Raw genomic sequence first — 56287 nt, 5'->3', positions numbered from 1 at the left:
GCAGCGTCTCCACCCCCACCCAGGCGTCGACCAGCATGTGCTTGACGGCCTGGTAGGAGCCGATCCGCCGGCCGAAGGCCTCGCGCTCCTGCGCGTAGGCCACGCCGAGGGCCACCGCGCGGTCGGCCGCGCCGAGGTCCTCGGCCGCCAGCACCACCGCGCCGACCTGCCGCGCCCGCGCCCACAGCTCGCCGGCACCGGAGCGCAGCACCCGCCGCGAGGTCAGCCGCACCCTGGCCAGCCCGCGGGTCGCGTCCATCGCGGTGCCCGGCGTGGCCTCGCCCTCCCCCACCACCAGGTCGTCGCCGTCCAGGGCGAGGAAGGTCGTGGCACCGGCGGCGTCGATCGCCGGGGCCGACCCGTCGACGACGGCGAACGCGGTGGAGCCGTCGGCCAGCCGCGCCGCGAGCTCCGGCTCGTCGGCGAGCAGGACGGCGGCCCGGGCCGCCGTGACCAGCGAGGGGCCGGCCAGGACGGCGCCGCCCTGCTCGGCCACGACGGCGAGGTCGAGCAGCCCGCGCCCGGCCCCGCCGGCCGGCTCGGGCACGGTGATGCCGAGGAAGCCGATCTCGGCCAGCGCCTCGTGCCCGGGGCGGACGGGGCCGCACTCGAGCGCGTCGCGGGCGGCCGACGGCGAGGCCTGCTCGGTGTAGAACTCCCGCGCCGCGGCGGCCGCGTCGCGCTGGTCGGTGTCGAGGTCGAAGTTCACCGCGGGCCCCCGGAGAACGGCGCCGTCTTGTCGGTGCGCGGTTCCGGCGGCAGGCCCAGCACCCGCTCGCCGAGGATGTTGCGCAGCACCTGGTCGGTGCCGCCGGCGATGGCCAGCCCGGGCAGGTAGGCCTGGGTCCGCTGCCAGGTGTCGTCGCCGTCGGCCGTCGCCATGAACACCGCGTCCTCGCCGAGCAGCCGCACCCCGGCGTCGGCCACGAGCTTCGCCGCGGCGGTGCCGGCGAGCTTGCCGGCGCTGGCCTCCGGCCCCGGGATGCCGCCCTGGCTGAGCGTGGTGAACCGCCGGTAACCGGTGTAGCGCGTGGCCAGCGCCGCGACGACGGCCCGGCCGACCGCCTGCCGGGCGAGCGCCTGCCGCTCGGCGTCCAGGCCGGGCAGCCGGTCGCGGGCGTGCGCCACCAGCGCCTCCACCGGCTGCCCCAGGTCGGTGCCGGCGCCGCCGATGGCGAAGCGCTCGTTCATCAGCGTGGTGAGCGCCACCCGCCAGCCCTCCCCCGGCTCGCCGAGCCGCTCGGCGTCGGGGATGCGGACGTCGTCGAGGAAGACCTCGTTGAACCCGGCGCCGCCGGCCATCTGGCGCAGCGGCCGCACGGTGACGCCCGGGGCGTGCATGTCGACGACGAACATGGTCAGCCCGGCGTGCTTCGGGCGGCTCGGGTCGGTGCGGGTGAGCAGGATCCCGAAGTCGGCGACGTGCGCCAGCGTCGTCCACACCTTCTGGCCGTTGACCACCCAGTCGTCGCCGTCGCGGACGGCGGTGGTGCGCAGCGCCGCCAGGTCCGAGCCCGAGGCCGGCTCGCTGAACAGCTGGCACCAGACGTCGTCGGCGCGCAGCAGCCGCGCCAGGTAGCGCCGCTTCTGGTCGTCGCTGCCGTGCGCGATCACCGTCGGGCCGCACATGCCGAGCCCGATGTGGTTGATCAGCGTGGGCACCCGGGCGCGGGCCAGCTCCTGCGCCACGATCGCCTGCTGGACCAGCGTGCCGCCCTGCCCGCCGTGCTCGCGCGGCCAGGTCACCCCGACCAGGCCCGCCTCGGCGAGGACCCGCTGGGTGCGGCGCATCCCGGCCTCGTGGCGGGCGGCGTCGGGCGCCTCCTCCCCCGGCGCGGTGTGCAGCAGCTCGCCGGCGTGCTCCTCGAGCACGGCGCGCACGTGCGCCCGGTAGGCCGCCTCGTCGGGGGTGTCGTCGAAGTCCACGCGCCGCGCCCTTCCGCCGTGGGGGTGACCCGGCTCACCCTGGCACCGGCCCGACGGAACGGTCAACGGTGACTGCCGGCGTGCCGGGGGCGGCCGCCGGGCCCTACGCTCGCGCGGTGACCGCGCCGCCGACCGACCCGCCCGCCCCCGGGGGTGCGCGGGCCCGCCGCACGGCCGACAGCCGCGCGCTGATCCTCGAGGCGGCGGTGACCTGCCTGGTCGAGGACGGCTACGCCGGCGCCTCGACGCTGGCGGTGCAGGCGCGCGCCGGCGTCTCGCGGGGCCGGCTGCTGCACCACTTCCCCTCGCGCGGGGAGCTGCTGGTCGCCGCGGCCGAGCACCTGGTCACGACCCGGCTGACCGAGCTGCGGGACCGGGCGGCCGCGCTCATGGCCGACCAGCCCCCCGGGCCCGACCGGGTGGACCGGGCGCTGGACCTGATGTGGGCGACCTTCCACGAGCCGCCGTTCTGGGCCGCGATGGAGCTGTGGGTGGCCGCCCGTACCGACGCCGAGCTGCGGGTGGCGCTGCGCGCGCAGGAACGGCGGCTGCGCGCGGCGATCCGGGCCGTCGCCGACGAGATCTGGGGCCCGGAGATCGCCGCGGCGCCGCTGTACGCGGAGCTGTGCGAGCTGCTGTTCACGAGCATGCGGGGCGTCGCGATCGTCTACGCCTTCGAGGACCGGCCACCCGCCACGGACCCCCACGTCGCTCTCTGGAAGCGGCTCGCCCGGCGCTACCTCTACGGGGCGCCCGGGAGGTGACGCCCGGCCCGCCCGCGGGCAGCATGGCGGGATGGACCGGGCCGGCGTGCACGAGTACGTGCTCGGCACTGCCGACGCGGAGATGGCCCGGCTGGCCGCGGTCTCGCGGCTGTACGGCCCGGCCACCGCGCAGTGGCTGGACGCCGCCGGCCTGCGGGCCGGGATGGCGGTGGCCGACCTCGGCTGCGGTCCCGGCGACGTGACCCTCGCGGTCGCCCGGCGCGTCGGGCCGATGGGCACGGTCGTCGGGGTGGACGCCGCCGAGCGCCCGCTGGAGCTGGCCCGGCGCCGCGCTGCCGACGCCGGCCTGGCCAACGTGCGCTTCGAGCAGGCCGACGTCGCCAGCTGGCGTCCCACGGAGCCGCTGGACGCCGTGGTCGGCCGGTTCCTCCTGCTCCACCTCGACGACCCGGTGGCCCTGGTGGCGCTCGCGGCCGACCTCGTGCGGCCCGGCGGGGTCGTCGCCTTCCTCGACGTGGCCCTCGGCACCCGCGGCGCGCTGCCGGAGCTGCCGCTGCTCACCGCCTTCAACGGCTGGTTCCTCGAGACGCTCCGGCGGGCGGGCCGCCCGGTCGACATGGCGCTGCGCCTGACCGGCGTCTTCACCGCCGCCGGGCTCGCGCGGACGACGCTCACCTCCGCCGCACCCGTCGAGCAGGGCGGCGGCGCGCTGGGCTACTCGATCATCGGCGGGGACGTCACCAGCCTGCTGCCGGTGATCGAGCGCACCGGGGTGGCCACCGCGGCGGAGATCGGGCCGGAGACCTTCGAGCAGCGGCTGCGCGACCAGGCCGCGGAGCTCGACGCGGTGCTGCTCAACCCGCTCGTGGTGGGCGCCGCGGCCCGCACCCCGGCCCGGCGCGGACCGGTGCCGCCGCCGCGACGCGGTCAGGGTTGACCGTTCCGCTCCCTCGCCACCAGCATGACGCGGGTCACACCCCGGCGGCCGGTGAGGAGCACCGATGACCGTTCCCGTCCTGCAGGGCCGCGGCATGACCACGGCCGACCAGCTGGCCCGGTGGGCGCGCACGACGCCGGACGCGAACGCCCTGCGCTTCGACCGGAGCGGGCGCACCTACGCCGAGCTGGACGAGCGGGTCACCCGGCTGGCGCGGGCGCTGGCCGAGCGCGGGGTGGGCAGCGGGGACCGCGTCGCCGTCCTCGGGCTCAACGGCCTGGAGGTGTGGGAGTCCTACCTGGCCGGGGTCCGGCTGGGCGCGGTCGTCGTCCCGGTGAACTTCCGGCTGGTCGCCGACGAGGTGGCCTACGTGCTCGCCGACAGCGGCGCGACCGCGCTCGTCGTCGACGACCCGCTGGCGGAGGTGGCGGCCAAGGCGCTGGAGCAGGCGCCCGCCGTGCGCACCGTGCTGGTCGTCGGCTCGGCGCGGGTGGGGCCGCGCAGCGAGCCGTTCGAGGCCGCGGTCGCCGCCGCGTCCCCCGAACCGCTGGACATCGCCGTCGACGAGCAGCAGCCGGCGTTCATCATGTACACGTCGGGGACGACGGGGCGGCCCAAGGGCGCGGTGCTGACCCACCGCAACCTGCTGCTGCACGCGTTCAGCCAGGTCACCCACCTGGGCGTCGACCCCGGCGACCGGGTCGGCTGCCCCGGCGCGCCGCTGTTCCACATCGCCGGCCTCGCCGGCGGGCTGCCCCCGCTGCTGCTCGGCGGCACCCACGTGATCCTCAGGTCGGGCGGGTTCGACCCGGTGGCCACGCTCGACCTGATCGAGCGCGAGCGGATCACCAACATCTTCCTCGTGCCGGCCATGTGGGCCGCCGTGGTGGCGGTGCCCGACATCGCCGCGCGCGACCTGTCGCACCTGCGCCGCATCTCCTGGGGCGCCGCCCCGGCGTCCACCGCCCTGCTGCGCACGATGATCGACACCTTCCCGCAGGCGGAGGTCGTCACCGCGTTCGGGCAGACCGAGTGCAGCCCGGTCACGTGCTTCCTGCGCGGCGAGGACTCGGTGCGCAAGATCGGCTCGGTGGGCACGCCGATGCTCAACGTCGAGGTGCGCGTCGTCGACGAGCAGATGGACGACGTCCCCCGCGGGCAGGTCGGCGAGATCGTCTACCGCAGCCCGATGGTCATGAAGGAGTACTGGGGCAAGCCGGAGGCGACGGCCGAGGCCTTCGCCGGCGGCTGGTTCCACTCCGGCGACCTCGTGCGCCAGGACGAGGACGGCTACTTCTACGTCGTCGACCGCAAGAAGGACATGATCATCTCCGGCGGGGAGAACATCTACTGCGCCGAGGTCGAGGACGTCCTGGCCGGGCACCCGAAGGTCGGCGAGGTCGCGCTGATCGGCGTCCCCGACACCCGGTACGGCGAGGCGCCGCTGGCCGTCGTCGCCCCCCGCGACCCGGCCGACCCGCCGACGCCGGACGAGCTCGCGGCGTGGTGCCGGGAGCGGCTGGCCGGCTACAAGAACCCGCGGCAGTACTCGATCGGCGGGCCGCTGCCGCGCAACCCCAGCGGCAAGGTCCTCAAGACCGAGCTGCGCACCCGGCACCGGGCCGGCTCGCTCGTCTCCGAACCCGCCGTGTGAACCGGTGCGGAGTGCGAGGGCGCGGAAAGCGCGCCCCTGGCACTCCGCTCACGCCCAGGCGGCGGCGACCCGGTCGACCACCGACTTCGCCTGGGCGCGGCCGGCCCGCGCCGACGGCGCCCGGGCGGCCGGGTCGAGCACGTTCCGCCCGATCGCCGCGCGGCTCGCCTCGTCGGGCGTGACGACGGCGGCCCGCGCCCCCAGCCGGCGCACCTGCGCGTCGACGCCGGTCATGGGCCCGGCGCCCCGCGCGATCGGCGCCAGGACGACGACCCGGTCGCAGCCCTCCGCCAGGTCGGCGTTGGCCGCCGAGCGCATGCCGCCGTCGACGTAGCGCCGCCCGTCGATCGTCACCGGCGGGTAGACGCCGGGCACCGCGCAGGAGGCCGCCACCGCGCGCACCAGCGGCACGCCGGAGTCGCGGTCGAGCGGCCGGAACTCGCCGGTGTGCGCGTCGACGGCGGTGACCACCAGCCGCCGCCGCGGCCACTCGGTGCTCAGCAGCCGCGAGCCGATGACGTCGAGCCGCTCCTGCTCGGTGGGGGTGAGACCGGCCGCCTCCGCCCGGAGGGCCAGCGCCCCGACCCGGCGGCGGAACTCGACGTCGCGCCCGCGGCTGGCCAGCATCGCCCAGCCGTACCGGGCCAGGTCGGCGCGGGTCATCCGCGCGACGCGCTCGGCCGACGGCGGCTCGAGCTGCCGCTCGAAGAGGAACTCCGGAGCGCCGCCGCAGGTCACCTGCGCGCCCACCACCGAGCCGGCCGAGGTGCCCACGACCAGGTCGGCGCCGGTGAGGTCGACCCCGGCCTCGGCCAGGCCGGCCAGCACGCCGATCTCCCACGCGATGCCGGTGATGCCGCCGCCGCCGAGCACCAGCGCCGTCCGCTCCGCCCCCATCCCGCCCCCTCCCGCTCGTGACCTGCGTCACGCTAACGTGCCGGTACCTGCCCGTATCGGAGAGGACCCGCATGACCGCCACGCAGCCCGCGCCCACCGCCGCCAGCTGGCCGCCCGGGCTGCCGCGGTCGCTGGACTACCCGCAGGTGCCGGTGGGCTCGATCCTGCGCGCGGCGGTCCGCCGGTGGGGCGACCGGGACGCCTTCGTCGACCACGAGGTCCCGCTGACGTTCACCGAGCTCGGCCGGCGCGCGCACGCGGTGGCGAACTGGCTGGCCGACCACGGCGTGGGCCGCGGCGACGTCGTCGCGGTGCACATCCCGAACTGCCGGCAGTACCCGGCGGTGTACTACGGGATCCTGCTGGCCGGGGCCACCTTCTCCCCCACCAACCCGCTGCTGCCGGCGCCCGACCTGGCCGCCCAGCTCACCGACGCCGGCGCGAAGGTCGTCGTCACCTGGGACCAGGTGCTGCCCTTCGTCCGCGAGGCACTGGCCGCCACGCCGGTCGAGACCGTGGTCGTCACCGGCGAGGCACACATCCTCGACTTCGCGGCCCGGCTGCCCGACCTGGCCGGCACCGACGTCGACCTGGCCGACCTGCTGGCCGGCGACCCCACCGACCGGCAGCTCGACGCCGGCGTCGACGTCGGCGCCGACCTCGCGCACCTGGCCTACACCGGCGGCACGACCGGCGTGAGCAAGGGCGTGGAGCTGCTGCACCGCAACGTCGTCACCAACGTGCTGCAGTCGGCGTGCTGGACGTCGGGCTCGCTGCCGGCCCTGGACGACGCCGGGGACGTGACGCTCGAGCAGGTGGGCAGCGAGGAGGAGTTCCCCACCCGGCTCGGGACGGCGGTGCTGGTCAACCTCACGCCGTGGTTCCACGCGATGGGCGCGATCGGCTACCTCAACGGCATGGTGCTGGCCGGGACGACGGTCGTCATCCACATGCGCTTCGACCCGGCCGCCTACCTGGCCGACGCGGTGAAGCACCGGGTCACCAGCATCGGCGGGGCGCCGCCGGTGTTCGTCGCCCTGCTGCAGGTGCCGGGCATCGAGACGGCCGACCTCTCCAGCGTGCGCGGGATCTCCAGCGGCGCCGCGCCGCTGCCGGTGCCGCTCATCGAGAAGCTCCGGGCGCTGCTGCCGAACGCCGTCATCGGCGAGGGCTACGGCCTGACCGAGGTGACCATGATGGCCACCGGCAACCCGACGTTCGTGTCCGGCACCCGCAAGGCCGGCACCGTCGGCGTGCCGATCTTCGACACCGAGGTCTCGATCCAGCCGCTGGGTGGGGGCGCCCCGCTGCCGCCCGGCGAGCGCGGCGAGGTGTGCATCCGCGGCCCGCAGGTGATGCGCGGCTACACGCACCGGCCCGAGGCGACGGCGGAGGCGATCGACGCCGACGGCTGGTTCCACTCCGGCGACGTCGGGGTCCTCGACGAGGACGGCTACCTGTCGATCGTCGACCGGACCAAGGACATGCTGCTCTACAAGGGCTACAACGTCTTCCCGCGCGAGCTCGAGGAGATCCTGTTCGGCCTGCCGGGGGTGGCCGGCGCCGCGGTGGTCGGCCGCCCCGACGAGGAGGCCGGGGAGCTGCCGGTGGCCTACGTCGTCCGCAGGGCCGACGAGGCAGGGCAGGCGCTGACCGCCGAGTCGGTGATGGCCGCGGTGAACGAGCGCGTGGTGCCCTACAAGCGGCTGCGCGACGTCGTCTTCATCGACGCGATCCCCGTCTCGGCCGCCGGCAAGGTGCTCAAGCGCGAGCTGGCCGCCCGCGAACGGGCGGCCAGCTCGGCGTAGCCGGGGGTCAGCGGAACCGGATCTCGAGGTCGACGGCGTCGAACCCGTCGACCTGCTCCTCCCGGAAGGTGCCGGTCGCCTCGCCGCTCGCGCCGCGGTGGCGACCGGTGCCGCCGGTGACGGCCCAGCGGAACTCGGTCGGCCCGACCGCCGGGTCCTCGTCGAAGCCGCCCTGCAGGGTCAGCGACGAGCCGTCGTCGAAGAGCACGGTCACCGAGCAGTAGGCCGACAGGCTGGTCTCGGAGAAGCCGGTGACGGTGCACGAACCCTCCGAGGTGCCGACGCGGCCGCCGTCGCGCTCGCGGACCTCGTCGTGCAACACCTGGGTGTCGCCGGGGCCGGGCTCCCCGGGCGCGAGGTCGAGGTCGGTGTTGCCCGAGGCGATCGTGGTGAGGCGCAGGGTCTGGTCGGCGCCGGCGGGAACGGTGACGAGCACGGTGGCGCCGGCGGTGACGGCGGCCAGGGCGAGCACGGTGCGGCGGGTGCGGGACATGGCGGTCTCCTGGAGGGGCGGGTCAGCTGGTGGGGGCGAGCCACACGGCGGCGGCGACGGTCAGGACGGCGAGGACGAGCGCCGTCGCCGCGGGCGGTGAGGTGCGGCCCTGCCGGGCGCGGGCGTCGAGGCCCAGGCCGAGCGCTCCGGCGGCGAGCACGGCGGGCAGGCCGGTCCAGTAGACGGCGAGGGTCAGCGCGCCCACGACGGCGAGCCCCGCCGCGCGCCGGGCGGTGCGGGGCGGCTCGGCGTCCCGCGCGGCCGCGGCGAAGAAGCTGACCGCGACGAGGCCGACGACGACGAAGCCGAGGAGCGCGCCGAGCGCGGCCCAGCCGCCGTTCTCGGCGAACGCGATGCCCCAGCTGTCGGAGCCGGAGCGCCAGGGGGTGTCGACGTACTGGCCGACGAGGCCGCAGCCGAGGCCGACGACCGCGCCGGCGGTCGCGGCGGGGTCGGGGATCCGGCGGTGCGCGGTCCGGGGGGTGGTGGCGTCGATGGACACGGGAGCCTCCTCGGTGGGGAGCGGTCGGCCGCCGTTCGCGGCCGGTCCGACCGTGTCGCTCCCGGCCGTCCCCGCGCCTGAGCCCGCCGCAGGAACCGGGCCGGGACGACTTCCCGGTCGATCCGGGACACGAGGGCGGCCACCCGGGACGTCCGGAGCCCCACACTGGCGCCGTGCGCCTCCGCAGGCTCGGGTCCGCAGCCGCCGTCGCGGCGGTGCTGTCCTGCGCCGCCGCGACGGCCCTGTCCGCGTGGGTCGACGCGCGCATGGCCGACGCCCCGACGGTCCCCTTCGGCGGGGTGTGGGCGGTGCTCACCGCGACCGTCGGTGCGCTGCTCGTGCACCGGCGCCCGGGCAACGCCGTCGGCTGGCTGATCGTGCTGGCCGCGGTGCTCCAGGCGGGCAGCGTCGGCACGGGGGCGTACGGCGGCTACGGCGTCGACGTCGCCGAGCCCGACTGGCCGCTGGCGCCGGTCGTGGCCCAGGCCGGCTCGATGCTGTGGCTGCCCTCGCTGCTCGTGCCGGCGACCCTGCTGGTGGCCGTCTACCCCACCGGCCGGCTGGGCCCGCGCTGGTCGCGGTGGGCGTTCTGGGCCGCGGCGGCGGGGCTGGCCGTCGTCACGGTCGGCGGCAGCCTCGGTCAGGAGGCGTACGACGACGTCGCGTCCGGCCCGGCGCCGGTCGACCTGCCGGCGAACGCCGTCACGGCCGTCGTCCTCGGCGCCGGGGTGGCCGCGTTCGTCGCGGGCTCCGCGGCGATCTGGGTCGGCGTCGTGGTGCGCCTGCTGCGGGCCCGCGCGCCGGAGCGCCAGCAGCTGGCCTGGCTGGCGTTCGTCGTCCTGCTGCTGGTGGCCGCGATCTTCCTGGTCCCCGTGCCGGACTGGCTGTTCGGCGTGCACATGCTGCTCGTCCCGTTCGCGGTGGCGGTCGGGATGGTCCGCTACCGGCTGCTGGGCGTGGTGGTGACCCGGGGCCTCGTGTACGGCGTCCTCACCGGCGCGGTCCTGCTGGCCTGGCTGGCCGTGGCCGCGGTGGCCGCCGCGGCCCTCGGGCGCAGCCTGTCGCCGGTCCCCGGCACGGTCGCCGCCGCGCTGGTCGCGGTGGCGCTCAGCCCGGCGCGGTCGCGGCTGCAGGTGGCGGCCGACCGCCTCGTCTACGGGGAGCGGCGCGACCCGGTCGCCGCGGTGGCCCGGCTCGGCGACCGGGTGGCCGCGGTGGACGAGGCCGACCTGCTCCCCGCGGTGCTCGAGACGGTCACCGCCGCGCTGCGCGCGCCCGGGGCCGCGGTGCTCGACCCCGAGGGCCGGACGGCGGCCACGACCGGCCGGCCGGTGACCGACGACGCGGTCCGGCTGCCGCTGCGGGTCGGCGGCCGCGACGTCGGCACCCTCGCCGTCGCCCGGCGGGGCGGCGGGGAGCCGTTCACCGGGGGCGACGAGCGGCTGCTGGCGGCGCTGACGCCGCAGGTGGCCGCCGTGGTGCGGGCGCTGGAGCTGGCCGACTCCCTCGAGCGCGAGCGCGACCGCGTGCTCACCGCGACGCACGCCGAGCGCGACCGCATCCGCCGCGACCTCCACGACGGGCTGGGCCCGTCGCTGGCCGGGATCAGCCTCGGCGTGCAGGCGCTGCAGGCCCAGCAGGCGGCCTCCCCCCTGCTCGGCCGGCTCCGCGAGGAGGTCGACTCTGCGGTCGGGGAGGTCCGCCGGATCATCGACGGGCTGCGGCCGGCGGCGCTGGACGACGTCGGGCTGGTGCCGGCGATCGAGCGGCACGCGCAGGCCGTCTCCGCGTCGGTGCCGGTGCAGGTCCGCGCCGACGCCCTGCCCCCCTTGCCGCCCGACGTCGAGACCGCCGCGCTGCGCATCGCCCAGGAGGCGCTGACCAACGTGGCCCGCCACTCCGGCGCGCGCTGCGCCGAGGTGGGCGTGCGGGCGCGAGCGGGCCGGCTGGAGCTCACGGTGTCCGACGACGGCGGTGGCCTCCCCGGTGACGGCGGCCGGCCCGACGGGGTGGGCCTGGCGTCGATGCGCACCCGGGCCCGGGCGGTCGGCGGCGACCTCACGGTGACCAGCGGTCCCGGGGGCACCCGCGTGGTGGCGGCCCTGCCGGTGGGCACGCCGTGACGCCGGTGCGGGTGGTGCTGGCCGACGACCACCCGATGTACCGGTTCGGGCTGCGCGCGGTCCTCGACGCCGCCCCCGAGGTGGACGTGGTGGGTGAGGCCGGGGACGGGCGGGAGCTGCTGGCCGTGGTGGCGCGGGACGCCCCGGACGTCGTCCTCACCGACCTGTCCATGCCGGAGCTGTCCGGGACGGCGGCGATCGCCGAGCTGGCCCGGCTGGCGCCCGGCACCGGGGTGCTGGTCCTCACCATGCACGAGGACGACGCCTCGCTGTTCGCCGCGCTGCGCGCCGGGGCCCGCGGCTACCTGCTCAAGGGGGCCGACCAGGAGGAGATCGTCCGCGCCGTGCTCACGGTCGCCCGGGGTGACGCGGTCTACGGCGCGGCCGTCGCCCGGCGGATCGTCGACTTCTACACCGGGGTGGCCGCCGACTACCGCGTGACGGCGTTCCCGCAGCTCACCGAGCGGGAGCGGGAGGTGCTGGAACTGCTCGCGGCGGGGCTGCGGAACGGGGAGATCGCCCGCCGGCTGGTCCTGTCGGAGAAGACGGTGCGCAACCACGTCTCCGCCGTCCTGGTGAAGCTGCAGCTGCCCGACCGGGCCGCCGCCGTCGCCCGCGCGCGTGACGCGGGACTCGGTGGCCCCCCGTCCGGCGGGAATCGGGCCCGCTGAACGGTTATGGTCCCGCCCGTGTTCATGGGCAAGCGGGCGGCCGAGCGCCGGGAGGACCCGCACACCGGGGTCCACCTGGCGCACGTCGAGGAGTCGCCGCTGCGCCAGGTGTGGCGACGCGTGGTCCTGGCGGTCGTGGTCCTGATGGTCACCGTGCTGATCATCTACCTCGACCGCGACGGCTACCGCGACCTCGACGAGCAGGGGCTGTCGTTCCTCGACTCGATCTACTACGCCACCGTCACGCTGTCGACCACGGGCTACGGCGACATCACCCCGGTCTCGGGCTCGGCCCGCCTGGTCAACATCCTGGTGATCACGCCGCTGCGGATCGCCTTCCTGCTCATCCTCATCGGGACGACCCTCGAGGCGCTGACCGCGCGCTCGCAGGAGGAGTTCCGCATCCGTCGCTGGAGGTCTCGCGTGCGCCAGCACGTCGTCGTGTGCGGCTACGGCACCAAGGGGCGCAGCGCGATCCGCTCGCTGCAGGCCACCGGGACGCCGCCCGAGCAGATCGTCGTCGTCGACCCGAACCCGGCCGCGGTCGAGGAGGCCACGGCCAGCGGGCTCACCGGCATCGTGGGCGACGCCGGCCGCACCGAGGTGCTGCGGCGGGCGGCGGTGGAGAAGGCGCGCTCGGTGATCGTGGCCGCCAACCGCGACGACGCCGCCGTGCTCATCACGCTCACCGTGCGGCAGCTCAACCCCGGCGTGCCGATCACCACCAGCGTGCGCGAGGAGGAGAACGCGCAGCTGCTCAAGCAGTCCGGCGCCGACACCGTGATCACCACCTCGGCGACGTCGGGGCGGCTCATGGGCCTGTCGACGGCGGCGCCGCGGGTCGTCTCCGTCGTCGAGGACCTGCTCACCTCCGGCCACGGCCTCGACCTCAACCAGCGGCCGGTGAAGAGCGGCGAGGTCGGCCTGGACCCGCGGCAGCTGCGCGACGTCGTCCTCACCGTCACGCGCGGCTCGCAGACCTTCCGGTTCGACGACCCGCTGATCGGCAACCTGGAGACCGGCGACGTCCTCGTCGTGGTCAAGGCGCACGGCCCGCAGTCGGCCGCCTGAGGAACACCCCCGCGGCCCTTGACCTCGAGTGCGCTCGAGGTCCGAGGATCGGCGCCATGGCACCTGCCGACGCACCGCGCGACCCCATCGCCGTCCTCGGCACCGGCAGCATCGGGAGCGCGGTGGCGCGCCGGCTGCTCGCCGGCGGGCACGAGGTCGTGGTGTGGAACCGCACGGCCGACCGCGCCGCGGCCCTGGTCGCGGCCGGCGCCCGGCCGGCGGGATCGGCGCCGGCCGCGGTGTCCGCCGGCGCGCTGACGCTGGTCGCGGTGAGCGACGACGCCGCGGTGCAGGCCTGCCTCGGCGCGCTCGACGGCGACCTGGTGGGGCGGACGATCGCCGTGCTGGGCACGGGCACCGCCGAGGGTGCCCGGCTGGCCGCCCGGCGGGTGGAGGGGCTGGGCGCCCGCCACCTCGCGGTGGGCGTCCAGGCCACGCCCGTCACGATCGGCACCGAGGCCGCGACGCTGCTGGTCAGCGGCTCCCCCGACGCGTTCGCGCGGCACCGGTCGGTCCTCGGGCTGCTGGGCAGGCCGCGCTTCGTCGGCCGCGCTCCCGAGGCGGCGGCCGTCTGGGACCTCGCCCTGTTCGGCCTCTGGTACGACGCCCAGCTGGGCCTGCTCCGCGCCCTCGACGCGGCGCGCACCGCGGGGCTGGACGTGGCCGCGTTCGCCGAGACGGCGGCCGGTCAGCTCGGGCACGTCCTGACGGCCCTCCCCGGAACGGTCGCGGGGGGGGGGGGGGGGGGGGGGGGGGGGGGGGGGGGGGGGGGGGGGGGGGGGGGGGGGGGGGGGGGGGGGGTGGTGGGGGGGGGGGGGGGGCGGGGGCGGGCGCCCCGCCCCCCCCCCCCCCCCCCCCCCCCCCCCCCCCCCCCCCCCCCCCCCCCCCCCCCCCCCCCCCCCCCCCGCGGCCCCGCCGACCTCGTCGAGCACCTGGCGGTGCTGCGCCGGTTGGTCGACCTGCGCGCCGGGCGCCCCCTGGGCGACGGGGGGCTGGCCGCGGTGGCGTCGACCGTCGAGGCCCTGGTCGCCGACGGCCGGGGCGGGGAGGGGCTGTCCGCGACGGTCGGCTGACCGCCCGGGTCACCCCGGCCGGCGCACCCAGGTGCCGGTCGGCTCGCCGCGCCCGCGCAGGTCGACGTCGGCGCCGCGCACCCAGTGCGCGCGCTCGCCGGGCGCCGCGGCGAGCACCGCCGGTGCGCTGGCCACGGCGCGGCCGGGGTGCTCCTTGGCCAGCTCGGTGAGCCGGGCCGCCTCGTTCACCGGGTCGCCGACGACCGTGTACTCCAGCCGGCTGGCCGCGCCGACCTGACCGGCCCAGGCCTGCCCGCAGGCCACCCCGACCCCGATGTCCACCTCGCCGGCCGGGCGCACCCCGTCGCAGATCCGGCGCGCCGCGCGCAGCGCCGCACCAGCCGGGTCGGGATGCTCGGCGGGCGCGCCGAAGACGCACAGCGCGGCGTCCCCCTCGAACTTGTTCACCAGCCCGCCCTCGTCCTCGACGGCGTCGACGACGACCGCGAAGAAGCGGTTGAGCAGGCCGACCACCTGCTCGGGCCCGGTGCGGCGGACCAGCGCGGTGGAGCCGACGACGTCGACGAACAGCGCGGCGATGCCGCGCACCTCGCCGCCGAGCCCCGCCCCGGCGTCGAGGGCGCGCTGCGCCACCGTCGTCCCGACGTGCCGGCCGAACAGGTCGCGCAGCCGCTCCCGCTCGGCCAGGCCGGCGGCCATGCTGTTGACCCCCTCCTGGAGCAGCCCGATCTCGCCGGCGTCGTCGACGGCCACCCGGGCCCCGTAGTCGCCGCCGCCGACGCGCTGGACGGCCCGGCGCAGGTCCCGCAGCGGCGCGCCGACGGAGCGGGCGGTGAGCGCGGTGGCCAGCGCCCCCACCAGGACGGCGACCACCGACAGGAACACCGCGGAGGCGCGGCCCGGCCCGTCGGGGTTGCTCGGGTCGAGGAAGAGCAGCACGAGGCCGACCAGGGGCACACCGCTGGTCAGTGCCCACGTGAGCAGCAGCCGCGGGCGGACGCCGAGCGCCAGCCGCCCGGACGGCGGGTGCGCGGCCAGGGCCCGCGCGGTCACCGCCCGCGCCGCGCGCGCGACGAGCAGGTAGGTGACGCCGGCGGTGACGAGGCCGCCGAGCGCGGTGGCCACGCCGGTGCGGATGCCGACCCGGGCGTCGGGGGACGCCACCGCCGAGACGGCGCCGACGAGCACCGCCGCCACCAGCCAGGTCACCGCCGCCACGGCGGCCGTGTCGACCGGCAGCCGCAGCGCGTGCGCGGCCTCCTCCGGCGTGGGCTCGCGGCCCGCGGCGAGCCAGGCGTCGGTGACCCGCTGGCGGCGCAGGCCGGCGAGCGTGCCCACCGGCAGCGCGACGAGGGTGTAGCCGAGCGCCGTCCACAGCACGACGGCGCTGCCGCGGCCGGGGCCGCCCGAGACGCCGACGAGCAGCAGCGTGACGGTGCCGACCCCGACCAGGTTGGCGGTGACGACCAGCAGCGCGATCAGCGGCACGGCGCCCCGGCCGCTCGGCGCCCACGACGCCCGGTCGGCGACGGCCGGCTGCCTGGTCACGTCCGGGACAACGAGCCGGTGCTGCTGCGGCTACGGGGGTCGCCCGATCGTGATCACGACGCCGGGTCCCCCGGCCGCCGATCAGCCGTGCTCGAGCAGGGCGCGCAGCCGGGACAGGTCGGCGCGGGTGGCCCGGCGGACGGCCGCGGCGAGCACGGGCGTGGCCCACCGGGCGAAGCCGCGCGGCCGGCCCCGGTTGCGCAGCGTCATGCGGGTGGCGCCGTCGTCCAGGGCCTGCCAGGTGTAGGTGGTCTCCATGGGGAACGGGCCCTGCGCCGTCCGCATGACCAGCCGCTCGCCGGGCACCAGGTCCGTCACCTCGTAGGTGTACGTCAGCCTGCGACCGAGGAAGCGGGCGACGAAGTCCATCCGCGACCCGACGGCGACCGGCGGCGCCGTCCGCCACTGCACCGAGTCGATGTCGGCGTACCACTCGGGGGCGTGCGACGGGTCGCCGGCGTAGGCGGCGACCTCGGCGCGCGGACGGCGGATCACCGTGTCGGTCGCGACGTCCACGTCCCGCGCCATGCCGGGCATGGTCGCGCGGAGCCGCGTCCGGCGCGAGGGGCGGGCGGCACGACACCGGAGCGCCGGGCCGACCTGCGCGTGGTTCGCCGCCGCCTCGACGGGGAACGGGCTCCGGGGGCGCGAGGGAAGGATCACACCTCGCTCCGCCACGGCGGGAAGCAGCCCCGCGCCCACGACGCGCTGACCAGCGGCGGCACGCCGCCGGCGCACGGGCAGGTTCCGACGAGCCGGCACGGTCGCCGTTGTGCTGAATTGCGGACGTGATCGTTTCGGATAACGCTGTCGGAAGAGCCGAGCGCGCTGGACCCGCGCCTGCTGAGGCGGCCCTCCCCTGAGGACCGCCTCCCCCGCACGACGGAACGGAGGAGCGCCCCTCGCGGGCGCAGACGTGCCTGTGACGACGACGCCGACCGCACGGACGGACCAGCCGGCCCCCGAGCTGGACGCCGTGGACACCGACCAGCACCCCGCCATCGCCGAACCGCCGCGCCCGGTAGCCGACCAGAAGGGCGCGCTCGACCGGGTGGTCTTCGCCGTCGCCGCGGTCATCGCCCTGGCCTTCGTCGCCTGGGGGTTCCTCACCCCCACCGGGCTGGGCTCGGCGAGCGGCACCGCGCTCACCTGGATCGAGTCCAACCTCGGCTGGCTGTTCGTCACCCTGGCGTCGGCGTTCGTCGTCTACGTCCTGTGGCTCGCGGCGAGCAGGTACGGCCGGATCCCGCTCGGCCGCGACGACGAGGCACCGGAGTTCCGGACCGTCTCGTGGGTGGCGATGATGTTCAGCGCGGGCATGGGCATCGGGCTGATGTTCTACGGCGTCGCCGAGCCCCTCGCCCACTACGTCTCGCCGCCGCCCGGCTCGGTGCAGGCCGAGACGCCGGAGGCCATGCACACCGCGATGGCCACCACGCTGTTCCACTGGACGCTGCACCCCTGGGCCATCTACGCGGTGGTCGGCCTCGCGATCGCCTACGGCACGTTCCGGCGGGGCCGCAAGCAGCTGATCAGCGCGGCGTTCGAGCCGTTGTTCGGGCGGCGCCGCACCGAGGGCCCGGCCGGCAAGGTGATCGACGTCCTGGCCATCTTCGCCACGCTGTTCGGCTCGGCCGCGTCGCTGGGCCTGGGCGCGCTGCAGATCGGCAGCGGCATGGAGATCCTGGGCTGGGCCGGCGACGTCGGCAACGGCCTGCTCGTCGGGATCATCGCCGTGCTGACCGCGGCCTTCGTCGCCTCGGCGGTCTCCGGCATCGCCAAGGGCATCCAGTGGCTGTCCAACATCAACATGGTGCTCGCCGTCGTCCTGGCCCTGTTCGTGTTCGTGGCCGGCCCGACCGTGCTCATCCTCAACCTGCTCCCGGGCGCGGTCGGCAGCTACTTCTCCGACGTCGCCCAGATGGCCGCCCGCACCGAGGCCAGCGGCGGGGACGCGACGGCGGAGTGGCTGCGCGGCTGGACGGTCTTCTACTGGGCCTGGTGGATCTCCTGGACCCCGTTCGTCGGGCTGTTCATCGCGCGGATCAGCCGCGGCCGCACCATCCGCCAGTTCGTCAGCGGCGTCCTGCTCGTGCCGAGCGTGGTGAGCCTGCTCTGGTTCGCCGTCTTCGGCGGGGCCGGCATCGCCGCCCAGCGCGACGGCGTCGACGTCGCCGGGCAGGCCACCTCCGAGGGGCAGCTGTTCGGGGTGCTCGAGCAGTTCCCGCTGGCCACCGTGCTGACCCTGCTCGTCATGGTGCTGGTCGCGATCTTCTTCGTGTCGGGCGCGGACGCGGCCTCGATCGTCATGGGGTCGCTGTCGGAGCGCGGCACCCTCTCACCGAGCCGGCGGACGGTGGTCTTCTGGGGCGTCGTCATGGGCGCGGTGGCCGCCGTCATGCTGCTGGTGGGCGGGGACGAGGCGCTCACCGGGCTGCAGAACCTGACGATCATCGCCGCGCTGCCCTTCGCGCTGGTGATGGTCGGCATGGCCGTCGCGCTGGCCAAGGACGTGCGGTCGGACCCGCTGGTGCTGCGCCGCACCGTGGCCACCGAGGCCGTGGAGCAGGCGGTCGTGGAGGGCCTCACGCGGCACGGCAACGACTTCGTGCTGGTGGTGGAGGGTTCGGCGACCGACGACGAGGTCCGGCCCGGCGTGCACTTCGAGGGGAACTCCGCCGGCCCGGCCCCCGCGAGCGAGCAGACCCGCACCGGCGCGGTCGGCGGCTCCTCGGTGCCGGGCACGCCCCGGGGGTGATCGCGGCGAGGGAGCTGCTGCGCGAGCCGTGGGTGCAGCGCGGGGTCCGGGCCGCGCTCGCGGCGGCCCTGGCCTGGCAGGCGGCCCTGCTGCTGCCCGCCCCGCTGCCCGACTACGCGTACTACGCCCCGCTCGGCGCGGTGATCGCCGTGCACCCCACGGTCGCCGACTCCGCGGCGGCGACCTGGCGGACGGTCGTCGCCATCCTGCTCGGCTTCGCGCTCGCGGTCACCGTCTACGAGCTGACCCGGGCGCTCCCCGACACGGTCACCATCGCCCTCATCGTGGCCCTGGCGGTCGGGGTCGAGCAGTGGCCGACCCTGCGGGAGCAGGCCAGCTGGGTCAGCTTCGCCGCCGTCCTCATGCTCACCGTGGGGACGGCGGACCCGGCCGAGTACGCGGTGGCCTACGCCGGGCTCACCCTGCTCGGCGCGGCCATCGGCGTGCTGGTGACCACCGTGCTGTTCCCGCCGCTGCAGCTCACCACCGCCGTCCGGCGCATCGCCACGACGCGGGCGCTGCTGGCCCGGCACCTGCACGACCTCGCCGAGGGGCTGCGGCGCGGCGAGATCCCGGCGCCGGAGGAGTGGGCACGGCGCGGGCGGGAGCTGACCGCGGCGCTGGACCGCATGCGGGCGGCCGAGAGCACCGTGGAACGCGCCCGGCGGGCCAACCCGCGGGCCCGCCGCTGGAGCGGCACGGCCGCGAGCATCCGGGAGCAGTCGCGCGCGCTGGACCGGGTCGCCGTCCTGGTCGACGACCTCATCCGGCTGGTGGTCGAGTTCCAGCCGCACCGCCGCGGGATCGACCGGATCGACGCCGGCACGGGCTGGGTGCTCGCCGACGCGCTGGACAGCCTCGCCCAGGTCGTCCGCGTGCCGTTCCACACCGGCGACGAGGCCTCCGGCGACGAGCGGGCCGCGGCGATCGAGGCCGCCGAGGCCGCGCTGCACCGGCTCACGACGCTGCTGCGCACCTCGGAGATCGCCGACGACGAGGGGTTCTTCGCCCTCGGCGCGGTGACCGTGGGGATGCACCGCTCGCTGGACACGCTGCGGGACCGGGCGCAGGAGCCGCACCCGGCCTGAGCGGCTGCGGCTACGCGCCGCTCGCCGCGCCGCCGCCGGCCCTGCGCTGCCGCTTGCGCTCGTACATCGCCGCGTCGGCCTCCGCCAGCACCGCGGTGGCGGAGCGGCCCGGGGCGTCGACGACGGTCATCCCGACGCTGACGCGCAGCGGCAGGGTCAGGTCGGTGAGGGCCAGCGGCTCGGCGCAGACCGCCTCGATCCGCTCCCGCAGCCGGGCGGCGGCGGCCGCGTCGGGCAGGTGCGCGACCAGGGCGAACTCGTCGCCACCGAGGCGGGCGACCGTGTCGGTGGTGCGCCGGACCTCGCGCAGCCGGCTGGCGAGCACGACCAGCAGCAGGTCGCCGGCCTCGTGGCCGTGGCGGTCGTTGACGTCCTTGAAGTCGTCGACGTCGAGGTAGCAGACGGCGACCACCCCGCCGTCCCGGTCCCGGGCCCGCAGCGCGGCGTCGATGTCGTCGTCGAGCAGCGCGCGGTTGCGCACGCCGGTCAGCGGGTCGTGGTACGCCAGGCGGGACAGCTCGGCGTCGCGGAGCCGGCGGGCGTGGATGTCCTCGATCGCCGCGACCGCTCCCCAGGGCAGCCCATCGGCGTCGCGCAGCAGGTGGGCGGTGACGCGCACCCACAGCAGCCGCCCGTCGGCGTGCCGCAGCCGCTTCTCCACCGGCTTCCCCCGGCCGTCGGTCACCAGGGCCTCGGTCGCGGCGTCGTCGAGCGTGAGGTCCTCGGGCAGCGTGAGGTCGCGGTAGCTCGTGCCGATCAGCTCGTCGGCCGAGCGGCCGAGCAGTTCGCACAGCATGCGGTTGATCCGCACCCAGTTGCCGGTGCTGTCGGTGACCGCCAGGCCGACCGGCGCCTCCTCGAACGCCGCCCCGGCGAGGAGGTCCCCGATGGGCGGCTGCGCACGCCGGGCCGGCTCGGCGGGACGTGGGTGCGGGGCGGTCGTCACGATCATGCTCCGGGGTGCGGCGAACGGAGCGACAGCGTACGTCGCCGTTCCGACACCTCCGGGGAACGCGCGGTCAGGATCGCCCCGAGGAGGGGGTCCCCGGACGTGCGAGAGCCCCGCTCGGACGTCGTCCTCGCGGGGCTCTCGTTCGGGGTGGAGGTGGCGGGAATCGAACCCGCGTCCTACGACGCCAGTCCAGGGCTTCTCCGAGCGCAGTCCGCTGTGCCTCTGCTCGACCCCACCGATCCCGCGGACGAGTCGGTGTGGCGGGCCCAGTCGCTGTTTGCTTTCCCCTCCTGCACCCGCGACCGGCGCGGAGGGTCAGTCACCTAGCTGATGCCAGGATCCGGATCGGTGACGAACCCGGGCTGACAGACCCGCTTCGCTGCGTCAGGCAGCGAGAGCGAAGTCAGCGCGACTGTTGTCGGCGCTTGTGTTGTTTGCAACGCGTGGTTAACGAGCTCATCGTTGCCTTCCTCGGCTCGCTTCCCCTGGCCAAACGACCGCAGTCGAGACCATTCACCCCCTGTGTAGTTGTGCAGTCAGGGTAACCGGCCGCGCCACCGAGTTGTTCCCCCGCCGCACCGGCACCCACCCGATCGGTCGATCATCGGCTCCTTGCCGCAGACACGGCCGGACACGCCGGCGCAGGCGGCAAGAGGGCGATGATCATCGGTGGGGGGCAGCGGGGTCCTTCCTCAGATCCAGTCGCGGCGCTTGAAGACGACGTAGAGCACCAGGCTGACCGCGGCCATGAGCACCAGCGCGAACGGGTAGCCGAGGTGCCAGTGCGTCTCCGGCATGAAGTCGAAGTTCATGCCGTAGACGGTGCCGACCAGCGTGGGCGCGAAGAGGATGGCCGCCCACGCGGAGATCTTCTTGACCTCCTCGCCCTGGGCGATGCTCGCCTCGGTCAGCTCGCGGATCTCGTCGTTCTGCCGCTGCGCCACCAGCGTCGCGTTCACGGTGAGGATGTCGCGCAGCTGCAGCCGGAAGCCCTCGACCCGCTCGTTGACCTGCACCACGTGGTCGGCGACGTCGCGCAGGTAGCTGCGCAGCTCCTCGTCGACGCCGTACTTGTCGAAGCCGGCGGCGATCGCGGCGAGGATGCCGGACAGCGGCTGCGAGGCCCGCTGGAACTCCAGCACCTCCTGCGAGAGCTCGTAGATGCGCCGGGAGACCCCGGGGTCGCCGCGGAAGACCTCGGTCTCGATCTCGTCGATGTCGTTGGCCAGCCCCGCGACCACGGGCGCGTAGCCGTCGACGACGGCGTCGAGGATGGCGTACAGCACCGCCTCGCTGCCCTTGGCCAGCAGGTCCGGCTCGCTCTCCAGCCGCCGGCGCACCCGCGCGAGGTCGGGCGACTCGGCGTGCCGGACGGTGATCGCGAACTCCTGGCCGAGGAACAGGTGCAGCTCGCCGAACTCCACCTCCTCGCGCTCGTCGACGTACCGGGCGGCCTTGAGGACGACGAACAGCGTGTCGCCGTAGCGCTCGAACTTCGGCCGCTGGTGGGCGGTGATCGCGTCCTCGACCGCCAGCTCGGGCAGGTCGAACAGCTCGGCGAGCTCGCCCAGCTCCCGCGGCTCGGGGCGGTAGAGCCCGAGCCAGGCCAGCCCCTCCTCCCGCTCGGCCAGGGCGTCGCGGGTGTCGGCCAGGGACGCCGGGGTGGCCACCCGGCGCCCGGCCGAGTAGACGGCGTTGTCTACCAGCCGCGACCGGTGGCGGGGCTCGGCGGGCGGCGGGGCCGGGGCGGGGCGCGGCGCGCGCGGCTCCACCCGCGGGCGGCGGGTCAGCGTGGAGAAGGCGGTCAGCGGGGTGCGGCGGTCGGCCATGACGGACTCCCGGGGACGACGCGGGGACGAGGACGCCGAGCAGGTCCTCCGCCGCGCTCGACCGCCGGCCGTGCGACGGCCGCGGGATCAGGCGGGGAGGACCTCGGGACTGCTACTGGGAGGTTCGCTGCGCATGCGCTCAGCCCTCCCCTCGCGTCGGTGCCCCGCGTCCGTCCGCGAGGCCGTCGTCCATCGTGGCACGCGCTGTCCAGCGCGCGTCCCCCGGTCGAGTGAAGGACCCCCTGCGGGGGGGCCGACCTAGCCGACGTTCCCCAGGACGAGATCGATCATCAGCGGGAGGAGCAGCACGATCAGCAGCGCGCCGAGGACGTCGAACGAGATGCCCGAGCGGATCATCTTGGTGATCGGCACGACCCCGGAGCCGTAGACGATGGCGTTCTGCGGCGTCGAGACCGGCAGCATGAACCCGAACGAGGCGGCGAACGTCGCGGCCAGCGCGGGCACGAACGGGTTGATCCCCGCCGCCACCGCCACCGGGATGATGATCGGCACCACGACCGCCGCAGAGGCGGTGTTCGACGTCGTCTCGGAGATGACGATCGCCAGCAGCACCGCGAAGACCGTGATCGCCAGCGTGCTGGTCAGGCCGAGCAGGTCGGCCGAGCCCTGCCCGATCGTCTCGGCCAGGCCGGTGTCGGCCAGCAGCGAGCCGAAGATGATCCCGGTGCCGAACAGCAGGATCGTGCCCCAGTCGATCTTCGCCGCGTCGCTCCAGTTGAGCGTGAACTCGCGGCGCCGCCAGTCGGTCGGCAGCAGGAACAGCAGCGAGGCCCCGAGGACGGCGACGATGCCCTCGTCGAGCCGGTCGCTGATCGTCGTGTAGAGGTCGGACTCGGTGCCCGCGGTCAGCGCGATGACGCCCGGGAAGATCCACAGGAACACGGTGATGCCGAAGGCGATCAGCGTGTTCTTCTCGGCCCGCGACATCGGGCCGAGCTCCGCCCGCTCCTTCGCGACGTACTCGTGCACGCCCTCGATGCGCTTGATCTCCGGCTTGTTGAGCAGCAGCAGGACGAGGGCCAGGGCGACGAACATCAGCGCGCAGATGGGCAGCGCCATCAGCATCCAGTCGAGGAAGCCGATCCGCTCCCCCGTCGCCTCCTCGATCAGCCCGCGGCCGATCAGGTTGGGCGGCGTGCCGACCGGGGTGATCAGGCCGCCGACGCTGGCGCCGTAGGCCAGCATGAGCATCAGCGCGGTGCCCACCCGCAGCCGCAGCGGGTCGAAGTCGGGCGCCACCAGCTCCTTGTCCTGCAGCAGCTTGGCGATCACGGTGAGGATGCCGAGCGCCGTCGGCAGCAGCATGGCGACCGTGGCGGTGTTCGACACGAACGCCGACAGCAGGCAGGTGATCGCCCCGAACGCGATGACCACCCGGGTCGTCGAGGTGCCCACCCAGCGCATGGACAGGATGAACATCGCGAACCGGCGGGCGACGCCGTGCTTGAGCATGGCCGCGGCCAGGATAAACGCGCCGATGAAGGTGAACACCGTCGGCGAGCCGAACGGGGTGAGCGCCTCGTCGGGACCGACCACGCCCAGCACCACGATCGCCGCGATGCCGATCAGGCCGCCGACCGGGATCGGCACCGGCTCGGTGATCCACAGGACGATGACGCCGAGCAGGATCGCCGCCAGCAGGTGCTGGTCCCGCGGCAGGTCGAAGGGCAGGAGCGCGAAGACGATCGTCACCGCGGGCGCGAGGAACAGGCCGACGGTCCGCCGGCCCTTCTCGAAGCGCTCCTCGGCGGGGCTGAGCTGCTGCTCGCCGAGGCTGCGGTAGGTGGCGCTGCCCTGGAAGGCGGCGTCGACGTCGGTCCGGCGAGCCGGACGGGACTCCGTCGCGGTCATGACCCCTCCCGTGGTGGGTGTGGTCCAGACCATAGGAGCGCCGGGTCCCCGCGGCGACCCCGCCGGGACCGGGCCCGGAGGGCGGCGACCGCCCGGTCAGCGCCCGGCGAACAGGCCGGCGGGGTACGCGCCACCGGCGGCGATGCGCGCCGAGAAGCCCTTGCCGAGCTGCACCACCCGCGCCGTCCGCTCGGGGCCCAGGTGCCGCCACGGCGCGGCGGAGAGCTCGTCGGTCTCCGCCTCGATCCGCGCCCGCAGCGCCGCGCCGTCGGCGGTGAGCCCGTCGCCGTCCAGCAGGCCGCGCCCGCTGAGCGACGCCACCGCGGCCGCCCACTCCTCGTCGCTCCAGCCGCGGGTCGCCTTGGCGCCGGCCTCGGTGAACCCGCGGCCGGTGACCGTGTGGGTGACCAGCGCCTCCAGGCCGGTCAGCCCGGCGCGCAGCAGGGCGGCGAGGTGGCCGTCGCCGCGGTGCTCGCGCAGCAGCGTGGCGCCGTGCCACAGCTGCAGCAGCGGCTCCTCGGGCCAGGGCAGGTCGGCGTGGCCGGCGTACAGCGGCCGACCCTCCGGGGTGAGCACGGCGCAGGCCTCCCGGAGCAGGCCGGCCAGCTCGGCCACCTCCGGGGCGGCGACGGCGTCGGCGCCGAGCAGCCGGGTGAGCGAGGCGCGGGCGGCGGCGAACCGGGCGGCGACCACCTGCTCGGGCGAGGCGAGCGTCCAGGCGCGCGGGACGTGCCGGGCCACCAGGCTCGGCGAGAAGTTGTAGAAGGTGGCCGCCACGACGCCCGGACCGACCGGGCCCATCGGCGCCGCCCGCCCGGCGAAGTAGCACATCCGCCCCGGGCGCAGCCCGACGGCGGTCAGGTGCTCGTCCTGCTCGGGCACGAAGTAGAGGTGGTTGTGCAGCGGCTCCACGGCGCGGTGGGCGCGGGCCACCGCCTTCGGGTCGGCGGACACGGTGGTACCGGCGGGCTGATCGACGCTGACCATGCGCCGGACCCTAGTCAGCGGCGGACCGGCGGCAGCGCCCGGGACCAGGAGACCTGGGTGCGGCGCACGCCGAAACCCAGTGCCTCGTACAGGCGCAGCGCGCCGGTGACGTTCTCGCTGTCGACCTGCAGCGAGGCCCGCCCGCAGCCGGACGCGGCGGCCAGCTGCAGCGAGCGCACGATCGCGGCGCTCGCCAGCCCACGGCCGCGCGCCTCGGGCAGCGTGCCGATCTGGCCGTAGTGCGCCTCCTCGACGCCGGTGGCCCGGGTGTCGGCCTCGTAGACGTAGACCAGCGCGTAGGCGACCACGGCGCCGTCGGCGAGCACGAGGGTGGACAGGTCGGGGCGGAAGGCGCGCTGGCCGGTGAACAGGGTCTGCCACGAGGCGGGGTCGCGCTCGCTGGAGCCGTGGTGCCGGCTGAACGCGGCGTTGTGCGCCCGCCGCACCTCGTCGTCGCGCTCCCACGTGAAGGGCGCGAGCTCGACCCCGGCGACGTCGGGCACCGGAGGCAGGTCGGCGAGCGGCCGCTCCATCTGCCGGTACCACCGCACCGCGGTCAGCCCGGCCCGGTCCACCAGCGCCGCCAGCCCCGGCATGGTCTCGGGGACGACGACCGTGAGCAGGCCCGGCGCCTCCGGGTGCCGCTCGGCGTGGATCTCGGCGCCCCGGGCCAGCTGCCAGTCGAGCAGCGCCCGCCCGATGCCGCGCCGGCGGTGCTCCGGGCGCACCCGCGCCTCGAGGTGGACGGAGAAGGCGTCCCGGAAGGTCGGCGGGGCGATCGCGGTGGCCCAGGCCACCAGGGCGCCGTCGGGCCCGTGCACCGCGAGGCTGTCGTTGCGCAGGTCGACCAGCTCGTTGACCCACCACTCGGTCAGGTCGTCGGCGTCGTAGTTCTCGCCGGTGTCGTCGACCTCCTCGGCGACGGCGAGCAGCGCCGCGGCGTCGTCGACGTCGTCGGGGGTCAGCGGCCGGGAGGTGAGGCCGGGCGGCAGGTCGAGGGGCGGCACAGTGCCCGAGGCTAGAGAACGGCGTCGCGGCGGGCCACCGAGTTCACTTCCTGGCGAACAGGCAGAACGGGTGGCCGGCGGGGTCGGCGAAGACGCGCACCACCTCGGCGGCGTCCTCGTGCCCGCCCAGCGGCCGCGCGCCGGCGCGCTCGGCGACCGCGCAGGCGGCCTCGAGGTCGTCGACCTCGATGTCGAGGTGCACCTGCATCTGCTGGTCGCCGGGGCCGGAGGGCCACACCGGCGGCACGTGGTCCTCCTCGAGCTGGAACGACAGCCCCGTGCCGCCGTCCGGAGGCCGCAGCGTGACCCAGCCCGGCTCGTCCGACCCGATCGGCCAGTCGAGCAGCTCCTGGTAGAAGGTCGCCAGCGCGGCCGGGTCGGGCGTGCCGAGCACGGCGGCGGTCAACGAGAAGCGCGGCATCAGGCCTCCACTCCGAACAGTCGGGCGCCGTTGTGCCACAGGACGGCGCGCAGCCAGTCCTCCCCGAGACCGAGCCGGTGCAGCGCGGCGAGCTGGTGCGCGTACGGGTACGGGATGCTCGGGAAGTCGCTGCCGAGCAGCACCTTCTCGCGCAGCACCGACAACCGCGACCGGTCGGCCGGGTCGAACGGCATGAGCCGCTCGGTGAAGTCGGTGGCGAACATGGTCGTGTCGAGGTGCACCCGCTCGTAGCGCTCGGCCAGGTCGAGGAAGGCGGCGTACTCGGGCATGCCCAGGTGCGCGATCACCAGCTGCAGCCGGGGGTGCCGCTCGAGCAGGCCCGCGGTCGGCTCGGGGCCGGTGTGCTCGCCGGCCAGCGGGCCGGAGCCGCAGTGGATCACCACCGGCGTCCCGGTCTCCTCCAGCCGCGCCCACACCGGCTCCAGCAGCGGGTGGCGCGGGTCGAACGCGCCCACCTGCACGTGCACCTTGAACACGCGGGCGCCGCGGTCGAGCGCCTCGGCGACGTACGCCGGCGCCTCCGGCTCGGGGTAGAACGTCGCCGACCGCAGCACCCGCGGGTGCCGGGCCGCGAACTGCGCCGACCAGTCGTTGAGCCAGGCGGCCATGCCGGGCCGGTGCGGGTAGGGCAGCGTCGGGAACGCCCGGACGCCGAGCCGCTCCAGCACCGCCAGCCGCTCCTCCTCGGGCAGCGCGTAGGCGATCGGCCAGCGGGTGCCGTAGTGCGCCTCGGCGTCCTCGAAGAACTTCCAGACCTTGGCCTGCACCTGCGGCGGCAGGAAGTGCACGTGCACGTCGACCAGCCCGGGCAGACCCAGCTCGCGCCAGTACCGGGGGACGTCGGCGTCGTCGACCGGCGGCTGGACCGTCATGCGAGCGTGACGACGACCTTGCCCCGCACGTGCCCGCCGGCCACCAGCTCCTGCGCCTCCCGCACCTGCTCCAGCGGGAAGGCCTTGGCGATCGACACGCGCAGCTGGCCGGCGTCGGCCATGCGGGCGAGCTCCTCGAGGTCGTGCCGCTCCGGCCGGACGAAGACGTAGCGGCCGCCCGTGCCGTTGACCGCGGGGTCCACCACGCTGGCGATCCGCGACACGTCGCGCACCTGCCGCGGTGCGTCGGACAGCGCCTCTCCCCCGGCCAGGTCCAGGACGGCGTCGACCGGCTCGGCGAGCTGCCCGCTGATCGGGCCGGCCGAGTAGTCGAGCACCTCGGCCGCACCGGCGTCCTCGAGGAAACCGCGGTTGCGCGGGCTGGCGGTGCCGATGACGTGCGCGCCGAGGGCCACGGCGATCTGCACGGCGAAGAAGCCGACGCCGCCGGCGGCCCGGTGCACGAGCACCCGGTCGCCCTCGCCGACGTCGAGGGCCTCGGTGAGGGCCTGGTAGGCGGTGAGCCCGGCCAGCGGCAGGGCGCCGGCCTCGGCGAAGGACAGCGACTGCGGCTTGCGCGCCACGCACCGCTGCGGCGCGGGCACGAGCTCGGCCGCCGTCCCCCACTGGACGTCGTCGCGGCGCAGGTAGCCGAACACCTCGTCGCCCGGCGCGAGGTCGTGGACCGCCGGACCGACCGCCTCGACCACCCCGGCGAGGTCCCAGCCGGGGACGATCGGGAACCGGTGCGGGAAGAACCCGGAGAGGTGCCCCTCGCGGATGCTGATGTCGACCGGGTTGACCCCCGCCGCCTTCGCGCGGACGAGCACGGTGTCCGGCCCGACCGGCGGCTCGGGGAGGTCGTCGCGCAGCCGCAGGACCTCGGGACCGCCGAAGCGGTCGTACGCGACCCCTCTCACCGGCGGCCCTTCACGTACCGGCCGAAGGCCCGCTGCATCTCCCGCCGCGACTCCCGCTCGGCGAGGTCCTGCCGCTTGTCGTACGCCTTCTTGCCGCGGGCGAGGGCGAGGGTGGCCTTGACCTTGCCGTCCTTGAAGTACAGGTCGAGCGGGACGAGCGTCAGCCCGCCCTCCTTGGTCTTGCCGATGAGCTTCTCGATCTCGGCGCGGTGCATGAGCACCTTGCGCTTGCGGCGCGGGGCGTGGTTGGTCCACGTGCCCTCGGTGTACTCGGGGATGTGCACGTGCTGCAGCCACACCTCGCCGCCGTCGACGGTGGCGAACCCGTCGACCAGCGAGGCCCGGCCGGCACGCAGGCTCTTCACCTCGGTCCCGGTGAGCACCAGGCCCACCTCGTAGGTGTCGAGGATCGAGTAGTCGTGCCGCGCCTTCTTGTTCTGGGCGATCAGCTTGCGCCCCTGTTCCCGCGGCATGTCCCCAGGTTACCGAGGGCGTCGCTCCCGCACGGCCGACCAGGTGAGCAGCACCGCGGACGTCGCCGCCCAGGCCGGGTGATCGCGACCACGCGCACCCGCTCGCCGACGCTCACCGGCAGTCCCCGCCGGGGCAGGACCCGGGTCACACTGGGCGAGATCGCCGGTGTCGCACGCCTCCGGTCGTCGAGGCGTGCGACACCGCCGATGTCGGCGCGTCAGAGTCGGACGTACAGGCGCAGCGTGACGTAGGCGGCGATGCCGGCCAGGCCGACGCCGGCCGCAGCGATGATCGGGCTGATCGTGGCGATGGCGCCCCAGTCGACCGGCGGGATGATGCCGGCCTTGATCGGCCCGGCCAGCGTCTTGTCGACGAACAGCACCTTGGTGAGCACCAGCCCGCCGACGGCCAGCAGCGCACCGATCAGCCCGGCGACCGCGGCCTCGAGGATGAACGGCAGCTGGGTGTACCAGCGGGAGGCGCCGACCAGCCGCATGATGTTGGTCTCGTTGCGCCGGTTGAAGGCCGCGAGCTGGATCGTGTTGGAGATCAGCAGCAACGCGGCCAGGGCTTGCACGACGGCCACCGCGATGGTCGCGTTGCGGGCGCCGTTGAGCAGGCTGAACAGCCGGTCGAGGAAGTCGCCCTCGTCGCGCACCTGGTCGACGCCGTTCTGCCCGTTCGGGAACTCCGCGGCGATGACCGAGTAGCGCTCGGGGTTGACCAGCTCCACGCGGAAGCTCTCCGGCAGCGCGTCCGGCGGGGTGTTGTTGACCAGCTCGGGCTGCTGGCTGAACTGCTGCTGGAAGCGCTCGTAGGCCTCTTCCTTGGACTCGTAGACGTAGCTGGCGACCTCGGGCGAGTCCTGCAGCGTGGCCTCGATGGCGTTGCGCTGCTCCTCGGTGACGTCGTCGGCCAGGAAGATGGAGACCTGCACCTTGTCGTAGTAGATCTCCTTCATGTCGGAGATCATCCCGGCGATCAGCAGGCCGGTGCCCATGAGCCCGAGGGAGATGGCCGTCGTCAGGATCATCGCGACCGTCATGGTGAGGTTGCGACGCAGCCCGGTGGCCACCTCGGAGAGCACGAAGTTGACGCGCATGGATTCCCTGTCTGGAGTCTTGCTGGTCGAAGGTGCGGCTACCGGCCCTGCTAGCGGCCCACGCCGTAGACGCCGCGCGTCTGGTCGCGGGCGATCACGCCGCCGTTGAGCTCGATCACGCGCCGGCGCATGGAGTCGACGATGTGGTAGTCGTGCGTCGCCATGATCACGGTGGTGCCGGTGCGGTTGATCCGCTCCAGCAGCAGCATGATCCCCTCGCTGGTCTCGGGGTCGAGGTTGCCGGTGGGCTCGTCGGCCAGCAGCACCAGCGGCCGGTTGACGAAGGCGCGGGCGATGGCCACGCGCTGCTGCTCACCGCCGGAGAGCTCGTGCGGCAGCCGGTTGGCCTTGCCCTCAAGGCCGACCATCTCCAGCACCTCGGGCACGACCCGCTTGATCGTGCGCTGCGGCTTGTTGATGACCTCCAGCGCGAACGCCACGTTCTCGGCCACGGTGCGGTTGCGCAGCAGGCGGAAGTCCTGGAAGACGCAGCCCATGGTGCGGCGCAGCTTCGGCACCTTCCACTTGCTCAGGGTGTTCAGCGTCTGGCCGTTGACCGAGATCGTCCCCTTGGTCGGGTTCTCCTCCTTGAGCAGCAACCGGAGGAACGTCGACTTGCCCGACCCGGACGAGCCGATCAGGAAGACGAACTCGCCCTTGTCGATCTGGGTCGACACGTCATCGAGGGCCGGCCGGGAGCTGGCCGGGTAGATCTTGGTGACGTGTTGCAGTTCGATCACGAGGCTTGACGGTACCTGTCCCCGGGCACCCCGGGGGGTCGCCCACGCGGAAGCGGTCGGGTGTCGCGGTGCGGCCGGGTGCTCAGCCGGCCGGGACCGACTCCTGCTGGCGCCGCCAGCGGATGCCGGCCTCGATGAAGGCGTCGATGTCGCCGTCGAGGACGGCGGTGGTGTTGCCGGTCTCCTGCTCGGTGCGCAGGTCCTTGACCATCTGGTACGGGTGCAGGACGTAGGAGCGCATCTGGTTGCCCCAGCTGCTGCCCTCCCCCTTGAGGGCGTCCATGGCGGCCCGCTCCTCCTCCTGGCGCTTGGCCAGCAGCCGGGCCTGCAGCACGCGCATCGCCGCGGCGCGGTTCTGGATCTGGCTCTTCTCGTTCTGGCAGGACACCACGATGCCGGTGGGCAGGTGGGTGATCCGCACGGCGGAGTCGGTCGTGTTGACGCTCTGCCCGCCGGGGCCGGAGGAGCGGAAGACGTCGATGCGGATCTCGTTCTCGGGGATGTCGACGTGGTCGACCTGCTCGACCACGGGCAGCACCTCGACGCCGGCGAACGAGGTCTGCCGGCGGCCCTGGTTGTCGAACGGCGAGATGCGCACCAGCCGGTGCGTGCCCTGCTCGACCGAGAGCGTGCCGTAGGCGTAGGGGTGCTTGACCGCGAAGGTGGCCGACTTGATGCCGGCCTCCTCCGCGTAGGAGATGTCGTAGACCTCGACGGCGTACTTGTGCCGCTCGGCCCAGCGCAGGTACATCCGCATGAGCATCTCGGCGAAGTCGGCGGCGTCCACCCCACCGGCCTCGGACCGGATCGTCACCAGCGCCTCGCGGGCGTCGTACTCGCCGTTGAGCAGGGTGCGCACCTCGAGCTCGTCGATCTCCTTGCGCAGCCCCTCGAGCTCGCGGTCGGCTTCGGCGAGGCTGCCGGCGTCGCCCTCCTCCTCGGCGAGCTCGTGCAGGACGGCGGCGTCGTCGAGCCGGCGGCGCAGCTCCTCGACGCGGCGCAGGTCGCCCTGCAGGTAGGACAGCCGGGAGGTCAGCGCCTGCGCCTTCTCGACGTCGTCCCACAGGTCAGGGGCGGCGGCCTGCTGCTCCAGCTCGGCGATGTCGCGCCGCAGCTTGTCCACGTCGAGGACGGCCTCGATGGACTTCAGGGTCGTGTCGAGCTCGTCCAGGACGACGGCGAAGTCAGCGGCCACGTCGATCCAATGTAGTCGTGCCCCGCGGCCTCGCCCGGGTAGGGAGAACCGGCATGAGCGAACCCCGTCCCGAGCGCACCCGCGAGGACTACGCGCGCGGGCTGCCCGACCACCACGACCCCACGGCGGGGATCGGCGGCGCGCCCCCGGCGCGGTCGGCGCTCACGCTGCGGCTGTGGCTGGCCGGCTTCGGCCTGGTCGTCTGCGCCGTCCTCGGCGTCCTCGCGCTGGGCGCCGGCGTGCCGGCCTGGCTGCCGGTCGCCCTGTTCGTGCTGGCGGCGGTCGCGGCGGTCGACCTCGTCGTGGTCGCCCGGCGCAAGGCCCGCGGCGAACCCGGCTGACCGCCGTGAACGGGCACCGTCGACGGGCACAGCGTCCTGCGCCCGCCCGCCCGGGGCGGTCAGGTGCCTGACCCGCGGGCCGCGGGACGTCAGGAGAGGACGTCGGCTCCCGGGGCGCGCCGCCGGACGGCCATCCAGCGCTGGAGGTCCTCGGCCGGCATGGGCCGGGCGATGTGGTAGCCCTGCGCGAACGTGCAGCCCAGCTCGACGACGGTGGCCAGCTGCTCGGCGGTCTCCACGCCCTCGGCCAGGGTGCGCATGCCCAGCGCGGAGGCCAGCCCCACCACGGCGGCGATCGCCGCGGCCGAGCCGGCGCGCTTCCCGGCGCCGGCGACCAGGCTGCGGTCGATCTTGAGGATGCCGGTGGGGATGTCGACCAGCTGGCCCAGCGAGGAGTAGCCGCTGCCGAAGTCGTCGATCGAGACCTCGACGCCGCGGCGGCGCAGCACCGCGAACTGCTCGGCGGCGCGCCGCGGGTCCTCGGCCACCGACGTCTCGGTGAGCTCGAGCACCAGCCGCGACGGGTCCAGCCCGGCCGCGGCGAGCGCGTCGGTCACGTCGCGCACGAGCGTGCCGGTGGCGAAGTGGCCCGCGCTCACGTTCACGCCGACGACCAGGTCCAGGCCGCGCGCGAGCCAGTCGGCGCCCTGCCGTGCGGCCTCGCCGAGCACCCAGCGGGCCAGCGGCACGACCAGGTCCTGGCGCTCGGCGGCGGTCAGGAAGTCGCCGGGGAGCAGCAGGCCGCGCTCGGGGTGGTGCCAGCGCACCAGCGCCTCGACGCCGCTGCACTCGCCGGTGGCCAGGTGCATGACCGGCTGGTAGTGCAGCACCAGCTGGCCCTCGGCGATCGCGTCCCGCAGCTCGCCGGCCAGCAGCGCCCGGCGCTCGGCGGCCAGCCGCAGGTCGGTGGTGAAGGTGTGCACGCGGTTGCGGCCGGCGGCCTTGGCGGCGTACATGGCCAGGTCGGCGTCGCGGACCAGGTCGGTCGAGCGCACGGCGCCGTCCTGGCCGGTGGTCGCGATGCCGATGCTCACGGTCAGCCGCGCGGTGCGCGGTCCCAGGGCGAACGGGTCGTCGAAGGCGCCGCGGAAGCGGGCGGCCAGCGCCTCGGCGCCGGCGGCGTCGCAGTCGCGGCAGAGGACGACGAACTCGTCCCCGCCGAGCCGGCCCACGGTGTCCCCGGCCCGGGTGCGGCCGGCCAGCCGCGCGGCGATCTGCCGCAGCAGCTCGTCGCCGGCCTCGTGGCCCAGGGAGTCGTTGACCTCCTTGAACCCGTCGCAGTCGAGGAAGAGGACGGCGACCGGCCCGCGACCGGGCCGGTGCAGCTCCTCGTCGATGAGCTCGTGCAGGTGGGCGCGGTTGGGCAGCTCGGTGAGGTGGTCGTGCCGGGCCCGCCAGGCGGTCGACCGCTCCGCCCGCACCCGGTCGGTCACGTCGGTGTGGGTCACCACGACCTGCCCGTCCCGCCCGACCCGGCTGGCCTGCACGTGCACCCACCGCTGGCCGTCGGGCAGCGGTGCGGCGTAGTCGACCGAGACGTCGTCGCGCTCGCCCCGGGCCAGCGCCCGGAGCGCGGCCACCAGTGCCCGGGTGGAGGGGTCGTCGCGGAACCCGAGCGCGACGTCGAAGTAGTTCTCGCCGCCGCCGGCGGCCGCCGGCTCGCCGTGCCGGGTCGCCCACGCCCGGTTGGCCAGCAGGACCGTGCCGTCGTCGGCGAGCAGGACCGTGGGCGAGGGCAGCGCGTCGAGGACGGCCTCGACCTCGACGGCCCGGTCCGCCGCTCGCACCGGCACGCGACCTCCCGCACCCCCGGGCGTCCTCCCCGACGCCGCTCCTCCCCACCATCGGCTCCGCGGCGCCCTTCGTTGAGTTCCGCCACGCCGGCCTGCCCGATCGGGTGACCTCGGACCGGCGTGTCGGGCGGACGCGCGGTGCCGGCCGGCCGGGCTCAGGCCTCGCGGGTCTCGGCGGCCAGCCACTCCAGGTAGGCGGGGTTGCCGCCGACGAGCGGCAGCGCGATCACGCAGGGGACGTCGTAGGGGTGCAGCTCGTCGGCGCGAGCCACGATCGCCGGCACCAGCGACCGGCGCGTGTGCAGGGTGACGCGGGCCTCGGCCTCGTCGTGCACGGCGCCCTGCCACCGGTAGATCGAGCGGATCTCGCGCACGGTGTGCCCGCAGGCGGCCAGCCGCTCCTCGACCATGGTGCGGGTGAAGCCGGCCAGCCAGCCGGCGTCGTCGGCGGTGACCACGACCTCGCAGAACTGCTCGTCCACACCGGCGATCCTGCCCGCGCGTGGAACCCGCGGCCCGCGGGGTAGGGCGCGGCCATGAGCGACTTCGTGAACATCCGCCTCGACGGCGAGGAGTACGTGCTGCGCCCGGAGGACGACGCCGTGCGGGTGGGCCGGCGGGTCGGCGGCGACGTCACCTGGCTCGACGACGTCGACACCGGCCTGTTCCCCGACGCCGCCCGCCAGGCGATCCGGCGGGGGGACGCCGAGGACCAGGCGCTGCTCACCGCGCTGCGCGGGGTGGTGCAGGCCGAGGTCGAGCGCGGCGGCTGAGGCCGCTCAGCCGGCGGCGGGCACCGGTGCCTCGAGCAGGCGCGGCACGTCGGCGGACGGCAGCGGCCGGGCGAACAGGTAGCCCTGCGCCCGCGCGCAGCGGGCGGTGCGCAGCGCGTCGCGCTGGCTCTCGTGCTCGACGCCCTCGGCCACGACCTCGAGGCCGAGGGCGGTGCCGAGGTCGACCATGCCGCGCAGGATCGCCGGCAGCGCGCCGTCGGGGCCGATCTCGGCCACGAACGACCGGTCGACCTTGAGCACGTCGACGTCGAACTGGCGCAGGTAGCCCAGCGAGGAGTGGCCGACGCCGAAGTCGTCGAGGGCCACCCGCACCCCGGTCGCGCGCAGCGCCGACAGGCAGCGCGCCGCCCGCTCGGGGTCGCTCATCAGCGCCGTCTCGGTCACCTCGAGCACCAGCGCCGACGGCGGCAGCCCGCTGTCGGCGAGGGCCCGGGTGACCACGCCGGCCAGGTCGGGCCCGGTCAGCTGCAGCGGCGAGACGTTGACGGCGACGCTGAACTCGCCGCCCGGCCGCTCCCGCCGCCACGCCGCCGCGGCGGTGCACGCCTCGGCCAGCACCCAGGCGCCGATCCGGTCGATGAGGCCGAGCTCCTCGGCCACCGGCACGAAGCGGTCGGGCGGGACGTCGCCCAGCGTGGGCGAGTGCCAGCGCAGCAGCGCCTCGACGCCGACGACGCGCTCGTCGGCCAGGTCGACGACCGGCTGGTAGACCAGCCGCAGCTCGCCGTCGTCCAGCGCGGTGCGCAGCCCCTGCTCGAGCAGCCGCCGCTGGTGGGCGCCCTCGCGCAGGGCGGGGTCGAAGACCAGGCACCGGTCGCGGCCGGCGACCTTGGCCGCGTACATGGCCAGGTCGGCGTCGCCGACCAGGGAGTCGCTGGTGGCGCCGGGGGCGCCGACGGCGATGCCGAGGCTGCCGGAGATCTCCACCCGCTGGCCGTCGAGGACGACGGGCCGGCGCAGCAGCTCCAGCACCCGGGCGGCGGTCGCCGCCGCCTGCCCGGACCGGTCGCCGCCGTCGAGCCGGACCAGGACGGCGAACTCGTCCCCGCCCAGCCGCGCCACCAGGTCACCGCCGCGCACGGCGGAGGTCAGCCGGGCGGCCACCTCGCGCAGCAGCGCGTCCCCCACCGGGTGGCCGAGGGTGTCGTTGACCGCCTTGAAGCCGTCGAGGTCGACGAGCACGAGGGCCACCGACGCCGGGTCGGGCCCGCGCAGCGCCCGGTCGACGCGGTCGGTGAGCAGCGCCCGGTTGGCCAGCCCGGTCAGCGGGTCGTGGAAGGCCAGGTGCTCCAGCGCGGCCTCGGCGCGCTTGCGGTCGGTGATGTCGGTGGCGTGCAGCACGATGCCCCGCACGTCGTCGTCGTCGCGCAGGTCGATCAGCCGCACGCCGAGCCAGCGGTCGCCACCGTCGCGGCGGCAGCGCAGCTCGGCCTGGACGACGACGCCCGGGCCGGCGCGCAGCACCCGGGCGAACGCGGCCCGGGCCTCCTCCTGGTCGACCCCCGACCGGCGCAGCAGCTCGCCGCCGGACAGCCCGGTCGCGGGCACCTCGCCGAGCAGCGCGGCCAGCGACGCCGGGTCGCTGACGACCTGCCCGTCGGGGCCGAGCACCGCGACGGCGTCGGAGGAGTGGGCGGCCAGCGCCGCGCTGTAGCGCTGCCGGGAGCGCACCTCCGCGCGGGCCTCGGCCTCGGCGCGCAGCAGCCGGGCCGCCCGCAGGAACACCAGCACGGCGAGCAGCGCGGTGCCGGCGAGCACCGGGACGCGCAGCAGCGGGCTCGGGTCGAGGCCCCGCACGAGGTCGACGACCGTGGGCACGAGCAGCCCGCCCAGGCACACCGCGAGCCGGCCGAGCCCGGCGGTGCCCGCCCGGGGGTCGGCGTCGGGCGCCGGCGCCGACCCGGTGCCCGGCGCCCACCAGACCGCCGCGGCGAGCAGGACGGCGCCGAGCAACCAGCCGGTGTCCGACCACACGGTCACGCCGCCGAGGTCGACCAGCGCGTAGGCGAGGTCGGAGCCCAGCCAGCAGAGGGCGCCGGCGGCGACGCCGAGCGCGGCCCGGGACCCGCGCCGGCGGGTGACCACGAGCCGGAAGACCAGGCCCACCAGGGCCGCGTCGAACGCGGGGTACAGCGCCCACACCAGCCGGGTGAGCAGCGGGACCGACTCGTCGGCGAGGGTGCCGGCCAGGGAGAGCTGCCACACCACGAGCAGCCCGGCGACGAACACGACGGCGCCGTCGAGCGCGCCGTCGACCTGGTCGCCGCGGCTGCGGCCGGACCGCGCCGCCATCCGCCACAGGCCGGCGGCCAGCACGAAGTAGGCGGCGACGTAGGCGGCGTCGGCGACGGAGAAATCCGTCGACCCGCCGCGCCAGGCGATGACCTGCCAGGTCAGGTCGCCGGCCGCGGAGAGGGTGAGCCCCCAGGCCACGGCGACGGTGCCGGGCTGCCGGCACCGCAGCGCGCCCCACCACGCCAGCGCCGCGGCCGCCCAGGACACCCCCAGGTACAGCACCGCGGCCGCGGCTGAGCCGTGGACCACCGCGTGCACCACGAGGACGGCGACCGCTCCCAGCATCGTCGCTGCGCTCCACCGATCCCGCACTGTGCAACTCCGCATCCGTCTCGGGAACCCGTCGGACGGCGGATCGGCCCCCGTTGCGGAACGCCGAAGTGCGGAAACCGCGGTCTCACCCTTGCGGGGGTGCCGCGCTCACGGCCGGTCGGGCCACAGCAGGCGGGCCGTCTCCTCCCACGTCTCGAGACCGCGGCCGCCGCCGAGCGCGATGCCGTCGAGCTCCAGGTCGGCGAGCACGCCCCAGTGGTCGGACGGCGCGGCATGCGCGTCGCCCCGGAGCACGACGCGGGCCGACCGGATCGCCACCCGCGGCCGCCAGGTGAACGGCGAGCCGACGAGCACGTAGTCGATCCGGCGGTGGTGCTCGGGCTCGGCGAAGACGGCGGCCGCGAACGGCGCGACGTACGGGTTGTCGGTCGACCACGTGTGCGGCGGCCCCTCCCCCGCCACCGCGAAGGCGTCGGCCCACGAGGTGCTGCGCCCCTGCAGGCTCTGCTTCCCGGTGAGGAAGCGGATCGACGCGTGCTCGGGCGTCGCGTCGAAGTCGCCCCCGATGACCGGCGGGTACTCGTCGCCGGCCGCCAGCTCGGCCAGCCCGGCGTCGAGCGCGACGGCGACGTCCTCGCGCAGCGCCTCCTGGTGCGGCCAGCCGTGGCTGGTGGTGGCCGAGCAGAACCAGAACTCGGCGCGCCCGACGGCGACGCGGACGGCGAGCGCGACCCCGCCGTGCGGCAGCTCGAGCACGTGCCGGGCGAGGACCGGGTGCCGGGTGGCGACGGCGACGCCGGGGTCGCCGCGGTACTCGCCGTCGCGGCGCTCGTAGACCACCTCGTAGCCGAGCGGGCCGAGCAGCTCCGCGGCCTGGTTGCCCTCCCCCGGCCCGGCGTCGACCTCCTGCAGGGACACCAGGTCGGGCGCGAGCAGGCCGATCCCGGCGCGGAGCAGGCGGCTGCGGACCTCGTACGGCCCGCTGCGGGCCCACACGTTGAGCTGCAGGATGCGCACCGGGAGAACCTAGGGCGAGGGGGTGACCTCCCGCAGGCCGGCGCCGGGGCAGGTGGCCGCCGGCTCGGGCGCGGTGACGCAGCCGAGGAAGGCGACCTCGCGGGACTCGTAGGCGTCGCGGTCGGCGTTCCAGGCCCGCACGTGCCCGGCGCCCTCGACCCGCACCTCCTCGACCAGCTCGGGGTGGGCCGCGCGCAGCTCCTCGGTGGTCGACAGCGGCACGAGGTCGTCGTCGGTGCCGTGGAAGACCAGCGCCGGCACCCTCAGCCAGTCGCCGGGCAGGTAGTCGACGGCGTCCCAGTCGAGGTCGTAGCGCCAGCCGGCGATCCACCGGGCGGTGCCGGTGAGCACGTCGGGCACCCCGCCGACGAGGGGCAGCTCCCGCTGCGCCGCGCCGTGCGCCACGGTGGCGCCCAGGTCGAGCATCGGCGCGTCGAGGACGACGCCGCGCACCAGCGACGCCGAGTCCGAGTGCTGCAGGAAGGCGGCCACGATCCCCCCGCCCATCGACGACCCGTACAGGACGACGTCCTCGGCCCCGTGCTCGACGGCGTAGCGCACCGCGGCCTCGAGGTCGCGCCACTCGGTCGCGCCGTAGGCGTACCGCCCGCTCGGGTCGGCCGGCGCCCCCGGGTCGTTGCGGTAGGTGATCACCAGCGCGGGCAGCCCCGCGCTGGTCACCGCCGGGCCGACGGCGCGCAGCGTCTCCGCGCGGTCGGCGCCCTTGCCGTGCACGGCGACGAACCAGGTGGACGCCGTGCTCGGCAGGAACCAGGCGGGGCACCCCCCTCCCCCGCACGGCACGACCACCTCCTCGTACGGCGCGCCCCAGGCCTGCCGCGGGTCGTCCCACACCCGGCCCACGAGCGCGGCGGGGGTGCCGGGTGCGGGGGCGGCGCGGTCGAACACCCGGAGGACCCGCCCGTCGCCGAGGTCCTGCGGCTCGCCGCTGACCACGCCGGAGCCGCCGTCCCAGACCAGGCCGAAGGTGCCCGCGGTGGTCAGCGGGTCGGCGTCGACGCCGTCGTCGGCGCGGCGCAGCACGACGCCGCGGTCGGTGGCGGAGTCGACGACGAGGTCGTAGCGCTGCGGGCCGTCGTCGGGGTCCACCTCCAGCGCGCCGGCGTGGATCTCGCCGGCGTAGTACCAGCCGCCCCCGCCCAGCAGGACGACGGCGAGCAGCGCCAGCACGCCGAGGACGACGCCCGCGCGGCGAGCGCGGCGGCGGGGACGGCGCTCGTCGGTGAGCACCCCTTCGCTGACCACGGCGGCAACCTATGCGGCGGAGCGGGTCAGCAGGACGGCACCGCTGCGGTGACGCAGCCGAGGAACGCCGCCTCCCGGTCGGCGTAGGCCGCCGGGTCGGCGTTCCAGGAGCCGACGTGCCCGGCGCCGTCGACGGCGACCAGCTCCACCAGGTCGGGGGCGCCGTCGCGGAGCTCCTCGCTCACGCTGATCGGGACGGTCTCGTCGCCGGTGCCGTGGAAGACCAGCGCGGGCACGGTCAGCCAGTCGCCGGGCACGTAGTCGAGGGCGTTCCAGTCGAGGTCGTCGCGCCAGCCGGCGATCCACTCCGCCGCCCCGGTGAGCACGTCGGGGACGGGCAGGCCGAGCACGGGCAGCACGGTCTGGTGGGCGGCGTGCTCGACGACCGCCCGCAGGTCGAGCATCGGGGAGTCGAGCACGACCCCGCGCACCAGGTCGGCCGACGGCGAGTGCTGGAGGAACGACGCGACGATGGCCCCGCCCATCGAGGAGCCGAAGAGGACGACGTCGCGCGCGCCGTGGTCGACGGCGAACGCGACGGCCGCCTCCAGGTCGCGCCACTCGGTGGCGCCGTAGCCGTAGCGGCCGCTGGGGTCGGCCGGCGCGCCGGGGTCGTTGCGGTAGCTGATCACCAGCGCGGGCAGGCCCGCGGCGACGGCCGGGCCGAGCGCGCGCAGCGGCTCGGCGCGCTCGGCGCCCTTGCCGTGCACCATGACCATCCACGTGGTGGAGCTGCCGGGCACCCACCACGCGGGGCACTCGGCGTCGGCGCAGGGGTAGGCCACGTCCCGGAACGGGGTGCCGTAGGCGGCGGTCGGATCGGCCCAGACGTCGATCGACAGCGCCGCGCCGGTCCCGGCCGCGGGGGGCGCGCCCGCGGTCACCCGCAGGGCGCGGCGCACGCCGCCGTCCTGCTCCACCGGGGCTCCGGAGAGGGCGCCCGCGCCGCCCGGCCAGACCAGCCCGTAGACGGCGGCGTCGCGCAGCGGGTCGTCGTCGGGCGCGGCGCCGCCGTGGCGGAGCACCACCGCGCCGTCCGCGTACGCGGTCACCACCAGGTCGTACTCCGGCGTCGCGCCCGGGCTCTCCGGGGTGAAGGCCTCGGCCTCGATCGTGCCCGCGAAGTAGAACGCCGCGGCGCCGAAGCCGGCTCCGGCCAGCAGCAGGACGACGGCGAGCGCCACGGCGACCCGCCGGCGCCGCCGCCGCGGCGGCCGGGCGCCAGGGGTGTCGTCGCGGTCCACGACCGCAACCTAACCGTCAGTGACGCCGCCGCCGGGTCACGCGGCCGAACCGGCGGCTGCGAGTCCTCTGGCAGCGGCGACGGCGTCGCGCACCGCGGGCGCCACCTCGGCCCCGAACCGGGCGAGCTCGTCGGCGTCGTCGGTGGCCAGCACGAACGTGGCGAAGCCGTGCTCGACGGCCAGCGCGGCCAGCCGCTCGGCGGGCACGGCGGGGTCGACGTTGAGCAGCCGGCGGACCTGCTCGGGCCGGCGCCCGGCCTCGGCGGCGGCCTCGTCGATGACCGCGGAGGCGGCGGCGATCGCGTCGTCGGTCAGGTACGACAGCGAGGGCAGCCAGCCGTCGGCGCTGCGGCCGACCAGGCGCAGCATGCGCGGCTTGAGCGCGCCGAGCCAGATCGCGATGTCGTGCGCCGGCCGGGGGCCGCGCTTGGCGCCGTCGACGGCGTGCACCTCGCCGGGCACGCGCAGCGGCGCGCGGTCGTCGCCGTCCCAGATGCCGCGGATCACCTCGATCGCCTCCGCCGTCGCCGCGACCGCGCGGCCGGGGGCGAGCCGGCGGCCGCCCATCGCCTCGATGGCGTCCCAGAAGGCACCGGCGCCCAGGCCCAGCTCCACCCGGCCGCCGGTGAGCAGGTCGAGGCTGGCCGCGGCCCGGGCGACGACCGCCGGCGGGCGCAGCGGCAGGTTGAGCACGTTGGGCGCCAGGTGCACCCGCTCGGTGCGGGCGGCGACGTAGGACAGCAGCGTCCAGGTGTCGAGGAAGCGCGGCTGGTAGGGGTGGTCCTGGAAGGTGACCAGGTCCAGGCCCGCCCGCTCGGAGGCCTGCGCCAGCAGCACCACGGCCTCGGGATCGCGGTTGCTCGGGGTGAGGAACGAGCCGAACTGCAGGTCGTGTCCGTGGTCGGGCATGGGCGTCTCCTCGCGTCGCGGACCGGCACCGGCGCCAACGCGCCCGCCGACGACGCTCTTCCTCTGCCACGATCGGCGCCCGTGAGCCGGACCCGCATCGCCCGCAGCGCGGCCGTCGAGGCGCTGGTGGCGGCACCTCCCGAGGCGGTGTGGGCGGTGCTGGCCGACGTGCCGCGGGTGGGCGAGTGGAGCTCGGAGTGCCGCGGGGCGGTCTGGCTCGACGGCGCCACCACCGCCGCGCCCGGTGCCCGGTTCCGGGGGTCGAACCGGGTGCGGTGGTCGCGCTGGGCCCGCACCTGCCGGGTCGACGTCGTCGACCCGCCGCGGGAGCTGGTCTGGCGGACGCTGCCGTCCGGGCCGTACCGCGACTCGGTGCGGTGGCGGGTCGCGCTCGAGCCGGCGGACGGCGGTACCCGGGTCGTGCAGACCTACGAGGTGCTCTCGATGCCGCGGGCCGAGGAGGCGGTGGCGGCGCTGCTGCTGCCCGAGCACCGCGACCGGCAGGCCGCGCTGCGCGCCGACCTCGAGCGCCTCGGCGCGCTCGCCGCGCGCGGCGCCCGCCCCGTGTGACCACCGGGGTACGTCCCGGCGCGTCGGAGCCGTTGCGCGGCCCGGCCGTCGACCGAGGGCCTACAGTCCCCCGTCCGGGTGAGACACCGCGTGTGACGAGGCAGACGCGGAACGCGAACGGCCGTTGATCTCCCGGTACGGACGACGGCGTCCGGCGAGGAGCAGAGGAGAGCGGAGGGACTCGATGAGCGCGAACGACGCCGACCGGCCGCTGGAGTCGTCGGAGGCCGACGTCACGCTGGTCACCAAGGGCATCACGGTGACCGCACGCGTCGAGGTGTCGACCGAGCACGCCCTGGTGGTCCGGCCGACCGGTGAGGCCGCGGCCTGGAAGCTGGCGATCCAGCCCGGCGACCCGGTCGAGGTGTTCTGGGTCGGCGGCAACGAGGAGCGCACGCTGCCGGCGAAGGTCGAGGAGGCCGAGGAGGGCGAGGCGCCGCTGTGGCACCTGCGGCCCACCGGCCCGGCCACGCGCAGCCAGCGGCGCAAGGCGGTGCGGGCCCGCGTCGCGGTGCCGGTCGTCATCCCGTGGGCCGGCTCGCAGATGGCCGGGGAGACCGTCGACCTCAGCGAGGCCGGGATGCGCGCGCTGCTCGACGGCTGGGGCCTGCCCCCCGAGTCCGGCAACCGCCTGCCGATCACCCTCGACCTCGGCGGCAGCTCGGTCGACCTGCGCGGCGAGGTCGTCTGGCAGACCACCCGCGGCCCGCAGTGGCTGCTCGCGGTGCGCTTCGAGGACGTGCCCGAACGCGACGGCGACCTGCTGCGCCGGAAGGTCTTCGAGGCGCTGCGCGCCGAGCGCGCCGCCGCCGCCCGCTGACCGCGGGCGTGGGAGAGGATCCCGCAATGACCACAGGCGGGACGACCCCCACGGCCCCCGACGCGGCCGCGCGGGCGCGCGCGGAGCAGGTGTACGACCGGACCCGCACCCTGGCCACGGGCAACCTGCTCGCGCAGGGGGCGAGCGGGTTCTTCGGGTTCGGGGCGACGCTGCTGGTCGACGCGGCGGCGATCCCCTTCTACGCCGACCTGTGGAGCCAGGTGCGCGCCGTCTACGGCAAGGGCGAGATCACCCCCGAGGCCGCCAAGGCGTACCTGAAGCCGAACCTCGGGTTCCTCGCCCAGGACCTGCTGTGGGACAAGCTGGTCGGGTCGATCCCGATCATCGGCATCCCGTTCAACATCGCCTTCGCCAAGGCGCTGACCTGGCGGCTCGGGGCGTGGTTCGGCTTCCTCTCGGCGATCGCCGGCGACGAGGACACCCGGTCGCTGACCCGGGTCACGATGCAGCTCACGCGCGAGGTCTTCCCCTCCTCGCGCAGCGTCTTCGACTTCGCCGCACCCGACCGGGACGTGTTCGTGTCCTTCATCGCCTCCGTCGACGGGCTGACCCCCGACGAGGTGCACGAGCGGACCCGCCGGGCCCTGGACGCGCTCCAGGGCCGGTAGCGGTCAGAACCGGCGTCTCGGGAAGGCCCGCAGCAGGTCGGGGTCGTCCTCGCTGGAGTGGCCGTTGGCGCAGTCGAAGTGCACCGCCGTCCCCACCCGCAGCCGGCCGTCGCCGGTGACCTTCCAGCGGACCATGCCCAGCCGGGGCCGGTCGTCGTCCAGGTCCAGCGTCAGCACGCACGCCGGGCACCGCACCGTGGTGCTCACGTCCTCGACCGACGCCACATCCCCCGCGACGTCAGCGATCCCGTTCGTCATGACCTGCCATATCGGCAGGCGGGGTGTGACTTGAGACCGGAAAGCCGGCGCCGGTCCCGACGCCGCGGCGGTGCGCGAGGACGACGGCGGCCGCCCGGTCCCGCGCGCCCAGCTTGACCAGCACGTTCGACAGGTTGTTGCGGACGGTCTTGGCGGTGAGGCCGAGCCGGCGGGCGATGGCCTCGGTGGCCAGGCCGCGGGCCAGCCCCTCCAGCACGTCGAACTCCCGGTCGGTGAGCTCGGGGAAGGGCCGGGCGCGCGGCAGGGCCGAGCGGCGGGCGACGGCGGAGAGCACCGTGTCCGACAGCACCGACGTCCCCGACGCCACCGCGGTGACCGCGTCGGCGATCTCCTCGGGGGACGCCGACTTGAGCACGTAGCCGTGCGCGCCGGCGGCCAGCGCGTCGGCCACCTCGCGCTCGCCGTCGAACGACGTCAGCACGAGCACCCGGGTGGCCGGGCTGACCCGCCGGATGCCCCCGGTGGCCGCCACCCCGTCGCCGTCGGGCATCCGCAGGTCCACCACGGCGACGTCGGGCTGCGCGGCCTCCGCGGCGGCCACCGCCTCCGTCCCCGTGCCGGCCACGGCCACGACGTCGAAGGCCGGCCGGCCCTGCAGCATGGCCCGCAGCCCCTCCCGGAACATCGGGTGGTCGTCGGCCAGCAGCACCCGCACGGTCACCGCACGGCCTCCAGCGGGAAGCGGGCGAGCACGCGGACGCCGCCCGACGCGGCGGGCCCGACGTCGAACGAGCCGCCCAGCGCCCGGGCACGGGCCGACATCGACCCCAGCCCGACGCCCGCCCGGGGCGCCGCGGGCAGCCCTCCCCCGTCGTCGGCGACCTCGAGGACCAGTTCGTCGCCCTCGCAGCTCAGCCGTACCGAGCAGTGCTCGCCGCCGGAGTGCCGGGCGGCGTTGGACACCGCCTCGGTCGCCGTCCGGTAGACCGCCAGCTCGGCCTCGGGGCTGAGCAGCGGCAGCGGGCACGGGGCGTCGACCTCCACCTCGAACACGCCGGGGCGGCTGAGCGCGGCCACCCGCTCCCGGACGGCGTCGAGCAGCCCCTGCCGGACCAGGTCGTCGGGGCGCAGGTCCTCGAGGATGGCCCGCACCACCGAGACGGCCCGCGCGGCCTCCTCGTCGACGCGCGCCAGCAGCGTGTCGGCGGACCCGGCGTCGCCGGCGGCCAGCCGGTCGCGCGCCGCGGCGACGGTCAGCCGCAGGCCCGACAGCGACGGGCTGAGCTCGTCGTGCATGTCGGCGCGCAGCCGCGCCCGCTCGTCGTCGCGGATGCGCAGCAGCCGGCCGTGGGCGTGCTCGACCTCGGCGGTCAGCCGGGCGGCGGCGACGACCGCGGCCACCGGGGGCAGCAGCCGGTCGAGCGCGCCGAGGTCGGCGGGGACGCCGTCGGCGTGCGGGACGAGCACGAGCCGGCCGACCACCCGGCCGGCGTGCTCCAGCGGTCGCGACACCCCGGCGCCCGAGGGGTCGCCCCACGTGGCCAGCCGCTCGTACCCGTCGGCCAGCACGACGTCGACGGCGGTGCCGCGCAGCTCCAGCGCCGTGCCGACGGCGGCCGCGACCCGGTCGGGCACCTCGTCGGGTGCGGGCGCACCCGCCAGGCGCGCGGCCAGGTCGCGCAGCCCGGCGACGGTGCGCTCGTCGGTGGTCGGCACCAGCGCGGCCCCGCGGCGCGCCACCCCGACGGCGAGCACCGCCGCGCCGGCGGCGCCCAGCACCGCGGCGGCCAGCGGCACCGGGGACAGCTCGGTCCCGCTGAGCAGCGCCGCCGCGCCCCCGGTCGTGGCGCCGGCGATGAGCGCCGCGGCGGCGGCGAGCACCGCCACCGACAGCCGGTCGGCCACGGTGCGCTGCCCGGGCGCGGCCTCCATGAGCACCGACAGGCCGATGGCCACCGGCAGCAGCGTGAACGCGAGCGGGAACCACAGCTCCACCAGGTCGAGGACCACCGGCGCCCGCTCCGCCAGGAGCAGGTGCAGCAGCCCGGCCACGGCGTAGGTGCCGACGAGGAGCGCCCCCGAGGCGAGGACGACGCCGATCCGCTGCCGCCGCGCCCCGGTGGACCGCCGGTGCAGCCGCACCAGCGAGACGACGGCGGCCGCGGCGATCGGCAGGAACGAGAGCAGCAGGACCGCCACCACCACCCGGGCCGGTCGGCCGGTCTCGGGGGCCGGCCATGCGGCGCACAGGACGACGCTCGCCGCGAGCGCGGCCACCTGGTAGCGCAGCACCCAGCGCCACCCGCGGCCCCGGGCGCCGTCGGGGAAGACCACGAGCAGCACCGCCAGCACCGGCGGCCCGAGCACCCAGAGGGCGTCGGCGTAGCGGTCGGTCAGCGGGGTGGCGCCCAGCACCAGGGCCGTCGACGACGCGACGAGCGCGAGGGTCACCGGACGGGTGGGCCGGCGCGCCAGCAGGGCGAGGGTCACCACCGCCTGCGCCAGCCCCCCTCCGACGACGGCCAGCTCAGCCATGGCCGGGAAGCTAGGCCCGGATCACCCGCGGGAGAAGCGGTTGCCGTCCCCGGCGACCGCCACGAGCCCGGCCACGACGACGGCCGCCGCCGCCACGGGGCCGGCGACCAGGAACCAGACCTCCTGCCACGGCTGCGTCATGGCGAAGCCCTCGCGGGCGACGTAGACGACCCACCAGACCGCGACGGCGAGCGCGGGGACGCCGGCGAGGACCGCGGCTCCCCGCGGGTGGCGCGGCGCCACGCCCGCCGCGACCAGCATGGGCACGCCGAGCACGAGGGCCATCGGCCAGGCGCCGACGATCAGCCAGGAGAGCAGGGCCAGGATCCCGCCGGCGAGGGCCAGCCCCTGCAGCGCTCGGGTGCGCGGGGCCGGGCGGGCGGTGGTCAGGGCGTCGGTGCTCACGGGGATCTCCCTCCTGCGGCGCGTCCGGGGTGGACGCGGTCGGGAGGGACGATCGGGCGGCCGGCGACCCGGGAGCCAGGGCGCCGGTCCCGGGTGGCCGGGAGGCTCGGACGGGCGCGGCGGCCCGGCCCCGCCCGCCGGGTCCAAGCGCCCTACCGGCGGCGCGACGGCGTGGCTAGCGTTCGCCCACTCGGACCCGGCCCGCACGGAGGGAGGAAGGTCATGGAGTACGTCGCGCTGTTGCGCTTCCGGCCGGAGGTGTCCGCCGCGGAGCGGGACCGGGCGCTGGTGCGCCGCGCCTCCTGGCGCTACCCCGACGGGATCCGGCCGATCGCCGAGTACTGGCCCTCGTTCGACCAGTGCCAGGTGGTCTCGGTGTTCGCCGCGAACACCTACGCACCCGTGATGGAACTGCAGCTCGAGTGGAGCGACGTCTTCGACATCTCCATCTCCCCGGCCATCTCCGCCGAGGAGGGGCTGCAGGTGGGCGCCGAGGTCCTCGGCCGCCTGCCGCGCATGCGGCAGCCCGAGCCGGCACCCGCCTGAGACCGGCGCGCCTCAGCCGTCGAGGTAGCGGTCGCGCTCGACGACGAACTGGCCGGTGGCGGTGTTGGCGTCGATGAACTCCGGCAGCAGCGGGATCCGCACGGTGACGGTGACGCAGACGGTGAACTCCTCCCCCGGCGAGAGCACCGGCGTGTAGGAGCCGGCGGCGTCGCAGCCGGCTCCGGCCGGCGCGTAGGCCACCCGGACGTCGGTGGCGTCCACCGACTGGTCCTCCACGGCCAGCTGCGCCGCCCGCTCGGCCCGCGCCAGGCCGGTGCCGGCGTCGGGCGCGGTGCCGATCGCCCGGCCGGCCTCCCGCGCGGCCTCGGTGGAGGCGAACACCCCGCGCTGCACCGCCGAGAACCCGGCGACCAGGTAGACCAGCGGCACGAACACGACCAGCGCCACGAACACGAACTCGACCAGGGCCGAGCCCGCCTCCTCCCGCAGCCGCGCGCGCAGCTGGTCACGCGGCCGCCTCACGGGCCCTCCTTGACCGCGCGGCCGGTGACCTCGAGCGGCAGCAGGTCGCCGAGGGCGGCGAACAGCGTCGGCACCGCTCCCGAGCAGCGGACCACCACCAGCGTCAGCCCGGTCGCGTCGAGCTCCTCGGCCGACGTGCAGCGCAGCCCCTCCGCCGTGCGCACCGACGTCGCCCGCGCGACCACCTCGACGGTGCGCGCCGCGCCGAGCGCCGAGTCCACGTCGGCGTTCGCCGCGTAGCGGGCGCCCTCCTGCGCGCTGGCGGTCACCACGTTGCGCACGTGCACGTAGACCGCCACCTGCAGCACCGCGAGCAGCAGCACCAGGACCAGCAGCGAGACCAGCACGAAGTCGACGACGGCGCTGCCCCGCTCGCGGTCGTCCGGACGGTGCCGCCGCTCAGCCACCGCTCGTGACGGAGGACAGCGCGTTCTGCACCGCGCTGACGATCGCCTCGCGGAACGGGATGAGGATGGCCAGCACGAGCGCCGCCGTCATCACCGTGATCATCACCCAGCCGGGGACGTCGCCCCGCTCGGGATCGTCCCCGCGCACCCGCTCCGCCAGCGCCACCAGCGCCGCCCACAGCCCCCGTGCCATCCCGTCGTCCTTCCTGTCCGCGTCCGCGGGCTCACTGCGCCAGCGAGACGATGCTGATCAGCCCCGGGAACAGGGCGAAGAGAACGGTCACCGGCAGGACCAGGAAGACGACGGGGACCATCATCGCGATCTCCTTGCGTCCTCCCGCCTCGAGCAGCCGGCGCTTGCCTGCCTCCCGCACGTCGGCCGCCTGCGCGCGCAGCACCTCGGCCAGCGGGGTGCCCCGCTCGACGGCGACGAGCAGCCCGTCGATGAACCGCGCGAGCGGGTCCAGCGACGTCCGGTCGGCCACCTGCTGCAGCGCCTCGGTCAGCGGCACGCCTGCCCGTGCGGTGCCGAGCGCGGAGCCGAGCTCGCGGGCCAGCTCCCCGCCGGAGAGCCGGGTGACGCGGGCGATGGCCGCCGCCGGGCTCTCGCCCGCCGTCACCGCCAGGGCGAGCAGCTCGGCGACGACGGGGAACTCGGCCAGCAGCAGCTCCTCGCGCTTCTGCACCTGCTGGGTCAGCCACCAGTCGCGGCCGAGGACGCCGCCCACCAGGCCGGCTACGCACAGCAGCCCGGCGGAGAGCACGTTGAGGCTGCCGGCGGCGACCGAGCCGGCGGTCGCGACCGCGGCCGCGCCGAGCAGGCCCAGCCCGCCCCACACCACCTGCTCGATGCGGAAGTCCTCGACCGTCGACTGCCCGCCGAGGGCGTCCAGCCGGCGGCGCACCGCCGCCCGGCCGCCGAGCACGCGGTCGACGAGCCGGGCGCCGTCGCCGACGACCGGCCCGAAGATGCGGCGGACCGCGGAGAGCAGCCCGGCCTCGGTCGCCGTGCCCAGCAGCCGGGACGGCGGGGGCGTGTCGTGCACGTAGGGGGCCAGCCGGTCGACCAGCCGCACCGACCGGAACGGCGGCGCGTAGCTCACCGCGAGCACGAGGCCGGCGGCGGCGACCAGCCCGAGCAGCATCCCCAGCACGCCCTCGCTCACTGCGTCACCTCGCCGCTCCGCGGCCCGTTCGCTGCGCTCCTCGCTCGTCCCTCGCTGCGATGCTCGCTCACTGGAGCACCCGCACGTCCTCGGGCAGCCGCCCGATCCGCAGCATCAGCCGGTAGGCCACGACGCAGACGGCGCCACCGCCGACGAGCAGCGCGGTGCCGACCGGGCTGTCGTAGGCGGCCAGCGTCGTCGACTGGGTGGCCAGCAGGAGGAGCACCACCCAGGGCGCGGCGACCGCGAGCCGGGCGGCCGAGACGACCCAGCCCTGCCGCGTCTCGAGCTCGGCCCGCGCGCGGGCGTCCTCGCGGAGGAACGTGGCGAGGGTGCGCAGCACGCGGCCCAGGTCCGTGCCGCCGACCTCCCGGGCCACGCGCAGCGTCTCGACGATGCGGTCGCCGACCGGGTCGGCGAGGTCGTCCTTGAGCCGGTCGAGGGCCGGCCCTAACCGGCCGCTCGACCGGTACTCGGCGGCGAACCGGGCGAACGGCGGGCGCAGCACCCCCGGTCCGCGGGCGGCGAGCGCGGTCAGCGCCTCGGGCAGCGACAGCCCGGCCCGGACGGCGGAGGCCAGGTTGTCGACCACCTCGGGCCACACCTCGCGCAGGTCGGCGCGGCGCTTGCCGGCCAGCCGGCGCACCTGCGCGTACGGCAGCAGGAAGCCGAACACCGCGAAGGCCAGGCTCACGGTGACCGTGCCGGTGGTGAGCAGGACGACGACGAGCGCGAGCAGGCCCAGGCCGAGCTGCAGCGCGAGCAGCTGGGCGGCGTTGATGCCGGTGAGCCCCGCCGCGGCCAGCAGCTGCTGCCGGCGGCCCGGCCGGCGCGGGTCGGTGCGGGGCGCCGGGGCCCGGGAGCCGCTGCGCCAGACGAGCAGCAGGCCGACGCCGAGCCCGAGGCCGAGCAGCGCGCCGGTCACCGGAGGAGCCCGGCGAGGTCGACGCCCGCCGCGGCGAAGCGCTCCGGGTGCGGCGGGTACCCGTCGGCGCGCACCAGCCGCCCGTCGCGGGAGGTGAAGACGTCGGCGGTCTCGATGACGCCGCCCTCGGCGCGGCCGGGCAGGGCGACGATCTCGCGCACCCGCCGGCGCCCGTCGGCGTCGGTGCCCACGTGCACGACGAGGTCGACGCTGGCGGCGACCGTGGGGACGACGAACGCGGTGCCGATGTTCTCCCCGGCCAGCAGCGGCAGGGTGCACATCTTCATGACCGCCTCGCGGGCGCTGTTGGCGTGCAGCGTGCACATGCCGGGCAGCCCCGATAATGCAGTTGACACCCCGCACGTGACTCCCGGATCGGTTGACCCCGCATCCAGTTGTGAGCTGACAGCGAAATGTGCGGCGCGTCGTGGGGATCGGCAGGCGCTACGTGAGTTCGTGCGCTAGCGTCTGGCCTGCCAACACGTCACCGACCTCCGGTCGGGGACAGCTTCACTCACAACTCGACCCTGGAGGTCGTCCCCTATGACTAAGCCCTACCTGCAGTCTGTCCGCGACGGCGCCGACGTGAGCGAGCAGCAGAGCATGCTGCCGAACGACGCCCTCACCGCCCCCGCGGGGCCGCCCATCGGTGGACCTCCGCGTGGGGACGGGGACGCACCCGCGGGCGGTCGCGCTACCCCGCGGCAGCGAGCTGAGCGGAGTCTTCCGACCGACCGGCTGAGCTTCGAGAAGCAGGTCGAGGCGCTCCGGGCCATCGCGCAGATCAGCGGGTCCGGTCGCCGGCCCGTGACAGCCGAAGAAATCTCCAGCACCCTCGGGCTGCGCGGCAACACGGGTGGCCTGTCGAACAAGTTCTTCCGCGACACCGGGTGGATCGAGCCGCACAGCCGGGGGACGTACGTGCCCACCGAGGAGCTGCTGTCCTTCCACCAACAGCTCGCCGTGGACCCGACCGCCGAGGCGGCGGCCAAGGAGTACCTCCTGCATGCAGCGCGAAGCAGCTGGTACTGGCAGGAGATCGCAGACATGGTGCAGGGTGCCGGCGTCCGCGAGACCGCGGTGATGTTCAAGCTAGTCAAGGCGGCTGGCGCCTCCCCGGACGACCACAAGTCGCAGCTGGCCTTGATCATCGAGTGGCTCATCTGGCTCGGTCTGGTGCACCGTGACGGCGACATCGTTCTCGCCGGGCCCGCTGCGGCGTTGCCGGCGGCAACGGCCGACCCCGAGCCGGACGGCATCCCGGACGAAGACGAGCCCTCCGCCGTAGAGGTGGAGTCCGCTCTGCCCACGCCGGCCCAGGAGGCGAGTGCGGAGACTCAGGCCGACCCCACGCCCGCCGCTCCTGCCGCTCTGCGACAGACGGCGGACGAGGCCATGGTGTCGGTGACCGTGAGCGTTCGCATCACGGCCGAAGACGCCGCGAACATGAGTGATGAACGCCTGGCCAGCCTGCTGGCCTTCGCGGAGCGGATGCGCAGCTGACGGCTGCAACATGCTGAGGCGCCGCCCAGGCCGGAGAGATGCGCCAACACGTCACCGACGCCTGGGCGGCGTCCTCATTTCAGGTTACTCGCGCATGCACGGCCAGGCAGTGGATGTCGCCTGCCAAGGTGACGGCGCCGCTTCGGCAGGTGTGGCCACATCAGATCGGTCGGCATCCGACAACAAGGTCAAGTGCTCGCAACTCCACCCGGACGTCGGCGATCTTGTCGTCGCTGTCGCCCTTACCACCTACGGTCAGGAGAGGTCTGCTCGCAACGTCCTCACTCGTTCAGGCGACCGACGATGTCATCCTCGCCGCGCTGGCACGCCTCACAAACCAGCACCGAACCGGTGAGCCGGAGCAGGGCCAGGTACTCCTCCACCGTCATGGCGGTGCCGTCAGAGGCGATCAGGGGGCCGTTCACCTTCTGCTGGTGGCCGCAGCGGTCGCAGGTCAAGACGTCAGTAGGCAACTCAGGGCTCCATTCAGACAGTGTGGAGCCGTGCCTCACCGCGCGCGGGCCGGGTCAAAGGGCGTGGCATCGTGCCCTGCCGGCGATGCGGAGCCTAGCTTGTGCTGAGGGACGTAAGGGCCCGGGTCACCCGAAGGTGTAGCGCCGCGCGCGTCGCTGGCTAGGCGAGGCAGAGGTTACTCGAGGATGGACACTCCCGCTCGCGGACGCTGAGGGAAACGTCACCCCCAGGTGCTTGGATTGGTTCAACGACGAAAGGCTGAACGTGGACACGCCGGAAGAGCTCCCCGAGGATGCGCCGGGCCTCTATGACAGCACGTGGACTGACGATGAGTGGCGCGTCCTGCTCGAGCTGCTCATTGATCATGGTCTGGTGTCTTGGCGCGACGTAACTACGACGATCCTCGGGGAGCTCAATCCAAGCCAGGTCGGCACCCAGATCGCTTCAGCGAAGAGCAGCGGCTTCAAGGCCAACCATGCCACGCTCTATCCCGACGAGTCCTTCATGCCTCACGTCATGCAATGGCTATACGCGCAGGATGGCCGTTGCGTCGACTGCAAGACCCGTCTTGATCTGCAGGCCGATCACATCGAAGGCCGCGAGACCTTCGATGATCCGCACGAGGCAGACTGGCTTTCGAACTTGTGTCTGCGCTGCAGACGGCACAACGTTGCTAAGCGCAAGTCGCACAAGAATCGCGCCGGCCGGACGCTCCTGCCCGCTCAGCAAGCACTCATGTGGATCCTGCTTCAGATCAGGCCACGAACGAAGATGGATTTCGCCCGCCTCTGCCGCCTCTACGGCATGACCATGGCCTCCGTTCGCTTTGACGAAGCCTGGGCTATGGCGGTGTGGCTTGAGCGCGCTGGCGAGTACGACATTGCCTCGCCCGGGGAAAACTATGATCTGATTCTCTGGGAGGACAATGCCGTCACGCGCAGGGTCTCGAGTGGCGGGCCGACACTTGCTGGCTCATCTCTGCTTGCTTCCGCAGTGCCGGGCGACTCGATCTTCTGCTTCGTGAGCACGCCGCCGGGCGCCCGCCAGCAACAATACACAGAGTTGCCACTCGACGTCATCCCGTTCGTTTATCGTTTGGGAGCCAGGCCTATGACCGACATCGCTGTCTGGCCGCTCCAGCACGGAGTCACGCCGCTCGCCCCACGGGGCCATGAACTGCACGCCTATACCCTCCGAACCGCAGAAGAAGCCGTGGTACTCACCTTTGCGGACGGACAGACGCGCGAGTTGGCACCCGTGGGGCTCGGGCGGGGCTACTTCAAGGGGCGAAAGCTTTCGCTTTCCACAACGGACGGTCTAACCCTGGAGGCGGTCAGCCGGGAGTAGCGCACGGTCAGAAGAGCGGCAACTCCTCGGCGCGCAACTCGGCACCGTCAATGTGGCTCCGAATGAGACGTTCCGCGAGGTCGGCGTACTCGGCCTGCTGCTCAACGACGACAGCGTTCAGATGAAGATCCACAGCGGCCATCGCCGTTGTGCCGGAGCCCCCGAAGGGGTCCAGTACCCACTCACCAGGCGATAGGCCACGCAGGAAGAGCTTGGCTAGATCGACCGGATAAGGCGCCGTGTGTCCGTGCGTGTTTTGCCCGCGAACCATCTTCCACACTGGCTTGATTGCTGCCGTCGACCTCCACTCCGCGGGTAGATCGGCGCCAGGCCCCGGCTTCCGGAAGAGTAGGACGTGCTCCCAGCAGTTGAAGGGCGACTGGTAGAAGGGCGAGAAGTTGCCGCCGTTGAAGCCACGCTTCCCTTCAATGTCCCCCTTGTCCCAGGGGGTATTTCCAAGGAACTCGAACCCCGCTCGACGAAACAGGTCGACTGTCAGGCCAGCCAGCGTAAGCCGACGCCTCCCCATGTCTGAGAAAACGACCACATTGTCGTTGTCGAAGTAGTCGAAGATGTTGTATGCGTATACACCGCCGGGCTTCAAGACGCGCAAAACCTCACGCGCGATCACCCCCATGTCATGCAAGTAGCAGTAGAGGTTGGGCCACTGCGAGTATTCGCGCGCGTTGTAGTACGGCGGGGATGTAACGGCTCGGGAGAACCAGTTCTCTGGCAACAGTGGCAGCACTTCTCCCGAGTCCCCCCTGATCACCTGCCATGGACCCTCGGGCGTCAAACTACCGTCCTCTGGCCGCGGCCGCCGCGGACTTAGCGCATAACGCTTGAAGAACGCGGCATCGTCGACGGCTGATGCATTACCACTGGGCAGTTCGTCAGTGAACACGACCTTGCGATCAAACGTCCCAGTCTCCGGCTCGCTGAGACCCGACACCGCTACGACGTCGCCCCGCTTGGAGTAGTGCTGAATGAGCGTCTCCACGATCTCGGTCTCCGTGGCGCCAGCGACGACATCACGCTGCCAGCGGCGGACACTTGACACCGCAATCTCGTTTGCAGGGTCCATAATCGCAGACTGCTTCATCAGGGCCCTGAAGTCGTAACGCTTACCTCGGTTGTAGATGCTGCGATCGGGACACAGTGGGTTTCGACACTCCCAGCTCTTCACCCCGAGCGCTGGGTAAGAATTGCCCTCCACCCGCTCGGACCGACAGCCGGGGCAAGGAAGAAGGGTCTCATCCCGGTCATTCTTCTGAAAGAGGACAAGTGCACGCGCTACCTCGCCGGACCCCTCGGTAAGCACAAAGGTGTCCCGATAGCTAAAGCCCTCGTTCCCCAGTTCGAATCGCGCTCCGGGGTCCGATGCCGCCGGGACATGCAGAACGGTGGCCTGCTCCACCGCCTTCCATCGGAAGTACCCACGGGGAATCGGGCGCTCAAGGAAGCGCTCACCGACGTAGGAGAGATCACTCGCCAACTCCCAGCCGTGAGTCCACCGGCGTCCGTCCACGCGGATGCACACTGCAAGAAAGCCGTAGTTGTCGAGCTCTTCCCATTCGCCGGCCAGCCAGTCCAACATCTGCTGACGCGTCTTCAAGAAGCTCGTCCGCTCTTCGGGGACATCGACAAACCGGATTACCAGCGACCGGTTCCGCTCAAACAGGGCAGGGCTCAGCGACGCCAGCATCTCCAGGTACGGCATCCCCGCGAACTGCTTCGCCTCGGCAGGGCCGAAGTAGGAAAAGAGTTCACTCTCACCCCACAGCGACCACACCAGGGGCCCGGCGGCGGCGCTTGCGACATCCTCCTCGACCGACCGACCGTGAGCCTTGCGGAGTTTGGTCGGGTGCGCGATCTCGTTCCCGAGGTGGTTCCTCGTCTCCTCTTGCCTGATCGGCTCACACTTCGAGACGAGCTCGGTGCGCAAGCCTTCTGGGACTCCGTAGCTATCGAGGAGGACGGAGAAGCGCTGAACGTCTGACGTGTTGACCGCCCACTCCAGAGCACGCTTCTGCGGGTAGTTGAAGGTCACACCCCGGCGAGCGGCACGGGCGTAGATCGTCTTGAGGGTCGGCGAGTTCAGAGCCAGCTTCTGGTTCATCCGCCCGTAGAACGCGGCGCGGCTCTTGTCCCAGCCCTCCCGAGACGGCCCAAGCTCGGCGATCAAGGCCGCTAGGCCAGCGAGGACAGCCTCATCGGGAGGCGTGTCGATGCCGCTCAGGTCCGCCAGCAGACGGCAGAAGGCGTCAACGGAGGCGACCCGGTCAGGCGTCGGCGGCTTCACAGGCTCATCCTCCCAGCGGCTGCCGACAATGCCGGGAACGACGCGGTTTGGGGGTATGCCCCGTCTGCGTACCGGTACACAGTTGCCCGGCTGACGCCGAGGGTCTTGGCGATGGTGGTGACGTCGAAGCCGCCTTCGCGCATCCTGCGTGCGGTTTCCGCCTGGCTGGGGCTGAGAGCCCGAGGCCGACCCACCTGCCGGCCTCTGGCCTGAGCCGCCTCACGGGCCGCTGCGGCTCGCTCCTTGATCAACTCTCGCTCGTACTCCGCCAAGGCCGCGAAGATGGCCGCCTGCAACCGTCCGGCCGCGGTGGAGAAGTCCAGCCCCTCGCGCAAGCTCTTGATGTTGATCCCACGGTCCTGCAGTTCCTCGACAGTGCGGACCATGTGGGACAGCG

The 56287-nt window shown here is 74.8% G+C and carries 57 protein-coding genes, 1 other RNA gene and 1 pseudogene (2 of these 59 cut by a window edge); 19 read left to right on the top strand and 40 right to left on the bottom strand.

What is annotated here, in order from left to right:
• Positions 1-709, bottom strand: partial view of an acyl-CoA dehydrogenase family protein gene (locus ACI78S_RS09255; protein WP_456972443.1) — the 5' portion only. Its footprint begins 272 nt before the window's first position; only the first 709 of its 981 coding nucleotides appear in the window; its start codon is at positions 707-709; its stop codon lies beyond the left edge, outside the window.
• Complete coding sequence (locus ACI78S_RS09250; RefSeq protein ID WP_456972441.1) at positions 706-1926, bottom strand: acyl-CoA dehydrogenase family protein; 1221 nt, start codon at positions 1924-1926, stop codon at positions 706-708. Before ACI78S_RS09250 ends, ACI78S_RS09255 begins: the two co-directional genes overlap by 4 nt.
• 116 nt (positions 1927-2042) lie before the next feature.
• Here ACI78S_RS09250 and ACI78S_RS09245 point away from each other — a divergent pair, with 116 nt between their 5' ends.
• The 3 genes from ACI78S_RS09245 to ACI78S_RS09235 all read left to right on the top strand — a co-directional run bounded on the left by ACI78S_RS09245 (position 2043) and on the right by ACI78S_RS09235 (position 5242).
• A complete protein-coding gene (locus tag ACI78S_RS09245) occupies positions 2043-2690 on the top strand; it encodes a TetR/AcrR family transcriptional regulator (protein WP_456972440.1) in 648 nt (215 codons plus the stop codon).
• A 31-nt stretch (positions 2691-2721) separates the two neighbouring features.
• On the top strand, positions 2722-3588 hold the full coding sequence (locus ACI78S_RS09240; RefSeq protein ID WP_456972438.1) for a class I SAM-dependent methyltransferase: 867 nt from the start codon (positions 2722-2724) through the stop codon (positions 3586-3588).
• 64 nt (positions 3589-3652) lie between these two features.
• A complete protein-coding gene (locus ACI78S_RS09235) occupies positions 3653-5242 on the top strand; it encodes a long-chain-fatty-acid--CoA ligase (RefSeq protein ID WP_456972436.1) in 1590 nt (529 codons plus the stop codon).
• A gap of 48 nt (positions 5243-5290) precedes the next feature.
• On the opposite strand, the gene ACI78S_RS09230 is transcribed toward ACI78S_RS09235, so the two are convergent.
• Positions 5291-6139 carry a patatin-like phospholipase family protein gene (locus ACI78S_RS09230; protein WP_456972434.1) on the bottom strand — a complete coding sequence of 283 codons (849 nt, stop codon included), beginning with the start codon at positions 6137-6139 and terminating at the stop codon, positions 5291-5293.
• A gap of 71 nt (positions 6140-6210) precedes the next feature.
• Here ACI78S_RS09230 and ACI78S_RS09225 point away from each other — a divergent pair, with 71 nt between their 5' ends.
• Entirely contained in the window at positions 6211-7947 is a 1737-nt protein-coding gene (locus ACI78S_RS09225; protein WP_456972432.1) for a class I adenylate-forming enzyme family protein, read from the top strand.
• A gap of 7 nt (positions 7948-7954) precedes the next feature.
• Here the strand turns inward: ACI78S_RS09225 and ACI78S_RS09220 are convergent, their stop codons facing one another.
• Positions 7955-8440: a dirigent protein gene (locus ACI78S_RS09220; protein ID WP_456972430.1), complete on the bottom strand. Its 486-nt coding sequence runs from the start codon at positions 8438-8440 to the stop codon at positions 7955-7957.
• A gap of 22 nt (positions 8441-8462) precedes the next feature.
• The gene (locus ACI78S_RS09215) at positions 8463-8942 is read right to left on the bottom strand and encodes a hypothetical protein (protein ID WP_456972428.1); all 480 of its coding nucleotides are present in this window, start codon (positions 8940-8942) and stop codon (positions 8463-8465) included.
• 173 nt (positions 8943-9115) lie between these two features.
• Between ACI78S_RS09215 and ACI78S_RS09210 the strand changes: the two genes are divergently transcribed.
• From ACI78S_RS09210 to ACI78S_RS09190, 5 genes and pseudogenes are all read left to right on the top strand, one after another.
• Positions 9116-11065: a histidine kinase gene (locus tag ACI78S_RS09210; RefSeq protein WP_456972426.1), complete on the top strand. Its 1950-nt coding sequence runs from the start codon at positions 9116-9118 to the stop codon at positions 11063-11065.
• Positions 11062-11736 (top strand): response regulator, encoded by a 675-nt coding sequence (locus ACI78S_RS09205; RefSeq protein ID WP_456972424.1) that lies wholly within the window; start codon positions 11062-11064, stop codon positions 11734-11736. Before ACI78S_RS09210 ends, ACI78S_RS09205 begins: the two co-directional genes overlap by 4 nt.
• Before the next feature lie 24 nt (positions 11737-11760).
• The gene (locus ACI78S_RS09200; RefSeq protein ID WP_456972765.1) at positions 11761-12807 is read left to right on the top strand and encodes a potassium channel family protein; all 1047 of its coding nucleotides are present in this window, start codon (positions 11761-11763) and stop codon (positions 12805-12807) included.
• Positions 12808-12863: 56 nt separating this feature from the next.
• A pseudogene (locus ACI78S_RS09195) lies at positions 12864-13328 on the top strand (NAD(P)-binding domain-containing protein); the annotation flags it as partial.
• Positions 13329-13745: 417 nt separating this feature from the next.
• Positions 13746-13880, top strand: coding sequence for a hypothetical protein (locus ACI78S_RS09190; RefSeq protein ID WP_456972769.1), 135 nt, complete (start codon positions 13746-13748; stop codon positions 13878-13880).
• 9 nt (positions 13881-13889) lie between these two features.
• Here ACI78S_RS09190 and ACI78S_RS09185 read toward each other — a convergent pair whose 3' ends face one another.
• Both ACI78S_RS09185 and ACI78S_RS09180 read right to left on the bottom strand, forming a co-directional pair.
• Positions 13890-15389 carry an adenylate/guanylate cyclase domain-containing protein gene (locus ACI78S_RS09185; RefSeq protein WP_456972422.1) on the bottom strand — a complete coding sequence of 500 codons (1500 nt, stop codon included), beginning with the start codon at positions 15387-15389 and terminating at the stop codon, positions 13890-13892.
• An 81-nt stretch (positions 15390-15470) separates the two neighbouring features.
• Positions 15471-15917 carry an SRPBCC family protein gene (locus ACI78S_RS09180; RefSeq protein WP_456972420.1) on the bottom strand — a complete coding sequence of 149 codons (447 nt, stop codon included), beginning with the start codon at positions 15915-15917 and terminating at the stop codon, positions 15471-15473.
• A 448-nt stretch (positions 15918-16365) separates the two neighbouring features.
• Here ACI78S_RS09180 and ACI78S_RS09175 point away from each other — a divergent pair, with 448 nt between their 5' ends.
• Together ACI78S_RS09175 and ACI78S_RS09170 are read left to right on the top strand one after the other, a co-directional pair.
• Complete coding sequence (locus ACI78S_RS09175) at positions 16366-18147, top strand: BCCT family transporter (RefSeq protein WP_456972418.1); 1782 nt, start codon at positions 16366-16368, stop codon at positions 18145-18147.
• On the top strand, positions 18144-19235 hold the full coding sequence (locus tag ACI78S_RS09170; RefSeq protein ID WP_456972416.1) for an FUSC family protein: 1092 nt from the start codon (positions 18144-18146) through the stop codon (positions 19233-19235). The genes ACI78S_RS09175 and ACI78S_RS09170 overlap by 4 nt, the downstream gene beginning before the upstream one ends.
• Positions 19236-19245: 10 nt before the next feature.
• Here the strand turns inward: ACI78S_RS09170 and ACI78S_RS09165 are convergent, their stop codons facing one another.
• From ACI78S_RS09165 to prfB, 13 genes are all read right to left on the bottom strand, one after another.
• Positions 19246-20181 carry a diguanylate cyclase domain-containing protein gene (locus tag ACI78S_RS09165; RefSeq protein WP_456972414.1) on the bottom strand — a complete coding sequence of 312 codons (936 nt, stop codon included), beginning with the start codon at positions 20179-20181 and terminating at the stop codon, positions 19246-19248.
• 151 nt (positions 20182-20332) lie between these two features.
• Positions 20333-20708, bottom strand: a transfer-messenger RNA (tmRNA) gene (ssrA, locus tag ACI78S_RS09160).
• A gap of 171 nt (positions 20709-20879) precedes the next feature.
• Positions 20880-22016, bottom strand: coding sequence for a magnesium and cobalt transport protein CorA (locus ACI78S_RS09155; protein WP_456972413.1), 1137 nt, complete (start codon positions 22014-22016; stop codon positions 20880-20882).
• Positions 22017-22274: 258 nt separating this feature from the next.
• Positions 22275-23888 (bottom strand): SLC13 family permease, encoded by a 1614-nt coding sequence (locus ACI78S_RS09150; RefSeq protein WP_456972411.1) that lies wholly within the window; start codon positions 23886-23888, stop codon positions 22275-22277.
• Positions 23889-23984: 96 nt separating this feature from the next.
• Positions 23985-24875, bottom strand: a complete 891-nt coding sequence (locus ACI78S_RS09145; protein ID WP_456972409.1) for an SCO6745 family protein — start codon at positions 24873-24875, stop codon at positions 23985-23987.
• A 14-nt stretch (positions 24876-24889) separates the two neighbouring features.
• Entirely contained in the window at positions 24890-25882 is a 993-nt protein-coding gene (locus ACI78S_RS09140) for a GNAT family N-acetyltransferase (RefSeq protein ID WP_456972407.1), read from the bottom strand.
• Positions 25883-25925: 43 nt separating this feature from the next.
• On the bottom strand, positions 25926-26303 hold the full coding sequence (locus ACI78S_RS09135) for a VOC family protein (protein ID WP_456972405.1): 378 nt from the start codon (positions 26301-26303) through the stop codon (positions 25926-25928).
• Entirely contained in the window at positions 26303-27196 is an 894-nt protein-coding gene (locus tag ACI78S_RS09130; protein ID WP_456972403.1) for an amidohydrolase family protein, read from the bottom strand. The genes ACI78S_RS09135 and ACI78S_RS09130 overlap by 1 nt, the downstream gene beginning before the upstream one ends.
• On the bottom strand, positions 27193-28116 hold the full coding sequence (locus ACI78S_RS09125; protein WP_456972401.1) for an NADP-dependent oxidoreductase: 924 nt from the start codon (positions 28114-28116) through the stop codon (positions 27193-27195). The genes ACI78S_RS09130 and ACI78S_RS09125 overlap by 4 nt, the downstream gene beginning before the upstream one ends.
• Positions 28113-28589, bottom strand: a complete 477-nt coding sequence (smpB, locus tag ACI78S_RS09120) for an SsrA-binding protein SmpB (RefSeq protein WP_456972399.1) — start codon at positions 28587-28589, stop codon at positions 28113-28115. The genes ACI78S_RS09125 and smpB overlap by 4 nt, the downstream gene beginning before the upstream one ends.
• A gap of 218 nt (positions 28590-28807) precedes the next feature.
• Positions 28808-29692 carry a permease-like cell division protein FtsX gene (ftsX, locus tag ACI78S_RS09115; RefSeq protein WP_456972397.1) on the bottom strand — a complete coding sequence of 295 codons (885 nt, stop codon included), beginning with the start codon at positions 29690-29692 and terminating at the stop codon, positions 28808-28810.
• A 50-nt stretch (positions 29693-29742) separates the two neighbouring features.
• Positions 29743-30432, bottom strand: coding sequence for a cell division ATP-binding protein FtsE (gene ftsE, locus ACI78S_RS09110; RefSeq protein ID WP_456972395.1), 690 nt, complete (start codon positions 30430-30432; stop codon positions 29743-29745).
• Between the two features lie 82 nt (positions 30433-30514).
• Complete coding sequence (prfB, locus tag ACI78S_RS09105; RefSeq protein ID WP_456972393.1) at positions 30515-31627, bottom strand: peptide chain release factor 2; 1113 nt, start codon at positions 31625-31627, stop codon at positions 30515-30517.
• 53 nt (positions 31628-31680) lie between these two features.
• On the opposite strand from prfB, the gene ACI78S_RS09100 reads away from it, so the two are divergent.
• Positions 31681-31968 carry a DUF6343 family protein gene (locus tag ACI78S_RS09100; RefSeq protein ID WP_456972391.1) on the top strand — a complete coding sequence of 96 codons (288 nt, stop codon included), beginning with the start codon at positions 31681-31683 and terminating at the stop codon, positions 31966-31968.
• 89 nt (positions 31969-32057) lie between these two features.
• On the opposite strand, the gene ACI78S_RS09095 is transcribed toward ACI78S_RS09100, so the two are convergent.
• Together ACI78S_RS09095 and cutA are read right to left on the bottom strand one after the other, a co-directional pair.
• Entirely contained in the window at positions 32058-33761 is a 1704-nt protein-coding gene (locus ACI78S_RS09095) for a putative bifunctional diguanylate cyclase/phosphodiesterase (protein WP_456972389.1), read from the bottom strand.
• A 155-nt stretch (positions 33762-33916) separates the two neighbouring features.
• A complete protein-coding gene (gene cutA / locus ACI78S_RS09090) occupies positions 33917-34243 on the bottom strand; it encodes a divalent-cation tolerance protein CutA (protein WP_456972387.1) in 327 nt (108 codons plus the stop codon).
• A gap of 54 nt (positions 34244-34297) precedes the next feature.
• Here cutA and ACI78S_RS09085 point away from each other — a divergent pair, with 54 nt between their 5' ends.
• Positions 34298-34534, top strand: coding sequence for a hypothetical protein (locus ACI78S_RS09085; protein WP_456972385.1), 237 nt, complete (start codon positions 34298-34300; stop codon positions 34532-34534).
• A gap of 6 nt (positions 34535-34540) precedes the next feature.
• Here the strand turns inward: ACI78S_RS09085 and ACI78S_RS09080 are convergent, their stop codons facing one another.
• The 5 genes from ACI78S_RS09080 to ACI78S_RS09060 form a co-directional block, all read right to left on the bottom strand.
• Positions 34541-37135 carry a putative bifunctional diguanylate cyclase/phosphodiesterase gene (locus tag ACI78S_RS09080; protein ID WP_456972383.1) on the bottom strand — a complete coding sequence of 865 codons (2595 nt, stop codon included), beginning with the start codon at positions 37133-37135 and terminating at the stop codon, positions 34541-34543.
• Positions 37136-37270: 135 nt separating this feature from the next.
• Positions 37271-38140: an endonuclease/exonuclease/phosphatase family protein gene (locus ACI78S_RS09075; RefSeq protein ID WP_456972380.1), complete on the bottom strand. Its 870-nt coding sequence runs from the start codon at positions 38138-38140 to the stop codon at positions 37271-37273.
• Between the two features lie 9 nt (positions 38141-38149).
• Entirely contained in the window at positions 38150-39406 is a 1257-nt protein-coding gene (locus tag ACI78S_RS09070) for an alpha/beta hydrolase (protein ID WP_456972378.1), read from the bottom strand.
• Positions 39407-39432: 26 nt separating this feature from the next.
• On the bottom strand, positions 39433-40650 hold the full coding sequence (locus tag ACI78S_RS09065; RefSeq protein ID WP_456972376.1) for an alpha/beta hydrolase: 1218 nt from the start codon (positions 40648-40650) through the stop codon (positions 39433-39435).
• A 36-nt stretch (positions 40651-40686) separates the two neighbouring features.
• Entirely contained in the window at positions 40687-41559 is an 873-nt protein-coding gene (locus ACI78S_RS09060) for an LLM class flavin-dependent oxidoreductase (protein ID WP_456972374.1), read from the bottom strand.
• Positions 41560-41640: 81 nt separating this feature from the next.
• Here ACI78S_RS09060 and ACI78S_RS09055 point away from each other — a divergent pair, with 81 nt between their 5' ends.
• From ACI78S_RS09055 to ACI78S_RS09045, 3 genes are all read left to right on the top strand, one after another.
• Entirely contained in the window at positions 41641-42129 is a 489-nt protein-coding gene (locus ACI78S_RS09055) for an SRPBCC family protein (protein ID WP_456972372.1), read from the top strand.
• A 184-nt stretch (positions 42130-42313) separates the two neighbouring features.
• Positions 42314-42949, top strand: a complete 636-nt coding sequence (locus tag ACI78S_RS09050; RefSeq protein ID WP_456972370.1) for a PilZ domain-containing protein — start codon at positions 42314-42316, stop codon at positions 42947-42949.
• 26 nt (positions 42950-42975) lie between these two features.
• A complete protein-coding gene (locus ACI78S_RS09045) occupies positions 42976-43578 on the top strand; it encodes a hypothetical protein (protein WP_456972368.1) in 603 nt (200 codons plus the stop codon).
• A gap of 3 nt (positions 43579-43581) precedes the next feature.
• On the opposite strand, the gene ACI78S_RS09040 is transcribed toward ACI78S_RS09045, so the two are convergent.
• The 4 genes from ACI78S_RS09040 to ACI78S_RS09025 are packed head-to-tail and all read right to left on the bottom strand — an operon-like array spanning position 43582 to position 46737.
• A complete protein-coding gene (locus ACI78S_RS09040; RefSeq protein WP_456972366.1) occupies positions 43582-43785 on the bottom strand; it encodes a hypothetical protein in 204 nt (67 codons plus the stop codon).
• Positions 43786-43816: 31 nt separating this feature from the next.
• Positions 43817-44518, bottom strand: coding sequence for a response regulator (locus tag ACI78S_RS09035; RefSeq protein ID WP_456972364.1), 702 nt, complete (start codon positions 44516-44518; stop codon positions 43817-43819).
• Positions 44515-46332 (bottom strand): sensor histidine kinase, encoded by a 1818-nt coding sequence (locus tag ACI78S_RS09030; protein ID WP_456972362.1) that lies wholly within the window; start codon positions 46330-46332, stop codon positions 44515-44517. Before ACI78S_RS09030 ends, ACI78S_RS09035 begins: the two co-directional genes overlap by 4 nt.
• Before the next feature lie 21 nt (positions 46333-46353).
• The gene (locus ACI78S_RS09025; RefSeq protein ID WP_456972360.1) at positions 46354-46737 is read right to left on the bottom strand and encodes a hypothetical protein; all 384 of its coding nucleotides are present in this window, start codon (positions 46735-46737) and stop codon (positions 46354-46356) included.
• A gap of 222 nt (positions 46738-46959) precedes the next feature.
• Between ACI78S_RS09025 and ACI78S_RS09020 the strand changes: the two genes are divergently transcribed.
• Entirely contained in the window at positions 46960-47283 is a 324-nt protein-coding gene (locus ACI78S_RS09020; protein WP_456972358.1) for a DUF3303 domain-containing protein, read from the top strand.
• 12 nt (positions 47284-47295) lie between these two features.
• Here the strand turns inward: ACI78S_RS09020 and ACI78S_RS09015 are convergent, their stop codons facing one another.
• The 6 genes from ACI78S_RS09015 to ACI78S_RS08990 form a co-directional block, all read right to left on the bottom strand.
• On the bottom strand, positions 47296-47766 hold the full coding sequence (locus ACI78S_RS09015) for a hypothetical protein (RefSeq protein ID WP_456972356.1): 471 nt from the start codon (positions 47764-47766) through the stop codon (positions 47296-47298).
• Positions 47763-48173 (bottom strand): TadE/TadG family type IV pilus assembly protein, encoded by a 411-nt coding sequence (locus tag ACI78S_RS09010; RefSeq protein WP_456972354.1) that lies wholly within the window; start codon positions 48171-48173, stop codon positions 47763-47765. The genes ACI78S_RS09015 and ACI78S_RS09010 overlap by 4 nt, the downstream gene beginning before the upstream one ends.
• Positions 48166-48366: a hypothetical protein gene (locus ACI78S_RS09005; protein ID WP_456972352.1), complete on the bottom strand. Its 201-nt coding sequence runs from the start codon at positions 48364-48366 to the stop codon at positions 48166-48168. Before ACI78S_RS09005 ends, ACI78S_RS09010 begins: the two co-directional genes overlap by 8 nt.
• Before the next feature lie 31 nt (positions 48367-48397).
• Positions 48398-49339, bottom strand: coding sequence for a type II secretion system F family protein (locus ACI78S_RS09000; protein ID WP_456972350.1), 942 nt, complete (start codon positions 49337-49339; stop codon positions 48398-48400).
• A 67-nt stretch (positions 49340-49406) separates the two neighbouring features.
• Positions 49407-50264, bottom strand: a complete 858-nt coding sequence (locus tag ACI78S_RS08995) for a type II secretion system F family protein (RefSeq protein ID WP_456972348.1) — start codon at positions 50262-50264, stop codon at positions 49407-49409.
• Positions 50261-50590: a hypothetical protein gene (locus ACI78S_RS08990; RefSeq protein WP_456972346.1), complete on the bottom strand. Its 330-nt coding sequence runs from the start codon at positions 50588-50590 to the stop codon at positions 50261-50263. Before ACI78S_RS08990 ends, ACI78S_RS08995 begins: the two co-directional genes overlap by 4 nt.
• A gap of 217 nt (positions 50591-50807) precedes the next feature.
• On the opposite strand from ACI78S_RS08990, the gene ACI78S_RS08985 reads away from it, so the two are divergent.
• A complete protein-coding gene (locus ACI78S_RS08985; RefSeq protein WP_456972344.1) occupies positions 50808-51767 on the top strand; it encodes a hypothetical protein in 960 nt (319 codons plus the stop codon).
• Positions 51768-52048: 281 nt separating this feature from the next.
• Here ACI78S_RS08985 and ACI78S_RS08980 read toward each other — a convergent pair whose 3' ends face one another.
• Entirely contained in the window at positions 52049-52192 is a 144-nt protein-coding gene (locus tag ACI78S_RS08980; RefSeq protein ID WP_456972342.1) for a hypothetical protein, read from the bottom strand.
• 283 nt (positions 52193-52475) lie between these two features.
• Here ACI78S_RS08980 and ACI78S_RS08975 point away from each other — a divergent pair, with 283 nt between their 5' ends.
• The gene (locus ACI78S_RS08975) at positions 52476-53588 is read left to right on the top strand and encodes an HNH endonuclease (protein ID WP_456972340.1); all 1113 of its coding nucleotides are present in this window, start codon (positions 52476-52478) and stop codon (positions 53586-53588) included.
• A gap of 7 nt (positions 53589-53595) precedes the next feature.
• On the opposite strand, the gene ACI78S_RS08970 is transcribed toward ACI78S_RS08975, so the two are convergent.
• Both ACI78S_RS08970 and ACI78S_RS08965 read right to left on the bottom strand, forming a co-directional pair.
• Positions 53596-55890, bottom strand: a complete 2295-nt coding sequence (locus ACI78S_RS08970; RefSeq protein ID WP_456972338.1) for a DNA-methyltransferase — start codon at positions 55888-55890, stop codon at positions 53596-53598.
• A protein-coding gene (locus ACI78S_RS08965; protein WP_456972336.1) for a recombinase family protein crosses the window boundary here: on the bottom strand, positions 55887-56287 show its 3' portion. It continues 232 nt past the right edge of the window; 401 of the gene's 633 nt are visible here — the last part of the coding sequence; its start codon lies off the right edge, out of view; the stop codon is at positions 55887-55889. Before ACI78S_RS08965 ends, ACI78S_RS08970 begins: the two co-directional genes overlap by 4 nt.

The organism is Geodermatophilus sp. SYSU D00815, assembly GCF_054050035.1.
This window is presented reverse-complemented; position numbering and strand designations above follow the sequence as displayed.

Bases quoted from the DNA above. Each gene is read 5' to 3' on its own strand.
- ACI78S_RS09200 (WP_456972765.1), top strand. From the start codon at position 11,761: ATGGGCAAGCGGGCGGCCGAGCGCCGGGAGGACCCGCACACCGGGGTC.
- ACI78S_RS08985 (WP_456972344.1), top strand. From the start codon at position 50,808: ATGACTAAGCCCTACCTGCAGTCTGTCCGCGACGGCGCCGACGTGAGC.
- ACI78S_RS09220 (WP_456972430.1), bottom strand. From the start codon at position 8,440: ATGTCCCGCACCCGCCGCACCGTGCTCGCCCTGGCCGCCGTCACCGCC.
- ACI78S_RS09145 (WP_456972409.1), bottom strand. From the start codon at position 24,875: ATGGTCAGCGTCGATCAGCCCGCCGGTACCACCGTGTCCGCCGACCCG.
- ACI78S_RS09080 (WP_456972383.1), bottom strand. From the start codon at position 37,135: ATGCTGGGAGCGGTCGCCGTCCTCGTGGTGCACGCGGTGGTCCACGGC.
- ACI78S_RS09135 (WP_456972405.1), bottom strand. From the start codon at position 26,303: ATGCCGCGCTTCTCGTTGACCGCCGCCGTGCTCGGCACGCCCGACCCG.
- ACI78S_RS08990 (WP_456972346.1), bottom strand. From the start codon at position 50,590: ATGTGCACGCTGCACGCCAACAGCGCCCGCGAGGCGGTCATGAAGATG.
- ACI78S_RS09235 (WP_456972436.1), top strand. From the start codon at position 3,653: ATGACCGTTCCCGTCCTGCAGGGCCGCGGCATGACCACGGCCGACCAG.
- ACI78S_RS09100 (WP_456972391.1), top strand. From the start codon at position 31,681: ATGAGCGAACCCCGTCCCGAGCGCACCCGCGAGGACTACGCGCGCGGG.
- ACI78S_RS09030 (WP_456972362.1), bottom strand. From the start codon at position 46,332: ATGGCTGAGCTGGCCGTCGTCGGAGGGGGGCTGGCGCAGGCGGTGGTG.
- ACI78S_RS09230 (WP_456972434.1), bottom strand. From the start codon at position 6,139: ATGGGGGCGGAGCGGACGGCGCTGGTGCTCGGCGGCGGCGGCATCACC.
- ACI78S_RS09045 (WP_456972368.1), top strand. From the start codon at position 42,976: ATGACCACAGGCGGGACGACCCCCACGGCCCCCGACGCGGCCGCGCGG.
- ACI78S_RS09050 (WP_456972370.1), top strand. From the start codon at position 42,314: ATGAGCGCGAACGACGCCGACCGGCCGCTGGAGTCGTCGGAGGCCGAC.
- ACI78S_RS09240 (WP_456972438.1), top strand. From the start codon at position 2,722: ATGGACCGGGCCGGCGTGCACGAGTACGTGCTCGGCACTGCCGACGCG.
- ACI78S_RS09180 (WP_456972420.1), bottom strand. From the start codon at position 15,917: ATGGCGCGGGACGTGGACGTCGCGACCGACACGGTGATCCGCCGTCCG.
- ACI78S_RS09150 (WP_456972411.1), bottom strand. From the start codon at position 23,888: ATGACCGCGACGGAGTCCCGTCCGGCTCGCCGGACCGACGTCGACGCC.
- ACI78S_RS09155 (WP_456972413.1), bottom strand. From the start codon at position 22,016: ATGGCCGACCGCCGCACCCCGCTGACCGCCTTCTCCACGCTGACCCGC.
- ACI78S_RS09225 (WP_456972432.1), top strand. From the start codon at position 6,211: ATGACCGCCACGCAGCCCGCGCCCACCGCCGCCAGCTGGCCGCCCGGG.
- ftsX (WP_456972397.1), bottom strand. From the start codon at position 29,692: ATGCGCGTCAACTTCGTGCTCTCCGAGGTGGCCACCGGGCTGCGTCGC.
- smpB (WP_456972399.1), bottom strand. From the start codon at position 28,589: ATGCCGCGGGAACAGGGGCGCAAGCTGATCGCCCAGAACAAGAAGGCG.
- ACI78S_RS09020 (WP_456972358.1), top strand. From the start codon at position 46,960: ATGGAGTACGTCGCGCTGTTGCGCTTCCGGCCGGAGGTGTCCGCCGCG.
- ACI78S_RS09085 (WP_456972385.1), top strand. From the start codon at position 34,298: ATGAGCGACTTCGTGAACATCCGCCTCGACGGCGAGGAGTACGTGCTG.
- ACI78S_RS09130 (WP_456972403.1), bottom strand. From the start codon at position 27,196: ATGACGGTCCAGCCGCCGGTCGACGACGCCGACGTCCCCCGGTACTGG.
- ACI78S_RS09005 (WP_456972352.1), bottom strand. From the start codon at position 48,366: ATGGCACGGGGGCTGTGGGCGGCGCTGGTGGCGCTGGCGGAGCGGGTG.
- ACI78S_RS09060 (WP_456972374.1), bottom strand. From the start codon at position 41,559: ATGCCCGACCACGGACACGACCTGCAGTTCGGCTCGTTCCTCACCCCG.